The 57102-nt window shown below is 69.2% G+C and carries 51 protein-coding genes and 1 tRNA gene (2 of these 52 cut by a window edge); 29 read left to right on the top strand and 23 right to left on the bottom strand.

Translation table 11 applies throughout. The features are described 5' to 3' along the window. The 5 genes from F9C11_RS06590 to F9C11_RS06570 form a co-directional block, all read right to left on the bottom strand. Positions 1–747: the 5' portion of a peptidoglycan D,D-transpeptidase FtsI family protein gene (locus tag F9C11_RS06590; RefSeq protein ID WP_409184015.1), read on the bottom strand. It extends 717 nt beyond the left edge of the window; only the first 747 of its 1464 coding nucleotides appear in the window; its start codon is at positions 745–747; its stop codon lies off the left edge, out of view. Further along, positions 744–2231: an FtsW/RodA/SpoVE family cell cycle protein gene (locus F9C11_RS06585; RefSeq protein ID WP_409184014.1), complete on the bottom strand. Its 1488-nt coding sequence runs from the start codon at positions 2229–2231 to the stop codon at positions 744–746. Before F9C11_RS06585 ends, F9C11_RS06590 begins: the two co-directional genes overlap by 4 nt. Then, positions 2231–3607: a PP2C family protein-serine/threonine phosphatase gene (locus F9C11_RS06580; RefSeq protein ID WP_409184013.1), complete on the bottom strand. Its 1377-nt coding sequence runs from the start codon at positions 3605–3607 to the stop codon at positions 2231–2233. Before F9C11_RS06580 ends, F9C11_RS06585 begins: the two co-directional genes overlap by 1 nt. After that, the gene (locus tag F9C11_RS06575; RefSeq protein WP_037718919.1) at positions 3604–4065 is read right to left on the bottom strand and encodes an FHA domain-containing protein; all 462 of its coding nucleotides are present in this window, start codon (positions 4063–4065) and stop codon (positions 3604–3606) included. Before F9C11_RS06575 ends, F9C11_RS06580 begins: the two co-directional genes overlap by 4 nt. Before the next feature lie 102 nt (positions 4066–4167). Further along, the gene (locus F9C11_RS06570; RefSeq protein ID WP_409184012.1) at positions 4168–5394 is read right to left on the bottom strand and encodes an FhaA domain-containing protein; all 1227 of its coding nucleotides are present in this window, start codon (positions 5392–5394) and stop codon (positions 4168–4170) included. A 130-nt stretch (positions 5395–5524) separates the two neighbouring features. Between F9C11_RS06570 and F9C11_RS06565 the strand changes: the two genes are divergently transcribed. The 3 genes from F9C11_RS06565 to F9C11_RS06555 all read left to right on the top strand — a co-directional run bounded on the left by F9C11_RS06565 (position 5525) and on the right by F9C11_RS06555 (position 8386). After that, positions 5525–5610: transfer RNA gene (locus F9C11_RS06565), tRNA-Leu, on the top strand. Between the two features lie 574 nt (positions 5611–6184). Beyond that, positions 6185–6310 carry a hypothetical protein gene (locus F9C11_RS06560; RefSeq protein ID WP_409184011.1) on the top strand — a complete coding sequence of 42 codons (126 nt, stop codon included), beginning with the start codon at positions 6185–6187 and terminating at the stop codon, positions 6308–6310. A 63-nt stretch (positions 6311–6373) separates the two neighbouring features. Further along, positions 6374–8386 carry an NB-ARC domain-containing protein gene (locus F9C11_RS06555; protein WP_409184010.1) on the top strand — a complete coding sequence of 671 codons (2013 nt, stop codon included), beginning with the start codon at positions 6374–6376 and terminating at the stop codon, positions 8384–8386. Here F9C11_RS06555 and F9C11_RS06550 read toward each other — a convergent pair whose 3' ends face one another. From F9C11_RS06550 to F9C11_RS06530, 5 genes are all read right to left on the bottom strand, one after another. Further along, positions 8387–10006 carry a hypothetical protein gene (locus F9C11_RS06550; protein ID WP_409184009.1) on the bottom strand — a complete coding sequence of 540 codons (1620 nt, stop codon included), beginning with the start codon at positions 10004–10006 and terminating at the stop codon, positions 8387–8389. Between the two features lie 48 nt (positions 10007–10054). Then, positions 10055–10390, bottom strand: coding sequence for a hypothetical protein (locus F9C11_RS06545; protein ID WP_009085592.1), 336 nt, complete (start codon positions 10388–10390; stop codon positions 10055–10057). Positions 10391–10426: 36 nt separating this feature from the next. Further along, the gene (locus tag F9C11_RS06540; RefSeq protein WP_409184008.1) at positions 10427–11161 is read right to left on the bottom strand and encodes a S1 family peptidase; all 735 of its coding nucleotides are present in this window, start codon (positions 11159–11161) and stop codon (positions 10427–10429) included. A gap of 124 nt (positions 11162–11285) precedes the next feature. Further along, positions 11286–12041 (bottom strand): S1 family peptidase, encoded by a 756-nt coding sequence (locus F9C11_RS06535; RefSeq protein ID WP_409184007.1) that lies wholly within the window; start codon positions 12039–12041, stop codon positions 11286–11288. A 122-nt stretch (positions 12042–12163) separates the two neighbouring features. Next, entirely contained in the window at positions 12164–12538 is a 375-nt protein-coding gene (locus F9C11_RS06530; protein WP_409184006.1) for an FKBP-type peptidyl-prolyl cis-trans isomerase, read from the bottom strand. A gap of 163 nt (positions 12539–12701) precedes the next feature. Here F9C11_RS06530 and F9C11_RS06525 point away from each other — a divergent pair, with 163 nt between their 5' ends. The 4 genes from F9C11_RS06525 to F9C11_RS06510 all read left to right on the top strand — a co-directional run bounded on the left by F9C11_RS06525 (position 12702) and on the right by F9C11_RS06510 (position 18658). Further along, positions 12702–15920 (top strand): penicillin acylase family protein, encoded by a 3219-nt coding sequence (locus F9C11_RS06525; protein ID WP_409184005.1) that lies wholly within the window; start codon positions 12702–12704, stop codon positions 15918–15920. A gap of 126 nt (positions 15921–16046) precedes the next feature. After that, positions 16047–17087, top strand: coding sequence for a trans-sulfuration enzyme family protein (locus F9C11_RS06520; RefSeq protein ID WP_409184004.1), 1041 nt, complete (start codon positions 16047–16049; stop codon positions 17085–17087). A 237-nt stretch (positions 17088–17324) separates the two neighbouring features. Further along, positions 17325–18059, top strand: a complete 735-nt coding sequence (locus tag F9C11_RS06515) for a hypothetical protein (protein WP_409184003.1) — start codon at positions 17325–17327, stop codon at positions 18057–18059. Continuing rightward, positions 18059–18658, top strand: a complete 600-nt coding sequence (locus F9C11_RS06510) for a class F sortase (protein WP_409184002.1) — start codon at positions 18059–18061, stop codon at positions 18656–18658. Before F9C11_RS06515 ends, F9C11_RS06510 begins: the two co-directional genes overlap by 1 nt. A 1-nt stretch (position 18659) precedes the next feature. Here F9C11_RS06510 and F9C11_RS06505 read toward each other — a convergent pair whose 3' ends face one another. Next, positions 18660–19397 (bottom strand): FadR/GntR family transcriptional regulator, encoded by a 738-nt coding sequence (locus tag F9C11_RS06505; RefSeq protein WP_409184001.1) that lies wholly within the window; start codon positions 19395–19397, stop codon positions 18660–18662. A 74-nt stretch (positions 19398–19471) separates the two neighbouring features. Between F9C11_RS06505 and F9C11_RS06500 the strand changes: the two genes are divergently transcribed. The 8 genes from F9C11_RS06500 to F9C11_RS06465 all read left to right on the top strand — a co-directional run bounded on the left by F9C11_RS06500 (position 19472) and on the right by F9C11_RS06465 (position 27860). Further along, positions 19472–20962, top strand: a complete 1491-nt coding sequence (locus F9C11_RS06500) for an ABC transporter substrate-binding protein (RefSeq protein ID WP_409184000.1) — start codon at positions 19472–19474, stop codon at positions 20960–20962. Between the two features lie 70 nt (positions 20963–21032). Then, on the top strand, positions 21033–21977 hold the full coding sequence (locus F9C11_RS06495; RefSeq protein ID WP_409183999.1) for an ABC transporter permease: 945 nt from the start codon (positions 21033–21035) through the stop codon (positions 21975–21977). Beyond that, a complete protein-coding gene (locus F9C11_RS06490) occupies positions 21977–22792 on the top strand; it encodes an ABC transporter permease (RefSeq protein WP_409183998.1) in 816 nt (271 codons plus the stop codon). The genes F9C11_RS06495 and F9C11_RS06490 overlap by 1 nt, the downstream gene beginning before the upstream one ends. Then, a complete protein-coding gene (locus F9C11_RS06485; RefSeq protein WP_409183997.1) occupies positions 22789–23523 on the top strand; it encodes an ABC transporter ATP-binding protein in 735 nt (244 codons plus the stop codon). Before F9C11_RS06490 ends, F9C11_RS06485 begins: the two co-directional genes overlap by 4 nt. Then, on the top strand, positions 23520–24287 hold the full coding sequence (locus F9C11_RS06480) for an ATP-binding cassette domain-containing protein (RefSeq protein WP_409183996.1): 768 nt from the start codon (positions 23520–23522) through the stop codon (positions 24285–24287). The genes F9C11_RS06485 and F9C11_RS06480 overlap by 4 nt, the downstream gene beginning before the upstream one ends. Then, on the top strand, positions 24280–25704 hold the full coding sequence (locus F9C11_RS06475; RefSeq protein WP_409183995.1) for an aldehyde dehydrogenase family protein: 1425 nt from the start codon (positions 24280–24282) through the stop codon (positions 25702–25704). The genes F9C11_RS06480 and F9C11_RS06475 overlap by 8 nt, the downstream gene beginning before the upstream one ends. Then, a complete protein-coding gene (locus tag F9C11_RS06470) occupies positions 25701–26459 on the top strand; it encodes an SDR family NAD(P)-dependent oxidoreductase (RefSeq protein WP_409183994.1) in 759 nt (252 codons plus the stop codon). The genes F9C11_RS06475 and F9C11_RS06470 overlap by 4 nt, the downstream gene beginning before the upstream one ends. 15 nt (positions 26460–26474) lie before the next feature. Then, positions 26475–27860 carry an amidase gene (locus F9C11_RS06465; RefSeq protein WP_409183993.1) on the top strand — a complete coding sequence of 462 codons (1386 nt, stop codon included), beginning with the start codon at positions 26475–26477 and terminating at the stop codon, positions 27858–27860. A gap of 7 nt (positions 27861–27867) precedes the next feature. Here F9C11_RS06465 and F9C11_RS06460 read toward each other — a convergent pair whose 3' ends face one another. Further along, a complete protein-coding gene (locus F9C11_RS06460; protein ID WP_409183992.1) occupies positions 27868–28617 on the bottom strand; it encodes an IclR family transcriptional regulator in 750 nt (249 codons plus the stop codon). An 86-nt stretch (positions 28618–28703) separates the two neighbouring features. Between F9C11_RS06460 and F9C11_RS06455 the strand changes: the two genes are divergently transcribed. Both F9C11_RS06455 and F9C11_RS06450 read left to right on the top strand, forming a co-directional pair. Next, on the top strand, positions 28704–30026 hold the full coding sequence (locus F9C11_RS06455) for an MFS transporter (protein WP_409183991.1): 1323 nt from the start codon (positions 28704–28706) through the stop codon (positions 30024–30026). A gap of 13 nt (positions 30027–30039) precedes the next feature. After that, positions 30040–31437 carry an acyl-CoA synthetase gene (locus F9C11_RS06450; RefSeq protein ID WP_409183990.1) on the top strand — a complete coding sequence of 466 codons (1398 nt, stop codon included), beginning with the start codon at positions 30040–30042 and terminating at the stop codon, positions 31435–31437. Positions 31438–31478: 41 nt separating this feature from the next. On the opposite strand, the gene F9C11_RS06445 is transcribed toward F9C11_RS06450, so the two are convergent. Next, positions 31479–32339: an HpcH/HpaI aldolase/citrate lyase family protein gene (locus F9C11_RS06445; protein ID WP_409183989.1), complete on the bottom strand. Its 861-nt coding sequence runs from the start codon at positions 32337–32339 to the stop codon at positions 31479–31481. After that, positions 32336–33406 carry a CoA ester lyase gene (locus F9C11_RS06440; RefSeq protein ID WP_067578441.1) on the bottom strand — a complete coding sequence of 357 codons (1071 nt, stop codon included), beginning with the start codon at positions 33404–33406 and terminating at the stop codon, positions 32336–32338. The genes F9C11_RS06445 and F9C11_RS06440 overlap by 4 nt, the downstream gene beginning before the upstream one ends. A gap of 419 nt (positions 33407–33825) precedes the next feature. On the opposite strand from F9C11_RS06440, the gene F9C11_RS06435 reads away from it, so the two are divergent. The 3 genes from F9C11_RS06435 to F9C11_RS06425 are packed head-to-tail and all read left to right on the top strand — an operon-like array spanning position 33826 to position 36124. After that, positions 33826–34488, top strand: a complete 663-nt coding sequence (locus tag F9C11_RS06435) for a hypothetical protein (RefSeq protein WP_344282138.1) — start codon at positions 33826–33828, stop codon at positions 34486–34488. A 41-nt stretch (positions 34489–34529) separates the two neighbouring features. Then, on the top strand, positions 34530–35180 hold the full coding sequence (locus F9C11_RS06430) for an SDR family oxidoreductase (RefSeq protein ID WP_409183988.1): 651 nt from the start codon (positions 34530–34532) through the stop codon (positions 35178–35180). Further along, positions 35180–36124 (top strand): ribose-phosphate diphosphokinase, encoded by a 945-nt coding sequence (locus F9C11_RS06425; RefSeq protein WP_409183987.1) that lies wholly within the window; start codon positions 35180–35182, stop codon positions 36122–36124. Before F9C11_RS06430 ends, F9C11_RS06425 begins: the two co-directional genes overlap by 1 nt. Here the strand turns inward: F9C11_RS06425 and F9C11_RS06420 are convergent, their stop codons facing one another. Further along, positions 36125–37426 carry a D-arabinono-1,4-lactone oxidase gene (locus F9C11_RS06420; protein WP_409183986.1) on the bottom strand — a complete coding sequence of 434 codons (1302 nt, stop codon included), beginning with the start codon at positions 37424–37426 and terminating at the stop codon, positions 36125–36127. A gap of 101 nt (positions 37427–37527) precedes the next feature. Here F9C11_RS06420 and F9C11_RS06415 point away from each other — a divergent pair, with 101 nt between their 5' ends. Further along, the gene (locus F9C11_RS06415) at positions 37528–38715 is read left to right on the top strand and encodes an amino acid deaminase/aldolase (RefSeq protein ID WP_409183985.1); all 1188 of its coding nucleotides are present in this window, start codon (positions 37528–37530) and stop codon (positions 38713–38715) included. Positions 38716–38729: 14 nt separating this feature from the next. On the opposite strand, the gene F9C11_RS06410 is transcribed toward F9C11_RS06415, so the two are convergent. Then, entirely contained in the window at positions 38730–39389 is a 660-nt protein-coding gene (locus F9C11_RS06410) for a TetR/AcrR family transcriptional regulator (protein ID WP_409183984.1), read from the bottom strand. Positions 39390–39503: 114 nt separating this feature from the next. Here F9C11_RS06410 and F9C11_RS06405 point away from each other — a divergent pair, with 114 nt between their 5' ends. Genes F9C11_RS06405 through F9C11_RS06390 form a run of 4 tightly spaced genes read left to right on the top strand, consistent with a single transcriptional unit; the run spans position 39504 to position 42997 of the window. Continuing rightward, positions 39504–40826: a GH1 family beta-glucosidase gene (locus tag F9C11_RS06405; RefSeq protein WP_409183983.1), complete on the top strand. Its 1323-nt coding sequence runs from the start codon at positions 39504–39506 to the stop codon at positions 40824–40826. Continuing rightward, entirely contained in the window at positions 40819–42078 is a 1260-nt protein-coding gene (locus F9C11_RS06400; protein WP_409183982.1) for an MFS transporter, read from the top strand. Before F9C11_RS06405 ends, F9C11_RS06400 begins: the two co-directional genes overlap by 8 nt. A gap of 41 nt (positions 42079–42119) precedes the next feature. Next, positions 42120–42584, top strand: coding sequence for a MerR family transcriptional regulator (locus F9C11_RS06395; RefSeq protein ID WP_409183981.1), 465 nt, complete (start codon positions 42120–42122; stop codon positions 42582–42584). Further along, positions 42581–42997: a carboxymuconolactone decarboxylase family protein gene (locus F9C11_RS06390; protein ID WP_409183980.1), complete on the top strand. Its 417-nt coding sequence runs from the start codon at positions 42581–42583 to the stop codon at positions 42995–42997. Before F9C11_RS06395 ends, F9C11_RS06390 begins: the two co-directional genes overlap by 4 nt. Before the next feature lie 43 nt (positions 42998–43040). Here the strand turns inward: F9C11_RS06390 and F9C11_RS06385 are convergent, their stop codons facing one another. The 3 genes from F9C11_RS06385 to F9C11_RS06375 form a co-directional block, all read right to left on the bottom strand. Then, positions 43041–48197 carry an RHS repeat-associated core domain-containing protein gene (locus F9C11_RS06385; protein WP_409183979.1) on the bottom strand — a complete coding sequence of 1719 codons (5157 nt, stop codon included), beginning with the start codon at positions 48195–48197 and terminating at the stop codon, positions 43041–43043. A gap of 552 nt (positions 48198–48749) precedes the next feature. Continuing rightward, positions 48750–49175: a hypothetical protein gene (locus F9C11_RS06380; RefSeq protein WP_409183978.1), complete on the bottom strand. Its 426-nt coding sequence runs from the start codon at positions 49173–49175 to the stop codon at positions 48750–48752. A 14-nt stretch (positions 49176–49189) separates the two neighbouring features. After that, positions 49190–49546: a hypothetical protein gene (locus tag F9C11_RS06375; protein WP_409183977.1), complete on the bottom strand. Its 357-nt coding sequence runs from the start codon at positions 49544–49546 to the stop codon at positions 49190–49192. A gap of 419 nt (positions 49547–49965) precedes the next feature. On the opposite strand from F9C11_RS06375, the gene F9C11_RS06370 reads away from it, so the two are divergent. Both F9C11_RS06370 and F9C11_RS06365 read left to right on the top strand, forming a co-directional pair. After that, positions 49966–51273 (top strand): tetratricopeptide repeat protein, encoded by a 1308-nt coding sequence (locus tag F9C11_RS06370; protein WP_409183976.1) that lies wholly within the window; start codon positions 49966–49968, stop codon positions 51271–51273. A gap of 16 nt (positions 51274–51289) precedes the next feature. Beyond that, entirely contained in the window at positions 51290–52180 is an 891-nt protein-coding gene (locus F9C11_RS06365; protein ID WP_409183975.1) for a phosphotransferase enzyme family protein, read from the top strand. Positions 52181–52350: 170 nt separating this feature from the next. Here F9C11_RS06365 and F9C11_RS06360 read toward each other — a convergent pair whose 3' ends face one another. The 4 genes from F9C11_RS06360 to F9C11_RS06345 all read right to left on the bottom strand — a co-directional run bounded on the left by F9C11_RS06360 (position 52351) and on the right by F9C11_RS06345 (position 55352). After that, a complete protein-coding gene (locus tag F9C11_RS06360) occupies positions 52351–53379 on the bottom strand; it encodes a copper resistance D family protein (protein WP_409183974.1) in 1029 nt (342 codons plus the stop codon). Beyond that, entirely contained in the window at positions 53376–53939 is a 564-nt protein-coding gene (locus F9C11_RS06355) for a copper resistance protein CopC (RefSeq protein WP_409183973.1), read from the bottom strand. Before F9C11_RS06355 ends, F9C11_RS06360 begins: the two co-directional genes overlap by 4 nt. Beyond that, positions 53939–54688 (bottom strand): YcnI family protein, encoded by a 750-nt coding sequence (locus F9C11_RS06350; protein ID WP_409183972.1) that lies wholly within the window; start codon positions 54686–54688, stop codon positions 53939–53941. The genes F9C11_RS06355 and F9C11_RS06350 overlap by 1 nt, the downstream gene beginning before the upstream one ends. 106 nt (positions 54689–54794) lie before the next feature. Then, a complete protein-coding gene (locus F9C11_RS06345) occupies positions 54795–55352 on the bottom strand; it encodes a hypothetical protein (protein WP_409183971.1) in 558 nt (185 codons plus the stop codon). A gap of 279 nt (positions 55353–55631) precedes the next feature. Between F9C11_RS06345 and F9C11_RS06340 the strand changes: the two genes are divergently transcribed. Together F9C11_RS06340 and F9C11_RS06335 are read left to right on the top strand one after the other, a co-directional pair. Continuing rightward, complete coding sequence (locus tag F9C11_RS06340) at positions 55632–56279, top strand: ABC transporter permease (RefSeq protein WP_409186827.1); 648 nt, start codon at positions 55632–55634, stop codon at positions 56277–56279. Further along, positions 56266–57102, top strand: partial view of an ABC transporter ATP-binding protein gene (locus F9C11_RS06335; protein ID WP_409183970.1) — the 5' portion only. It continues 360 nt past the right edge of the window; only the first 837 of its 1197 coding nucleotides appear in the window; its start codon is at positions 56266–56268; the stop codon falls past the right edge of the window. The genes F9C11_RS06340 and F9C11_RS06335 overlap by 14 nt, the downstream gene beginning before the upstream one ends.

Here is a 57102-nt window from a genome sequence, read left to right as displayed (position 1 = left end):
CGGCAGCTGCACGTTCGGCGCGGTGCTGACCTGGGTGTCCGGGCCGATCCCGCTCTCCAGCGCCGCGGCGGCGGTGACGATCTTGAACGTCGACCCCGGCGGGTAGTTCTCCGAGATCGCCCGGTTCAGCATCGGGTTGTTCTTGTCCTTGGAGTAGGCCTCCCACGCCTTGTTCTGGTCGGTGCCGTGCGTCGCCAGCTGGTTCGGGTCGTACGACGGGGTCGAGACCATCGCCAGGATGCGGCCGGTCTTCGGCTCCATCGCGACCACCGCGCCGGTGTAGCCGCGCTTGGTCATCAGGTCGTAGGCGGCCTTCTGCACCTTCGGGTCGATGGTGAGCTTCACGTTGCCGCCGCGCGGGTCGCGGCCGGTGACCATGTCCGACAACCGGCGGACGAACAGCCGCGGGTCCGACCCGTTCAGCACGTCGTCCTCGGCGCGCTCCAGCCCGCCCGCGCCGTAGTTGATCGAGTAGTACCCGGTGACCGGGGCGTACATCGGACCGTCGGCGTAGGTGCGGAAGAACTTGAACTTGTCGGTCGAGGGCTTCACGCCGGCGAGCACGGTGCCGTCCGGCGTGACGATCTGGCCGCGCTGCCGGGAGTACTCGTCGTAGAGCACGCGCTGGTTGCGCGGATCGGTGCGGTACGTGTCGGCCTTGATGACCTGGACGTAGGTGTCGTTGGCCAGCAGCAGCACGATCATCGCGAGCATCGCCATGCCGACCTTGCGCAGGGGGGCGTTCACGCGGTCCTCCCGTTCGGGTCGCCTTCGGCTGGCGGACGCCGCACCATCACGGTGTGCGCCTCGGCGATCGGAGCCTGCGGCTGCTGCGGCTTCGGCCGGGTGGCCGGCCTGCGCGCCGCGTCCGAAATGCGCAGCATCAGGGCGACCAGGATGTAGTTCGCCAGCAGCGAAGAGCCGCCGTAGGACAGGAAGGGCGCGGTGACGCCGGTTTCCGGGATGAGCGCGGTGACGCCGCCGACGACCACGAAAATCTGGATCACGATGGTGAAGGCGAGCCCGCCGCCGAGCAGTTTGCCGAACGTGTCGCGCACCGCCAGCGCGCTGCGCATGCCGCGCATCGCGAGCAGCACGTACAGCATCAGCACCGCGGCCAGCCCGATGAAGCCGAGTTCCTCGCCGATCGCGGCGGTGATGAAGTCGGTGCTCGCGGCGGGCGGGATGTCCGGGCGGCCGGCGCCGAGCCCGGTGCCGCCGACGCCGCCGGTGCCGAGCCCGAACAGGCCCTGCGCGAGCTGGTAGCTGCCGCCCAGCACGTCGTAGCGCGGGCCGGTGGGGTTGAGCCAGTTCTCCACCCGCTGCTGGACGTGGCCGAACAGGTTGTAGGCGATGAGGCAGCCGCCGACGAAGAAGGTCAGCCCGACGACGACCCAGATCGCGCGCTCGGTCGCGACGTAGAGCATCACCAGGATGATGCTGAAATACAGCAGCGACGTGCCGAGGTCCTTCTCGAACACGAGCACGCCGATCGCGACGGCGGCGGCGATCAGGATCGGGCCGAGATCACGGGCGCGCGGCAGCTCCACGCCGAGGAACTTCTTGCCCGCCACCATGAACAAGTCGCGTTTGGACACCAGGAACGACGCGAAGAACACCATCAGCAGCAGCTTCGCGAACTCGCCCGGCTGGATCGAGAAGAACGGCAGCTTCAGCCACACCTTCGCGCCGCCGGCCTCGGACAGGCTGGCGGGCAGCACCGCGGGCAGCGCGAGCGCGCCGAGCCCGACGAGCCCGCAGATGTAGCTGTAGCGGGTCAGCGTGCGGTGGTCGTTGATCACCACCAGCACGACCACGAACAGCACCAGCGAAACCGCGGTGAACAGCAGCTGCTTGGTGATCTCCGGCGAGTACTCCTTGCCGCGCTGCAACGCGGATTCGGCCTTCGCCAGATCGAGCCGGTGAATCATCACCAGCCCGATCCCGTTCAGCAGCGCGACGCACGGCAGCAGCACCGGGTCGGCGTACGGAGCCCACCGGCGCACGGCGAGGTGCGTCGTGGCGAGCACGCCGAGGTACGCGAGTCCCACCCACAGGATCGAGAGCGTCAGCTCCTGCTCCTGGTTGGCTTCGACGATGACCAGGGCCAGGGTGACGATGCCCGCGGCGAACGCCAGCAACGCGAGCTCCGTGCCCCTGCGCTTGGGGAGGTCTCGCGGCGGATTCGTGGCGAACTGGGCGGACGTCGGGTCGGCCAGCGGCTGGCCCATCAGTTACCGCCCCCCGTCGGCGGCGTACCCGCCGTCGAGCAGTCCCTCCCCGCAGGCTGGTTCGCCGACGAAGGTGTGCCGCCCGGCGGCGCCACGCTGGACGAGGGCGCGCCCGAGGAGGGGACGCCCGGAAGGGTGGTCGGCTTGCAGTCCGACAGCTTCTTCTTGAGACGCAGGAAATCGTCGATGTACTTGCGCGCGTCGTCGAGGCTTTCGCGCTTCACGCCGTTCTGCACGGCGATCCGCGCGTCCTCCTGCAACGCGGAGACGCGGAGCTTGTCGGTGCACAACTGGCCCGGCGGGCACGAGCCCTGCTCGAGCGAGTGCAGGTCGATGCCGAGAATGCTGCCCGGGACGCCGCGGTAGATCACGACCTCCTGATCGGGGCCTTCTCCGACGTAGTACTGGCTGAGCACGAAGTATCGAGTCGCGATCGCGGCGGCGCCCAGCACAATCAGCACCACGACCGCTCCGACGAGCCAGCGAAACCGTTTCCGCCGCTTCGCCTTCGGGTCCTCTTGCGGGGCTTGCGGTTCCTGCCTCGGCGGAGGCGGCGGCTGAGTCAGCGCGCGCGCCCTGGCCGCGGGGGAATCGCCCTGATGCATCTCGTCGCTGCCGTCGCCGGCGGCTCCGCCGACGATCGGGGCGTCGTCGCCGAAATCGACGTCGACCACGTCGGCGATGATGACGGTCACGTTGTCCGTGCCGCCGCCCTTGAGCGCCAGCTCGATCATCCGGTCGGCGCAGTCCTGCGGATCCGGGATCTGCACGGCCTCGGCGAGCGTCTCGTCGCTGACCATTCCGGACAATCCGTCGGAGCAGATCAGGTACCGGTCACCGGGACGCGCCTCGCGCACGGTCAGGCTCGGCTCGACCTCGTGTCCGGTGAGCGCCTTGAGCAGCAGCGACCGCTGCGGGTGCACCGCCGCCTCTTCCGGCGTGATGCGGCCCTGCTCGAGCAGTTCGTTGACGAAACTGTCGTCCCGGGTGATCTGGGCGAACTGGCCGCCGCGCAGCAGATACGCGCGCGAGTCGCCGACGTGGACCAGACCAAGCCTGTTCCCGGCGAACAGGACGGCGGTCAGCGTGGTGCCCATGCCGTCGAGATCGGGGTCCTGGGACACCAATTCGGCGATCGCCGCGTTGCCGTTCTGGACGGCTTCGCGAAGCTGGGCGAGCAGGTCGTCGCCCGGCTCGTCGTCGTCGAGCGGGGCGAGCGAGGCGATGACGACCTTGCTGGCCACCTCACCTGCGGCGTGCCCGCCCATGCCGTCGGCGAGCGCGAGAAGGCGCGGGCCGGCGTAGACGGAGTCCTGGTTGTTGGAACGCACCAGGCCCCGGTCGCTGCGGGCCGCGTAGCGGAGGACGAGAGTCATGGGCGAAGCTCGATCACCGTCTTGCCGATCCGGATGGGGACTCCGAGCGGGACCCGGAGGGGTGCAGTGACCTTAGCCCGGTCGAGGTAGGTCCCGTTCGTCGAGCCCAGATCTTCCACGTACCAGTCCTCCCCGCGCAGCGCGATCCGGGCGTGCCGGGTCGATGCGTAGTCGTCGTCGAGCACCAGCGTCGAGTCGTCGGCCCGGCCGATGAGGATCGGCCGCCCGTCGAGCGCGATGCGGGTGCCCGCGAGAGCCCCGTGTGTCACGAGCAGTTGCTGCGGGGCCTTGCTGCCCCGCGGCTTCTTCTCCTTGTTGCGGCGGAAGGACGGCACCTGGACCCGCAGGCCCGACGCGGCGTAGAGGTCCGAGCGCACGACTCGGAGCGCGGCGAACACGAAGAGCCAGAGCAGCACGAGAAAGCCCACTCTGGTGAGTTGAACGACCAGCTCTGGCACTTGTTGTGTCCGCTCCCGCCTGTGCCTGCAAGCCGCGGCGCCACGCGCGCCGCGGTTCCCCCCGCAAGACAATTCTGCGGGAACCCCGTGGACGGTCTGCGCTCAGCCCTGGGTTCGGAACACCAGGGACGAATGACCCACCCGGATCACGTCGCCGTCCGCCAGCTGCCACGTCTGCACCGGAGTGCCGTTGACCGTGGTCCCGTTGGTCGACCCGATGTCGGCGAGCGTCGCGCTCTGCCCGTCCCAGGTGATCTCCAGGTGCCGCCGCGAAACGCCGGTGTCCGGGAGCCGGAAGTCGGCGTCCTGCCCGCGGCCGACGACGTTGCCGCCCTGCTTGAGGGAGTAGGTGCGGTTGGAACCGTCGTCCAGCTGGAGGCTCGCCTGAAGCTGGCGGCCCGCGGCCGGAGCGCCCTGCTGCGCGTACGGGTCCTGGCCGTAAGCCGCCTGCGGCTGCGCGCCGTACTGGTCGTACCCGCCCTGCTGGCCGTAGCCCTGGTCGTAGCCGGCCTGCGGGGCCTGCCCGTAACCCTGGTCATAGCCGGCCTGCGGAGCCTGCCCGTAACCCTGGTCGTACCCGCCCTGCGGAGCCTGGCCGCCGTAACCCTGGTCGTAGCCGCCCTGCTGGCCGTAGCCCTGGTCGTACCCGGCCTGCGGGGCCTGCCCGTAACCCTGGTCGTAGCCGGGCTGCGGGGCCTGGCCGCCGTACTGGTCGTAGCCCTGCGCGGGGGGCTGGCCGCCGTAGCCCTGGTCGTAGCCCTGCTGCGGCTGACCGCCATAACCCTGGTCGTACCCGGGCTGCTGGCCACCCTGCTGTCCGTAGCCGTACTGGCCCTGCTGGCCGTACGGGTCACCCTGGTCGTATTGGCCGTAGCCGGGGGGCTGGCTCATTGGTGGGTCTCCTGCGTTGCTGGGTCGTGCCGACCGTGACGGCCCTGGTCCCGCAGTGGCGCGGGCGTCGGGATCGACGGACGAACGGGTCTTGAACTGTCCAGTATGCAGCGCCTCGTTGCGCTCGAGTGATACGACGACGTCACCATAGGTGTCCCAGCCCTGCGCGGCGAGGTGTTCCGCCACCGCCTTCGCGAGAACCCCGGTGACCCGCTGCTCATCGCCGGCCATGCGATCGTGGTCAGCCGCCCCCAACGACACGATGTAGTGATTCGGGGCGAGCTGCCGACCGCCTGCCAGCTCACGAACGTTCTCCTCGCCTTCCCTCTCGAGCGCAACCGCCACTTCCTGCGTGACGACGTTGCCGCCGAACATGCGCGCGAAAGTATTCCCCACCAGGTTCTCGAGCCGCCTGTCGAAGCGCTCAACGCGACCCACCGGGGACAACCTCCTCACACGTGTGCTTCCGCATCGATCCTATCCGGGGTTGGAAGGGTTGGGCATGCCCCCGGTGAAACCCGTCAGAAGGCCCTGCTAAGCTTTGCTGGCTGCCTCAAGGAAGCAACTCGGGCGAGTGGCGGAATGGCAGACGCGCACGGTTCAGGTCCGTGTGTCCGAAAGGACGTGAGGGTTCAACTCCCTCCTCGCCCACCATGGTCAGAGCCCCAGCCGCTTGCGCGACTGGGGCTCTTTTCCGTTGTCGGTCGTTCCTTCTCCCGGGGGCCGAGCCCCCGGACCCCCGCGGTGCCTTCGGTGCGGTTGGCGGGCAGGTGCCTTGCGTCGGGTGTGGTCCAGGGCACAGGTGGCGGCCGGTCTGGTCATCGCGTATTCCTCTTTCCCCATGGGTGAGTCGGTAAGTTTTCGGGCGGTCTGACTGAGGGGGGCGGGGGCGATGGGTCGGGGCGTGGAGGGGCGGGTCGCGCGGTATTTCGAGGGGGACTGGCGGGAGTCGGTTCAGGTTGTCGTGCTGGGGCGGGTCAGAGCGGGGAGGGATCGGCGGCGGAGGCGGGACCGGCGGGCGTTGGGGTGTGTCGCGGAGGTGGTGCTTGAGGTTCTCGCCCACCTCGCTTGGCCTTTTATGGCGCTGTGGGAGTTGGTGAGTGTTCCGAAGCGGCGCCGGAGAGCGGTGGCTGTGGCTAGTGGGCCTGCTCGGGGAGAGGCGTTTGGGGTGGCGTCTCGGTTGAAAGAGTGCGGTGGAGAGATAGCTGTGGTGCGAGGGGCGGCTCGGGTGGCGTTGGTCGAGATCGGGGACTCCGCGCCGATCGTGGTGTGGCAGGGGAGTGCGCAGTGGAGTCCTTCGCCTGCTTGTTTGTATTGGGACGACGGCTCGATGTTGCTGCTCGCGCCGCGGTGAAAGGCTGGACACGGACCGTGACGCTTCCGGTAGCCTGAACCGGGACCAGCTGGCGGGGGAACAGTGAGCGACGGCAACTACTTCGACGGCCAGGCGGACAAGGTCTTCCAGGCACGCAACGTATACGGCGACGTCCATTTCCACGGGCCGCGGCAGCCTGCGGCACCGGCTCTGCGAGTACCGGCGCCGCCGGCGCACTACCGGAACAACGAGCGCCAGCTGGCCGCGCTCACTCGCATTCATGACGAGGCTCCTGACCGGGTCGCGATCGCGGTCGTGCGTGGCGCTCCGGGCAGCGGGCGGACGACGCTGTGCGAAACCTGGCTGCATCAGCACCGGGAGCGGTTCGACCGGTTTTACTCCGTGCGCGTGGGGCATCGGGCGGGCGCCGACGTGCTGGCCGAGTTGTTGTCCAAGCTCGGATACGGGCCGGACGAGATGCAGGCGAGTCTTGAGGGGCGCGCGGCGATGTGGCAGTCACGGACTGCCGAATTCAAGGTCGCGTTGCTGGTCGACGACGCGTTGAGCGCGGCGGAAGTCAAGGCGCTGCTGCCGACGCACCCCGGTTCGTACGTGCTCGTCGTCGGGTCCGGGCTGGACGCGCTGCGGGCCCGGTATTCCGCTCGCGAGGTCGAGCTGGAGCCGTTGAGCGACGAGGCCGCGCTGGGCGTTCTGACCGAACTCGTGGGCGCGGAAAAGCTCGAAGCGGAGCCGGAAGAGAGCGAAGAGCTGCTTCGGATTTGCGCCGGGTCCGCTGCGGAACTCAATGTCGCGGGCATGATTCTCGCGCGCCAGGGCGGGACGGTGCGGCGGCTGATCGCGCGCATCCGGGCGAAAGGCGCACTGGCCAGCGCGGTGTTCGACGTCGCTTATGACCTGCTGAACGAACGGGAACAAGCGGTCTACCGGTTCTTCGGCGCGCACCCGGGCAGCGGCGACGTCCGGCTGGAAACCGTCGCGGCGGTGCTCAGCCTCGACGAGTTCGACGCTGAGGACGCGTTGCAGAAACTGGTTTCCGCCAAGCTGATCGAGGTGCTCCGGGGCCGGTACCGGATGTCCGAGCTGGCCCGTCTGCACGCCGCCGGGCTGGCTGGCGAGCTTTCCGGCAGCGTGGTCGAGTACTACGCGAAGCACGGGCTGAAAATCGCGGAAAGCGCGCTTTCTACTGGCTGGCCGAAGCGGATTTGGCCGAGTTTCGCCGCGGCGGCGGTGCCCGCGGCGGAGGCCTGGGAGTGGTTGTTCGCCGAGCAGGCGAACCTGCTCGCCGCGGCGGACGTCGCGTTGCAGGCGGGGGCGCACGAGGACGTCATCCGGCTGGCGCGGGCGTTGTGGCCGGTCTGCAAGGACGGCGCGTACCCAGCGGAATTGGCGGCGGTGAGCCAGGACGCGGTCCAGGCCGCGCAGGCCGCGGGAATGCCGCTTGCCGAAGGATTGGTTCGCACACAGCTCGGGTTCGCCCGGATGCAACTGCGGGATTGGGCCGCGGCGCAGGAGCAGTTCGCCGCGGTGGCTGAGTTGGCCACGAGCGCGGAGGAACACGCGTCCGCGTGGGAAGCGCGGGGGCTCGCGTTTTTCGAACCGGGATGGATCGCCCGGCAGCAGGGGCGGGCGGAGGACGCGACTTCGTTGTTGGGGCAGGCGGAAGCCTGCTTCCGGGAAAGTCTCGCGCTGGCCGAGGAGATCGGCAGCGATCGTCGGCTCGCGTTGATCCGGATGCATTTGGCCAAGGTCGTCGCGCCGGAAGAAGCGGCTGTCCTGCTGGCGCAAGCGGAGCAGGGGCTGAAGAACGAGCCGGGCAATCTGGTGAAGGTCCGGCTGTGGCAGGGGCGGAAGCTGATCGAGGCCGGCTCGTACGAGGAAGGCGCGGCGGTGCTGGCCGAACTCGACTCGGCGGCGGAGCAGGCCAACCTGCAGCGGGAGCGTATTGCCGCGTTGTGGTCCCGGGCGGAGGCGGCGGTGGCCCGGGGTTTCCGCGATCAGGCGAAGGCGCACGCGAAGGACGCGCTGAACATCGCGCGGATGCACGGGTTCACGGCCGAGGCAGCCGATCTCCTGGTCTGGCTCGAGCGGCTCTGACTATCCATAGTGGACAGTAAGCCGCGCTTCGTGCTTGCGGCCGCCCGCGGTGAAGGGCAGCTGTTCGGGGAAATCGAGGCCTAGCGCGGCGCGCGTGTACAGCAGCGACGGCACGGCTTGCGGCAGGTCGGTGCCGGTGAAGGACATCACCAGACCGTCGCGGCTGCCCGCCAGCCAGCCCGGTCCAGCCGGGCACGCGGCCCATTCGCAGCCGGGGTTTTCGGCCAGGGTGATGGCGATCCAGCGGCCCGGGTCGGGAAAACGGTCTCCCAGCACGACGTCGGCGCGGCGCAGCAGCCGCGGATCGGGGCCGTCGACGTGGACGACCAGATGTGCGTCGGCGATTTCGGCGGCGAATCGGGTGACTTCGTCGCCGCGGACCTGGACCCATTGCGCGCCGGGTTCCGGGCGTTGAACGCGGGGCAGCGGGAACGCGGTGAATCCGGCCGGTTCGGCTGGTGGCGGGAGCCGCAGCGCGCGGTAGCCGAGTTCGGTCAGGAGGGCTGCGGATTGGCCGGGGACGCTGGTGGCCAGTTCGGTCGCGGCGACCAGGTCAGCTGGCTGGGTCGCGGTGCGCAGCTGGTCGGCCAGGTTTTCGTCGGTCAAGGAGGGGGCCGCGCGCAGCAGAGCAGCTACCGGGGACTCCGGATCGACAGCTTCGTGCGGTGCGGTGGCCAGCAGGACCGGGGTGCCCAGGCAGGCGGAGTAATAGGTGACGGAGCCGTGGTCGCCGACCGTGACGTCGGCGGCGACCGCGGCCGGCTGCCACAGATCTTCTTCCGGCAGGACGATTACGCCCGCGCGCTCGCATTTTCGCAACCACATTTCCAGCTGCCACGGGTAATGGCCCTGGCCGATGTTGGGATGCAGTGCCAGTACGACGGCGAATTCGTCCAGCGGCAGTTGCTGGGCGATGCGTGCGGGGAGGTCCGGGCCGGATCCGTAGGAGGAGAGGTGGCCCCACGTGGACGAAATCAGCACCAGGGTTTGTTCCCCGGTTACGCCTAGCGCCTGGCGGTAGGACTCGCGCAGCTCCCGGGCGTCTCGCAGGCGGTCGAGGCAGGAATCTCCGGCGATGACGGCGTGGTCGGCGGCTTCCGGGCAGTACTGCCGCAGCCGGGCGAGCTGTTCGGGGTGGGACAGGACGTGGTGTTCGGCGATCACCTCGCCGTCATGCATCAGCCATTGCTCGGACAACCCGAAAACCGGTTTCCGGTTTCCGGTTTCCGGTTTCCGGTTTCCGGTTTCCGGTTTCCGGTTTCCGGTTTCCAAGAATTTATTGTACCCCATTCCGTGCGGCAAAACCGTCAGCGGAGCGCGCAATTTATGCAGATCCCCGCCGTAACTGGCCGCCAGTGCCCAGTCGAAGTCCTCCGTCACGACGTCTTCCCACGGTTCCAGCGGGATGCCGCGCGCGGCGAGGTACTCCTCCGTCCCCCGGGTGAACGCGCTCGAGTCCGGGCACGTGAACACCACCTGCACCCTGGGGTCACCGGCGAACAACGGCAGTACGTCCAGCAGCCGGGTCGCCGCGGTGACGTTGTGCACTACCGCCAGCAGCGTCCGTTCCGTGGGCACGGTGCGCCATCGGCGCGGTACGGGGAAAGACGACGACGGCACGGAGAGCGATCCTACCGATCGCGCTCCGTGCCGGTCGCTCGAAAAGCCTCAGAGGCTGATATTGCCTTGTACGTCACGCAGCTGAACGACCTTGGCCCCTTCGGCCACGGTGCCGACGTGGTTGGTCACCCCGCCGCTGCGGGCTTCCTGGTGCACTTCGAACTCGGTGCGCAGCGCCGCGCCGAATTCCGGGTCCTGGCGGCTGACCTCGTCGAGGCGTTCGGCCAGCGCGGTCACCGTGGCCGGGTTGTCGGGGGTGGCCGCTTCCAGTTCCGCGGTGGCCTTGCTGTTGCCCGAGAACTTGCGCTTGACCAGGTCATACAGTCCGGTCGCGGCCTTCGTGGCCAGCGCGGTGGCGACAGCGGTCAAGATCGGCTCGGGCATGCGGCTCTCCTCAGGTCGACGGCCCCTCCACCGTACTCACTTCGCGTGCTCGTCGATCCAGTCGGCAATCACATCGATGCGCGACGTCGTTTCCGCGCCGGTGTGCGGGCAGTCCGGGCCGTTGTTCTCGATTGAGATCAGCTTGCCGTCGGTGAAATACGGTGCGCCGGTGTCGAAGGCGCACGCGCTGGTGGACGCCGACGGCGAGACGCCGTGAATGCCGACTGTCGTGCCGCCGACCGAGGAGATCTTCATCGTGCCCTGCTGCAACTGCTTGGACGGCACCGGGTTCTGCGCCGTCCGGCTGCCCCATCCGGCCAGCGTGACCTGCTGTCCGACCCCGGGCACCAGGTGGTTCACCGTGAGCGGCGTGACGTCGGTGACCGGACTGTCCAGCTTCGCCAGCGCGACGTCGTTCGGTCCGGCTTGCAGCACCTGCGTGACCTTGCGCTGGACGCCTTTCTCCTTCGTCTCGTCGACCAGGCCCAGCGACACCGTCGTCGGGTACGGCACCGGGCCGGACACCCGGTTCTTGTTGGCATCGTGGAAACAGTGGCCGGTGGTGACGATCCACTGCGGCGCGACGAGCGCGGCCGAACAGAAGCTCGAGTACGTGCTTCCGTTCGGCCGCGGGATTCCGGTCATGCTCAGCTTCGCGGCGAAGCCGAATTGGCCCGCGGGGACGTCGGAACCGTTGGCGACGGCCAAGGCCGGGCTCGCGGTGAGGATGGGCAGGGCAACTGCTGCGGAGATCGCGGCGCGGACGCGCATTCTGTCCCTTCGTCCGGGTCACCGGCGGATGCCGATGAACTCGGCCTTCCACGCTAACGACACCGTCCGGCAGGCGGAATTCCCTTGATGGGCGACGAAAACCGACCGATCTCGCGACTTGCCCTCACACCGCGTGGGTGGCGATCCATCCCGCGAGGATGTCGGCGCGCGAGGTGGTCTCGGGCGTCGAGTGCGGGCAGTCCGGACCGGTCGACTCGACCGACACGAGGCGGCCGGAGGCGCCTTCGGCGACGAAGTACGGCGCGCCCGAGTCGTAGCTGCACGCGCTGGTGTCCTTCTGCGGCGCGACCCCGACGACGCTCGCGGTGGTGGCGTCGGAGCCGACGACCCGCATCGAGCCCTGCCGCAGTTTGTCCGACGGCTTAGGGGAAACCTCGGTCAGGCTGCCCCAGCCGGCGAGGGTCACCTGCTGCCCGGTGACCGGCGCGGACGGCGAAACGGTCAGCGGCGCGATGTCGGTGACCGGGGCGTCGAGCTTGGCCAGCGCGACGTCGTTCTTGCCCGCCTGCAGCACCTCGGTGACCTTGCGCCGTTCGCCCTTGCCCGGCTGGTCGACATTCGTGCCGAGAAGAACCGAAGTCGCATACGGAACCGGGCCGGAAACCGGCTTGCGATTGACGTCGTGGAAACAGTGTCCCGCGGTGACAATCCACTGCGGCGCGATGAGGGAACCCGAGCATCCGCTCGAATAAGTGGTGCCGTCCGCGCGCGGGATGACCGGCATGGACAGCTTGGCCGCGAACGGATACTCGCCGGGCGCCACGTCGTTGCCGTTCGCGACCGCGGACGCGGGAGCCGCGACGGCCAGCGCGGCGCCGGCGGCGAGGAAAGCAGCGGAAAGGGCGGCACGCAAACGCATGAAATATCCTCCGGAAGACGACTGCTCAACGCGAACGTTAGGCGCCTTCCAGTTCCCCCGAAAGGGGGATCAGCCGGGGCTGCCCGATCGGGCTTGCCCGGCTGCCCGCGTTTCTTTCCGGCTCAGTTCACGTCGACGAGATCGACGACGAAAATCAGCGTTTCGTTCGGCGCGATCACGCCGCCCGCGCCGCGTTCGCCGTACGCCAGGTGCGGCGGGATCACCAGCTGCCGGCGGCCGCCGACCTTCATGCCGGTCACGCCCTGGTCCCAGCCCGGGATGACCTGTCCCGCGCCGAGCTGGAAATCGAGCGGCGCGCCGCGGTCGTAAGAGGCGTCGAATTGCGCGCCGGTGGAGTGCGAGACCCCCACGTAGTGCACGCTGACAGCGTTGCCCGAGGTGGCTTCGGGGCCGTCGCCGACAGTGATGTCCTTGATCTGCAGCTCGGCGGGCGGCGGGCCGTCCGGGCGCTCGACTTGGGGCTTTTCCACGCTCATGGGGCTCACCGTACCTATCGCTGAATCGCTGCGCCGGATGGAGTACCGCCGGATGGACTACTCCCAATAGGGGGATAAACGCGAAAACTCTTCACATGTGCACTACCCGTCGGTAGCGTGCGCTGGGTCACCCTGGGGCATCCTTCGTGGACGGAGCTGTGGCATGCGACGACGCATTCCCATCCTGGTCGCGGGCGCGGTAGCCGTGCTCACGGCCGGCCTAGTGCAGATCGGGACCGCGGCACCGGCTTCCGCCGCGTTGCCCGGCAACGACTATTGCGCGGGCCAGTGCAACGACATCCTCCCGCCGGGCGAGAACGGCAGCGCGACGCTCGCCGAAATCCTCGCCAACAAGGCGTTCGGCACCCAGCCCGGGCATGCCGACGACCAGCTCGGCAAGTACGCCGACCTGGCGGGCGGCTACAAAACGCTGACGACCGACACGATCGGCAAATTCTTCAACGACTCCTCCTTCGGCGTCCCTGCCGACCAGGTCGCGAGCACGCTGAAACCGCGCGACGACGTGACGATCACGCGCGACAAGGCCACCGGCGTCCCGCACATCCAGGGCACGACGCGGTCCGGCACCGAATACGGCGCGGGATACGCCGCGGCGCAGGATCGCTTGTGGCTCATGGACATCATGCGCCGGGTCGGCCGCGGCCAGCTGACGTCGTATGCCGGCGGCGCGGAAGCGAACCGCGAGCTGGAGCAGTCTTTCTTCGCCTCCGCGCCCTACACCGAGGAAGAGCTGCAGCAGCAGATCGACGCGGTGGCGGCGAGCGGTCCGCGCGGCAAGCAGGGGCTCGCCGACGCGCAGGCGTATCTCGAAGGCATCAACAAATACATCACCGATTCGCACAACGGCCGGTATTTCCCCGGCGAATACGTGCTGACCGGGCACGTCGACGCGATCACCAACGCGGGCACCATCGAACCGTTCAAGCTCACTGACCTCGTCGTGCTCGCGTCGGTGGTCGGCGCGCAGTTCGGCGCCGGTGGCGGCGGCGAGGTGCAGAACGCGGTCGCGAAGCTGGCGCTGCAGGAGAAGTACGGCGTCGAGCAGGGCGAAAAGGTGTGGCAGAGCCTGCGTGCCGCGGACGATCCCGAAGCCGTGAAGACGCTGCACGACGGGCAGAATTTCCCGTACGGCACCACTCCGGCGAATCCGCAGGGCGCGGCGTTGCCGGACAAGGGCTCGGTGACCAGCCAGCAGCTCGTGTTCGACCAGACCGGTTCGGCGGCTTCCGCGAAAGCCGAGAAGGTCAAGGTTCCCGCGCCGAAGGACCAGGAATCCGCGCGCGGCATGTTCGACAACGGCGTGCTTCCGGGCAACATGCTCAAGGAGAAGCACGGCATGTCCAACGCGCTGCTGGTGTCCGGTGCGAAGACCGCCAGCGGACATCCGGTCGCCGTCTTTGGTCCGCAGACCGGGTACTTCGCGCCGCAGCTGTTGCTGCTGCAGGAAATCCAGGGCCCGGGCATCAGCGCGCGGGGCGCGTCGTTCGCCGGGCTCAGCATGTATGTGCTGCTCGGCCGCGGCCAGGACTACTCGTGGAGCGCGACGACCGCGGCGCAGGACATCATCGACACCTACGCGCTGCCGCTGTGCGACCCGAGCGGCAAACCGGCCACCAAAGACTCGAACTACTACCTGTACCAGGGCAAATGCCTCCCGATGGACACCGTGGAGCGCAAGAACGCCTGGTCGCCGACCGTCGCGGACGGCACCGCCGCCGGGTCCTACACGCTGCGCAGCTACCGCACGAAGTACGGCCCGGTGACCTCGCGGGCGACCGTGAACGGGAAGCCGGTGGCGTACTCGTCGCTGCGGTCGTCGTTCATGCACGAGGTGGACTCGCTGATCGGCTTCCAGGAGTTCAACGACCCCGGCTACGTCAAATCGGCCGCGGACTTCCAGCGCGCCGCCAACGACGTCAACTTCACCTTCAACTGGTTCTACGCCGATTCGAAGGACATCGCGTACTTCAACTCCGGCGCGAACCCGGTGCGCAATTCCACTGTGGACCCGATGATGCCGGCGTGGGGCGATCGCGGGTTCGACTGGAAGGGCTGGAACCCGGCGGGCAACAAGGCCGAGTACACGCCCGCGGCGCAGCATCCGCAGTCGGTGAACCAGGACTACTACATCAGCTGGAACAACGCGCAGGCGAACGGCTACGCGTCCGGCGGCGCGGACAAATCCGCCGTGCACCGCGGCGATCTGCTCGACGCGCGGGTCAAGGCGCTGCTTTCCAGCGGCACCAAGGTGACCCGGGTGAACCTGACCCAGGCGATGGAGGACGCGGCGCTGGCCGACCTGCGGGCGGAGAAGGTGCTGCCGCTGCTGCTGCAGGTGCTGGACAAGGCCCCGCTCGCCGGTGCCGCGGCGGACGCCGAAGCGAAGCTGAAGACGTGGCTGCAGCACGGACACCAGCGCGTCGAGTCCGGTCCGGGAAGCAAGACCTACCACGACGCCGACGCGATCCGGATCATGGACGCGTGGTGGCCGCTGCTGGTCACCGGCGAGTTCAAACCGGCGATGGGCGACGACGCGTTCGGCGCGATGACGAACGTGCTGCAGATCAACGAAAGCCCGTCCGGTTTCCAGAACGAGACGCCGGGCAAGCACGTCGGGCAGCCGCATCAGGGTTCGGCGTATCAGCACGGCTGGTGGGGCTATGTCAGCAAGGACCTGCGCACCGCGCTCGGTCAGCCGGTGGCGGGCCCGCTCGGCGCGAAGTTCTGCGGCGGCGGCGACCTGACCGCGTGCCGGCAGATGCTGGTCGACTCGCTGACCGCGGCCGCCGGCCAGCCCGCCACCACGGTGTACCCGGGCGACGGCGACTGCTCGGCCGGCGACCAGTGGTGCGCGGACTCGATCATCCAGCGTCCGCTGGGCGGCATCGCGCACGGCAAGATCAGCACGCAGAACCGGCCGACGTTCCAGCAGGTCGTGGAATATCCCGCGCACCGCGGCGACAACGTCTCGAACCTCGCAGCGGGCAAACCGGTGAACGCTTCCAGCGCGGAAACCGGGTTCTACAACTCCCCGGCTTCGAACGCGGTCGACGGCAACGCAGGCACCCGCTGGGCGAGCGACTGGAGCGACAACCAGTCGATCACCGTGGACCTCGGCTCGGTGCAGCAGGTTTCGCGGGCGGTGCTGTCGTGGGAGAAGGCGTACGGGAAGGGGTACCAGATCCAGCTGTCCACCGACGGCACCGACTGGCACGACGCGGCTGTGGTGACGGACGGCAACGGCGGGGCGGACAACGTCTCGTTCGCGCCTTCGGACGCGCGGTTCGTTCGGATGCAGGGAGTTGCGCGCGGGACTAAGTACGGATACTCGCTGTACGAGTTCGAGGTTTACGCGCACTGACCTCGGTAGTGCCCAGACCGCCCCGGCCAGCAGGATCGGCCGGGGCGGTTCACGTTGTGGAACAGCTGACCACCTGGTGATATTCGTCGCCTGCCGTCCGGGCGGTCGCGAAGTTACCGTGTCCGCATGGACGACTGGACTCCGCGTACCCGCGCGATCGCGGCGGGCCGGCCGCACGGCCCCGGCGAGCCGCTGACCACGCCGATCGTTGCCACGAGCACCTTCGAGGCCGGGGGCGACGCGGTGTACGCGCGCTCCGACGGCACGGCTACCTGGGCTGCCTTCGAGGAGGTCGTCGGGTCGCTTGAAGGCGGCACTGCGGTCGCCTTCGCGTCCGGCGTCGCCACGTTGTCCGCGGTACTCGATTCGCTGCCAGTCGGGTCGACAGTTGCGGTTCCGTCGTTCAGTTACGCCGTCACGCGCGGAGCGTTGAAGCACGCACAGCAGCTCGGTCGCCTCACTGTCACCGAATTGGAGCCGACAGACACGCAGGCGTGGCTCGATTGCGACGCCGATCTGTTGTGGCTCGAATCCCCGACTAACCCGACGCTCGACGTGATGGAGATCGAGACCATCGCACGCGGTACGCGGGGCCGCGTAGTCGTCGACAACACCTTCGCGACTTCGCTGCATCAGCAACCACTGTCGCTCGGCGCGGACATTGTCGTGCACAGTGCGACGAAGCTCATTGGCGGACACAGCGACCTTCTGCTCGGTGTCGCGGTCGCTGCGGACCAGGACATTGTGGACGAACTTCGCGCGGCGCGTACTCGGGTCGGTGCGACGCCGGGCGCGTTGGAAACGTGGCTCGCGTTGCGCGGTTTGCGGACGCTTCCGGTGCGGCTCGCCGAGCAAACGCGTACCGCGGAATTGCTGGTGTCCCGATTGGCGGAACACCCGGCGGTAACAAAAGTTCGCTACCCCGGTTTCGGGATGATGGTGGCGTTCGAAGTCGACGGCGCCGACGCCGCCGACGCTGCCGACAAGGTGTGCGCGAGCGTCCGGTTGATCCGGCCCGCGACGAGCCTCGGCGGGGTGGAAAGCCTGATGGAGCGGCGTGCGTGGCTTCCCGGCGAGGAGCGGGTTCCGCCGGGGTTGATCCGGTTTTCCGTCGGTTTGGAAGACCCGGAAGACCTGTGGCGGGATTTGCTGACCGCGCTCGGCTGAGTTCCGCCATTTGTTCACGAGGGCTGTGCGGGTTGCCTGGCGACTGTTACGGTATGGGCACGACGAGCCGGAATTCCGGCGGCCGGGCCAGATCATCGTCGCCCGGAAGGCGTTCGTTACCGCTTTCTCTCGTGCTATTAATCACCAGCTAAAGGGTTACCCCTATGGGCTGAATGTTCGGCAGGATCAGCAGGCGCGGTGGGGGTCATCGCGCTTTTCCTCAGAGGGGTAATCATCTTGAAGAAGACCCTGGGCAGACTCGCGGGCGCAGTGCTCGCGGGCGCCCTGATCAGCCTTGCCGTCGTGCCTGCCGCGAACGCGGAGACCGCGCCGGAGAGCTCCGCCTCGGCTCCGGCCACCTCGGGCGAGACGGCTCCCACCTCGGAGGCTCCGGCCAGCAACACCGCGACGCCGACCGAGCCGGGCAAGCCGTCCGAGACGGGCAAGCCCACCGAGACGGGCAAGCCGACCGAGACGGGCAAGCCCACCGAGACCGGTAAGCCGACCGAGACGGGCAAGCCCACCGAGACCGGCAAGCCGACCGACTCCACCAAGCCGACCACGCCGACCTCGGAAACCTCCACCCCGGAGGAGCCGCCGTACGTCGACGACATCGGCTTCGGAGTCGACCTCGACGACAACCTCGGCGTCGTCGTGATCGCGTGCGCCGCCGGCGAGCCGACCGGCCTGCACTCCAACGACTTCGACCTCCTCGAGGGCCCGCACCAGGACGAGACCGACGGTCGCTACTGGGCGTGGCTGGTCAAGCGCCACGACGGCGTCTCCTTCGAGGCCGGCACTGTGCGCGCGGTCTGGACCTGCGGCGGCAAGCCGACCGACGACGGCAAGCTTCCCCCGGCGGGCGGCGCGGGCGCCGGTTCCGCTGGCACCACCGGCGGCCACGGCGGCTCGCAGGTGAAGTACGCGCCGAAGCACGGCATCGAGACCGGCTTCGGGGGCATGGCCGCCTGATGACCAGGAAGTACGGGCAGGGCGTCGCTCTCGCGGGCGCTCTGCTCCTCTCCCTCTCGCTGAGCGCGTGCGGTTCGGACGCCCCGGCGGCGCCCGCCGCGCAGCAGGCCCCGGCCAGTGCGGCGGTCCCGGTGACCAAGCCGTTCACCGGGCTGCGGCCCACCTCGGTGGAGATCCCGAAGATCGGCGCGAAATCGTCGCTGATCACCGTCCTGCCGAACAAGGACGGGCAGATTTCGGTGCCGTCGGTGAAGAATCCGATGCAGGCCGCGTGGTACCGGCTTTCGCCGGTGCCGGGCGACGTGGGCCCGGCGATCGTGCTCGGGCACGTCGACGGCAACCACAAGCCGGGCATCTTCTACAAGCTCAAGGACGTGAACCCGGGCGACGAGGTCGACGTCGAACGCAGCGACGGCAAGAAGCTGAAGTTCGTCGTGGACCACAAGGAACAGGTCCCCAAGGACACGTTCCCGACGCAGGCCGTCTTCGGCAACACGGACAAGCCGCAGCTGCGCCTCATCACCTGCGGCGGCGTGTTCGACCACGCCGAGCACAGCTACAAAGACAACATCGTGGTGTACGCGAACCTGGTGTCCTGACTCAGGTCAGCAGCGGAGTGAGCAGCGTGCGCTGGCCCTTCGGCACGTATTCCGCGTAATTGTCATACAGCGCTTGCCGCGCCAGCCGCGCCGCCGACTTCCCGTCGGCGGCGCGGATCGCGTTCAGCACCTCTTCGTGGTGCCGCAGCCACGAGCGCATCAGCGTGCCGCGGTCGTTGGCGTGGCTGAGTTTGTCCTCGATCAATTCCAGCACCACCCCGCGGACCACTTCTCCGCTCACGACCAACAGCGGATTCCGTGACACGCGGGCAATTACGTCGTGGAATGCGACGTCCGCGCGGCTGAATTCGGCGTATCCGTCCGCCGCCGCCATTCCTTCCAACGCGCCGTCGAGCGCGGTCAAATCCTCGGCGGTGCGCAGTTCCGCGGCCAGCAGGTGCGACGAACCGTCCAGCACCATCCGGAATTGCAGCAATTCCGCGAGCCCGACGTGTTCCGCCCGGGCCAGCCGGTGCATCGACCGGTGCAAGGCTGCCGGAGACGCGGCGAGCACCTCGGGTCCGCGCGGATCGCCCGGGCGCGAGCGGATCAGCTCGGCGGCCTGCAGCACCCGCAGCGCCTCGCGCACGGTCGACCGGCCGACGCCGAACTGCGTCATCAGCTCCCGTTCCCCGGGCAGCCGCTCGCCGGGTTTGAGGCGGCCGCTGACCACGGCCTCCTCGATCTGCTCGACGATCCGCTCGTAGGCGCGGACCGGAGCCACCGGTTCGAACTTCATCTTGACCTCGGTGTCTGCCGGATGCGAACCTGCCTAGGTTACTGGTCAGACCAGTGTACTGAGCAGGAGGCGGAATGAAAGCCCGGAGCACTGCCGCGGCACTCGCGCTGCTGCTCGTGACGTCCGGCTGCTCGGCAGGTTCCAGCGCGAGCGTTTCCCCAGGTCCGGACACGCTTTCCGTCGGCTACTCGGCGGAGCCGGCGAACTTCGACTTCACCCGTTCCGACGGCGTGGCCATTCCGCAGGCGCTGCTCTACAACGTCTACGAGGGTCTGGTGAAGCTCGATCCGCAGGGCCGGATCGTGCCGCTGCTCGCGGAGTCCTGGACGATCAGCCCGGACCGCAAGACCTACGACTTCCAGCTGCGGCCGGGCGTCAAGTTCAGCAACGGAGCGCCGTTCACCGCCTCCGACGTCCAGTTCTCGCTGATGCGCGTGAAGACCGACTGGACGATCTCGCTCAAGTCGGCGATGGACGTCGTGGACCATGTCGAGGTCGTCGCTCCGGATCACGCTCGCGTCGTGCTGTCGAAGCCCAGCAACGGCTGGCTGTTCAGCCTCACCAGCCGGCTCGGCGCGATGTTCAGCCCGACCGGTGTCGCGGATCTGGCGAACCATCCGGTCGGCACCGGACCGTACGAGGTCGCGTCACGGCGGCGGGGCGATTCCATTGTGCTGCGGCAGAATCCGCAGTATTGGGGACGGAAACCGGCGTATCGCACGGTCGTGCTGAAGTATTTCGCCGATCCGACCTCGCTCAACAACGCCTTGCTGTCCAACGGAATCGACGTGATCTCCACTCTCACATCGGCCGATTCGATCCCGCAGTTCCAGGGCGACGACCGGTTCACCGTGCAGCAGGGCACCACGAACAGCGAGGTCACGCTGGCCTTCAACGGCCGCCGCGCGCCGCTGAACGACGTGCGCGTCCGCCGCGCGCTCACTTACGCCATCGACCGGAAAGCCGTGCTGGACCTGGTTTTCAGCGGTCGCGGCACGCTCATCGGCAGCATGGTTCCGCCGACTGACCCGTGGTACGAGGACTTGTCGAAGGTCTATTCGTACGACCCGGCGAAGGCGAAGCAGCTGCTCGCCGAAGCGGGCGTGCACGATCTCAAGCTGCGGCTGCGGATTCCGAACCTGCCGTACGCGGTGTCGGCGGCGCAGGTGGTGCAATCGCAGCTGGCGGACGTCGGGGTCACCGCGACGATCGAGCCGCTCGACTTCCCGGCGGTGTGGCTCAAGCAGGTCTTCACCGACCACGACTACGACCTGTCGATCATCCAGCACGTCGAAGCCCGCGACATCTCGTCGTTCGGAAAACCGAAGTACTACTGGGGTTACGACAACAAGCGCGTGCAGCAGCTGCTCGCCGCGGCGGACAGCGGCACCCCGCAGGAGCAGGTGAGCGACATGAAGGAGGTCGCGCGGCAGCTGAACGCCGACGCGGCCGCGGACTGGCTGTTCCTGTTCCCGAACGTCGTGGTCGCCAAGAAGAAGGTGACCGGGCTCGCGCGCAATCAGGTCAGCGAATCCTTCGACCTGACTGGGGTGAGGCCGGCATGAGCACATCATCGCGACAGCTTGCTCATGTCGCCGATTGGGTGCGGGTATCCCGCAAGACACTGAGGCCGGCATGACCGCGCGCGTGCTGCGGCGGGTGGCCGTGTTCGCGGTGAGCCTGTTCGTGGCGTCCATCGTGGTGTTCCTGTTCATGGCGGTGCTGCCGGGCGATCCGGCGCAGGTCGCGCTGGGCGTGAACGCGACGCCGGAGCTGCTCGCGAAGACCCGCGCCGAATTCGGCATCGACCGGCCGCTGGTCGAGCAGTACCTGAGCTGGATGGGCGGGGTACTGCACGGCGATTTCGGCCGGTCGTATGTCACGCGCGAGGCGATCAGCCCGCAGCTGGTGGACCGGCTCGGCGTCACGTTGTGGCTGGTCGGCGCGGGAATGCTCGTCGCGCTGGTGATCGCCCTTCCGGCGGGCGCGTTCGCCGCGGTGCGGCACCGGAAGGCCAGCGGCGTCGCGGTTTCCGGGTTGTCGCAGGTCGGCGTGGCGATCCCGGCGTTCCTCGCGGGCATCGTCCTGGTGCAGATTTTCTCCGTCCAGCTGCGCTGGCTGCCGAGCGGCGGATGGACGCCGCCGAACCAGGACGCGGGCGAGTTCCTGCGCGGACTGATCCTCCCGGCGTTGTCGCTCGGCCTGGTGCAGGGCGCGGTGCTCACCCGGTACGTCCGCTCGGCGGTGCTCGACACGCTCGGCCAGGACTACCTGCGCACCGCCCGCTCCAAGGGTCTTTTGCCTGGTCAAGCCCTGTTCCGGCATGGGCTGCGCAACGCGTCCGTCCCGGTGGTCACCGTGCTCGGCCTGCAGCTGACGACGCTGCTGATCGGCGCGGTCGTGGTGGAGCGGGTGTTCGTGCTGCCCGGCCTCGGCAGCATGCTGCTGGACGCGGTCGCGAGGCGCGATCTGCTGACCGTGCAAGGGATCGTGCTGGTGCTGGTGGCCGGGGTGCTGCTGGTGAACTTCGTGGTCGACGTGCTGTATTCGGTGCTCGACCCGAGACTGCGGGGGTCCTGATGCGCCGCAACGGAAATCTCCTGCTCGGCGGGATCCTGGTCGCGCTCGTGGTGCTGGCCGCGCTGGTGTCGTTCGTCTGGACGCCGTACGACCCGGTGCAGGTCAACGCGGCGGACCGGCTGCTCGGCTTCTCCGCGGACCACCTGTTCGGGACGGACAAATTCGGCCGCGACGTCTTCAGCCAGCTCCTCGTCGGTGCCAGGACCACGCTGTACGTCGGCGTGGTCGCGGTCGGCATCGCCGCGGTGCTCGGCACTCCGCTGGGCGTGCTGGCGGCGATGGCCCCGCGGTGGCTCGGCGAGTTCGTGATGCGGGTGAACGACCTGGTGCTCGCGTTTCCCGCGCTGCTGCTGGCGATCATGTTCGGCGCGGTCTTCGGCGCGGACACGCTCACCGCGATGGCCGCCATCGGCATCGCGACCATCCCGTCGTTCGCCCGGATCGCGCGCTCGGGCTCGTTGCAGGTGATGAGCAGCGAGTACGTGTTGGCGGCGCGGGCAGGCGGCCGGTCGCGGCCGCGGATCGCCTGGTCGCACGTGCTGCCGAACATCGGCGGGCTGCTGATCGTGCAGGCTTCGGTGTCGTTCGCGATCGCGGTGCTGGCCGAGGCGGCGTTGTCGTTCCTCGGCTTTGGCACTCGTCCGCCGACGCCGTCGTGGGGGCGGATGCTGCAGGAATCGCAGGAGCTGCTCACCGCGCATCCGCGGCTGGCGCTCGTGCCCGGCGTCGCGATCGCGGTGGCGGTGCTCGGCTTCAACCTTCTCGGCGACGGTCTGCGCGACCGTCTCGACCCCCGATTGGCGGCGCGAGTATGACGCTGACGGTGGAAAACCTGCGGGTCGCGGACCTGGTGCGGGGGATTTCGTTCGAGCTGGGCGCGGGCGAGCGGGTCGGGCTGATCGGCGAATCCGGGTCCGGGAAATCGCTCACCGCGCTGTCCGTGCTGGGCCTGCTTCCGGAAGGGCTGTCGGCCACCGGTTCGGTGCGGCTCGACGGCCGGGAGCTGCTCGGCGCGCCGGAAAAGGAGCTGTCCCGGTTGCGCGGCAACGGGATGGCGATGGTGTTCCAGGAGCCGATGACGGCGCTGAACCCGACGATGCGGATCGGACGGCAGGTCACCGAGCCGTTCCGGGTGCACGGCCGGCGCGGGCGTCCGGCGGAGGAACTGCTGGCCGCGGTGGGGTTGCCAGGGGTCGCGCGGGCGTATCCGCACCAGCTGTCCGGCGGGCAGCGGCAGCGGGTGGTGCTGGCGATCGCGCTGGCCAACGACCCGGCGCTGCTGATTTGCGACGAGCCGACCACCGCGCTGGACGTCACCGTGCAGGCGCAGATCCTCAGCCTGATTCGCGAGCGATTGTCGGCGGAGAGTTCGCTGCTGTTCATCACGCACGACCTGGCGGTGGTGGCGCAGATGTGCGACCGGGTGCTGGTGATGCTCGACGGGTCCATTGTGGAGCATGGCTCGACGCGGGAGGTGCTGACCGCGCCGAAACACGCGTACACGCAGCGGTTGCTGGCGGCGTCCGATCTGGAGGGCGCGCGATGATTTCCGTACGGGACTTGGAGCGGCGGTACGCGCGGCGGGACGTGCACGCGTTGCGCGGCGTAAGTTTCGAGGTTTCCGCTGGTGAACGGTTCGGGATCGTCGGCGAATCCGGTTCCGGGAAGTCCACGCTGGTCCGCCTGCTCGCCGCGCTGGACCGGCCGACCGCGGGCAAGGTCTCGTTCCAGGGCAAGCGGATCGACTCGCTGCCGGAGCGGAAGCTGCGGTTCCTCCGGCGGGAAATGCAGATCGTTTTCCAGGACCCGATGGGCTCGCTCGACCCGCGGATGCGCGTGCGGGACATCGTGTCCGAACCGCTCGGCCGCCGGTCGCCGGAGCGCGTCGCCGAGCTGCTGACCGCGGTCGGACTGCCCGAGGACGCGGCGATGCGGTACCCGCACCAGTTCTCCGGCGGGCAACGGCAGCGGATCTCGATCGCCCGCGCGCTCGCGCCGAATCCGAGCGTGCTGATCGCCGACGAACCGGTGAGCGCGCTGGACGTTTCGGTGCGCGCGCAGATCCTGGACCTGCTGGCCCGGCTGGTCGACGAGTTCTCGCTGACGCTGATTTTCGTCTCGCACGACCTCGGCGTGGTGCGGCACGTGTGCGACCGCGTCGCGGTGATGCGCCGGGGGGAGATCGTGGAAATCGGTGCGGTCGAACAGGTTTACGCGCAGCCGGAGCACGAGTACACCCGGGAGCTGCTGGCCGCAGCGCCGAATCTGCGGGCCGAGCTGGCGCGGTTGAAGGGAGAAACGGATGCCTGACTACCCGGACGGCCTGCCGATCGGCCCCGGCTGGGTGTCCACAGTGGATACCGCGGATGTCGTGTTTCCCTATGACGGCAGCGTGATCGGCACCGCGCCGGTCGGCACTGCTTCACTGGCTTCCCGGGCCATTGATGAAGCAGTAGCAGTGGTTCGCGAAGTGGCTTCGCTGCCTTCGCGAACTCGACGGACGTTGCTGAACGACGTGGCTTCGGCGGTGCGGGAGCGGCGGGCGGAGTTGGCGCAGCTGCTTGTGCTGGAGACGGGGAAACCCCTGGTCGACTGCCAGGTGGAGGTCGCGCGGACGATCGTCACCTGGGAGGCCGCGGCTGAGGAAGTGTCGCGGCTGCACGGCGAAACCGTGCCGCTCGACCTGCTGCCGTCCGGTGACGGGCTGGTCGGGTTCTGGAAGCGCAAGCCGATCGGGGTGGTTGTCGGCATCGCCGGATTCAACTACCCGCTGCTGCTGGCGTCGCACAAGATCGCTCCGGCCATTGCCGCGGGCTGTCCAGTGGTGGTGAAGCCGGCACCGCAAACCCCGTTGGCCACGCTGTGGCTGGTGCACCTCGTCCGCTCTTACACGGACTTGCCCGCGATGGTCCAGCTGGTCACCGGCGATGCTTCCGTCGGCTCGGCGCTGGTCACGGACCGGCGGATCGGTGCGGTGTCGTTCACCGGCTCGGCCGCCGTCGGTCACCAGATCGCCCGTGATGCCGCGCCGACGAAGACCCTGCTGGAGCTGGGCTCGAACGCCGCGCTGGTGGTCGCCGAGGACGCCGACCTCGATGCTGCCGCGGACGCCGTGCTGCGCGGCGGGTTCTACGCGTCCGGACAGGCCTGCATTTCCGTACAGCGAGTGCTGGCGGTGTCGTCCGTGGCCGCGGAGTTCACCGACAAGGTGCTCGCGCGGCTCGGTGAAGTGACCATTGGTGACCCACGTTCCCCGGAAACCCGCGTTTCAGCCCTGATCGACGAACGCTCCACCGCCCGGGTCGCCGAGTGGGTCGACAAAGCGATCGCGGCGGGCGCCCGGCTGCTGGCCGGTGGTTCGGTGCGGGACGGAGTGCTGGAGCCGACGGTGCTCGCGGACGTCCCGGACGGCGTCGAATGCTGGGACGAGGAGATCTTCGGCCCGGTCGTCTGCCTGCGCACAGTGTCCGATGTGGACGAAGCGTTCGCCGCGGTCAACGCGTCGCGGTACGGCTTGCACGCGAGCGTGTACAGCCGCTCGCTGAAGACCGCGTTCCGCGCGCTGGACGAGCTGGAGGTCGGCGGGGTAGTGGTGAACGAGGTGCCGGGTTTCCGGTCCGACACGATGCCCTACGGCGGGGTCAAGGATTCCGGGATCGGCCGCGAGGGGCCGCGATTCGCGGTGGAAGAGCTGACCGTGACCAGGATGGCGGTGCTGCGCCCGTGAATTACGCCGGACTGTTCCGAATGGACGGTCGCCGGGCCGTCGTGCTCGGCGCGGGAAGCGGGATCGGCCGGGAGGCTGCCCGAGCGTTGGCCGTGCACGGCGCGTCGGTGATCTGCGCGGACCGCGACGTCGCCGCGGCTCGGGAGACCGGTGTCGGCGAGCCGTACGAGATCGACCTGCTCGCTCCCGGTGCCATCGCCGCCGCTGCCGAGGAACTGGGACCGCTGGACGCCGTCGTGCTGACCGCGGGCACCAACGTCCGGAAACGCCTGCTGGACTACACGCGCGAAGAGTTCGACCGCGTGGTGGAGCTGAACCTAGGCGTTGCCTTCGAGGTGCTGCGCGCGTTCGGCGCACCGATGGTCGCGCAGGGCCGGGGAAGCATCATCGGCTTCTCCTCGATCCGCGGTACCACCGTCGAACCCGGCCAAGGACCGTACGCGGCAACGAAGGGCGGCCTTGTGCAGCTTTTCCGCACTGCGGCCGCTGAGTTCGGACCGTCCGGCGTACGCGTCAACGCCATCGCCCCTGGCGTCGTAGAGACACCGTTGACCGCACAGATCAAAGCGCGCCCCGACTGGTACGACGCGTACGCGCAGAAGGGCGCCCTCGGCCGCTGGGCGCGCGCGGACGAACTGGCCGGCGCCGTCGTGTACCTCGCTTCGGACGCTTCGACCTTCGTCACCGGCTCCGTCCTGGCTGTCGACGGCGGCTGGACCGCGGTCGACGGCCGTTTTGACCCACCCGCTTCGTGAATCGGAGGTTCCGCGATGACCGAGTTGGCCGACCTGACCGCTAACGAGCTGGTAGCCGGGTATCGCGCACAGACGTTCTCGCCGGTCGAAGTCACCGAAGCCGTCCTCGCCCGCATCGATGCCCGCGAACCCGAACTGCGCGCGCTGTACGCCTACGACGCTGCTTCAGCGCGCGAAGCAGCGAAGGCGTCCGAAGCACGCTGGCACGCCGGCGAGCCCTCCGGCCCCATCGACGGGATCCCTCTGACCCTGAAGGAAAACATCGCCTCCGTCGGCGTCCCCACGCCGCTAGGCACCGCCGCGACCGCATTGAAGCCCGCTTCGGCCGACGCCCCCGCCGCTGCGCGCGTACGCGAGTCAGGCGCAGTACTGCTGGCGAAGACGACCATGCCCGACTACGGCATGCTCACCTCTGGCCTCTCGAGCTTCCACGCCGCTTCGCGCAACCCGTGGGACGTCACGCGCACCCCCGGCGGCTCTAGCGCCGGAGCCGCCTCCGCAGCCGCCGCGGGTTACGGCCCCCTGCACGTAGGCACCGACATCGGCGGCTCCATCCGCCTCCCCGCCGGCTGGTGCGGTTTGGTCGGCCTGAAACCCAGCTTCGGCCGCGTACCGGTCGACCCGCCCTTCCTCGGCCGCGTCGCCGGACCCCTGACCAGGACCGTCGCCGACACCGCCCTGCTGATGAGCGTCCTGGCCCAGCCCGACTCGCGGGACCACCTGAGCCTGCCCCCCGCTTCGATCGACTGGCTTTCCCTGCGCGGTTCCCTGACCGGCCTCCGCGTGGGCCTGCACCTCGACCCCGGCGTCGGCCTCCCCGTCGCCCCGGAGGTCGCCGACGCGGTCACCGCCGCCGCAGACCTGTTCGGGTCCGCCGGCGCACTCATCGAACCCGTCGCCCCGTTCCTGACCCGCGAACACCTGAACGGCCTGGACACCTTCTGGCGAGTCCGCGCCTGGTCGGACCTGGTCGCGCTGCCGGAGGAGCAACGCGCGAAAGTCCTGCCGTACATCGCGGAATGGGCCGCCGGGGGAGCGGACGCGTCCGGAGTGGACACTTACCGCGGTTTCGCCGCCATCGACGCGATCAGCGTGGCCGCCCTGCGCGCGACGGAACCGTACGACGTGGTCCTCTCGCCGACCTGCCCCGTCCTGCCGCCGCCCGCGGACTGGCCGTCTCCGACGAACGACCCGGCGCGCCCGTTCGAGCACATCGCGTTCACCGTGCCGTACAACATGTCCGGCCAGCCCGCGGTATCGCTGAACTGCGGCTACACCCCGGAGGGTTTGCCGATCGGACTGCAGATCGCGGGCCGCCGCTTCGAGGACCTGGAGGTGCTGCGAGTGGCGGCGGAATTCGAGAAGCTGCGCGGGGAACAGCGTCCTTGGCCGATCAGCTGAGCGGGCCTCAGTACGACAGGAACCGCTCGATCTCCGCTTTGGCGGCCAGCGCCTTCTCGCCGTACGTCGCGTAGAGGTCGGGCGTCAACCTCGTCGTCGGCCCGGAAATGCTGAAACAACCGCAGGTTTCGCCGTCCGCCGTCTTGAGCGCGACGGCGACCGCGGCGATGCCTTCGTGGAGTTCTTCGTTGGTGACCGCGTAACCGCGTCGCCGGATCTCCGCGACTTCCCGCCGGATGACGTCGGGGTCGGTGACGGTGTGGTCATTGACCTTGTGAAGACCGTTGTGCAGGAAGGATTCGACGGCCGCGTCGTCCAGTGAAGCCAGGTACGCCTTGCCGTTCGACGCCGCGTGCAGGGGAAGCCGCGTGCCCAGCTGGAGAAACGCGCGAAGCTGATGCGGGCTGTCCAGCCGTTCGATCAGCACCATCGCGTCGTCGTCGGGGACCGTCAGGTGGATGGTCTCGCGAGTGTCGCTCTGCAGCCGGCTCAAAACCGGCAGCGCGATCTCGCGCAACCGCGGTCCGGAGCTGACCGCGCTGCCGATGCTGAACGCCTTCCCGGTGATCACCCACCGGCCTTCCCCGTTCGGCTCCGGCCGGACCCAGCCCGCGTCGGCGAGCGTTTTGAGGCAGCGCTGCACCGTGCTCTTGGGGACCTCGAGCCGGCGCGCGAGTTCGCTCAACCCGGCCGGTTGCGCCGCGGCGACCGCCTCGAACACCCGCAACGCAGTGAGCACGCTGTTCACGTTCGCCACCCCTTGACCTTCGGTGATCCCGTTCATACGCTACCGGTCCACATAGTAGTCCATCGATCCGCATTGTGGACCACAGTGAGGTGGTCATGACAACGATCAAGGAAGCCGACGGCGAACGGCCCCGCGCCGGCCAGGCCGATCCGAGCCCGCCTGCCCGGATGAACCGCGCCCAGCGCAACGCGTTCTGGGGATCATTCGGCGGCTGGGCGATGGACGGGTTCACGCTCGCGATGTTCGGCCTGGTGCTCGCGCCGACGCTGAGCGAACTGCTCCCGCCGTCCGGCATCGCCCCGAACGTGGCGAACGTCGGTTTCTACGGCCAGCTCAGCGGCGCGCTGTTCCTCGCCGGATGGGGCTGCTCGTTCATCTGGGGCCCGATCGCGGACCGCTTCGGCAGGCGGCCGGCGATGATCGGCAGCATCCTGCTCTTCTCGGTGTTCACCGCGCTGGCCGGGTTTTCGACGAACGTCTGGGCCTGGATGGCGTTCCGGTTCCTGTGCGCGGTCGGGATCGGCGGCGAATGGGCGATGGCGGCCACGCTGGTCGCGGAAGCGGTGCCCGAGCGGCTCCGGGTCAAGCTCGGCGGGGTGCTGCATTCGGCCAACTACGTCGGCCAGCTGCTGACGGCCGTGATCTACCTGGCCTTCGGCCAGCAGCTCGGCTGGCGCGGACTGTTCCTGCTGGGCATCGTGCCCGCGCTGCTCGTGCTGTTCATCCGGCGGAACACGAAGGAGCCGGAAAAGTGGGCGGCACAGGCCGAAACCGCCCGGCGGACGTCGTTGCTCGCCCCGCTGCGCAACATCATGAGCCGCGGCTACCGGCGGCGGACCATCGGCAATCTGCTGCTGCTCGGGGCCTGCGTGATCGGCTTGTGGGCCACGGCCACCTACGTGCCGACCGCGGTGACGACGCTGGCCAAGGAGACCGGCACGAGTCACGGTCCCCAGCTCGCCAGCCTCGCGGCCGCGATCTCGGCGATCTTCACGGTCGTCGGCTGCATCGGCACGCCATGGCTCGCCGACAAGCTCGGCCGCCGGGGAGCGCTGGCGTTGTTCTTCGCGCTGATGACGGTCGGCATCGTCGGGACTTACGGCATCGCGTACCCGCTGGGGAATCTGCCGCTGCTTTTCGTGTTCCTGCCGATCCTCGGCCTCGGCGGGGCCAACTTCGCGGTGTTCACCGTGTGGCTGCCCGAGCAGTACCCGACGTTGTTCCGGGCCACCGCGTTCGCGTTCACCACCACGATCTCCCGCTGGTTCGCGGCCGTCGGCACGTTCGTGCTCGGCGTCGCGATCCGCGGACTGGGTTCGCTCGCCGTGCCGCTGGCGTCCACCGCCGCCGTGTTCGTCGTCGGCCTGCTCCTGCTCCCGCTGGTCCCCGAGACCCGCAACAAACCACTGCCCGAGTGAGGACGAAAAACCAGTGAAGGACACCAACCAGCCCCTGCTGACCGCCTTGGCGACCGGTTCCGCGGACGGCCCGTTCGTCCGGGTCGGCGATTCCTCGATGTCGCTCGGCGCACTGCGCGGGGCCGCCGCCGCGGTCGCGGACCGGATCGCCGGGGCCGGCCGGGTCGCCGTCAACGCGACCGCGAGCCTGGAAACGATCGTCGCCGTGGTGGGCTGCCTGACCTCGGGCGTGCCGGTGGTCCCGGTCCCGCCGGACTCGGGACCGGCCGAGCGACGGCACGTCCTGGCCGACTCCGGCGTCCAGCTCTGGCTGGGCGACGCGCCGGGCGACGTCGAACTCCCGGTCGTGCCGATCGACGTCTCCGCGCGCTCCGCGACGAGCTATCCAGAACCTGCCGCCGAAAGCCCGGCGTTGATCGTCTACACCTCAGGCACGACCGGAGCCCCGAAGGGCGTCGTGCTCTCGCGCTCGGCCATCGCCGCGTGCCTGGACGCGTTGAGCGACATGTGGGGCTGGACCGCCGAAGACACCTTGGTGCACGGGCTTCCGCTGTTCCATGTCCACGGCCTGGTGCTGGGCGTCCTCGGTGCGTTGCGCGTCGGCTCGCCGCTGACGCACACCGTGCGGCCGAAACCCGCGGCTTACGCGGAAGCGCGGGGCTCGCTGTATTTCGGAGTTCCGACCGTGTGGTCCCGGGTGTGCGCGGAGCCGTCCACCGCGCGGGCGCTGAGGTCCGCCCGATTGCTCGTGTCGGGAAGCGCGCCGCTGCCCAAGCCGGTCTTCGAAAAACTGGCGGGACTCACCGGGTCCGCGCCGATCGAACGCTACGGGATGAGCGAAACGTTGATCACCCTCAGCACCCGGCACGACGGCGAGCGGCGGCCGGGCTGGGTCGGCTTGCCGCTGCCCGCCGTTCGAACCCGGCTGCGCGACGATCGCGGGGAACCGGTTCGCCGCGACGGGCAGAGCCTCGGGCAGCTGCAGGTGTCCGGCCCGACGCTTTTCGACGGATATCTGGGATTGCCGGGCAAAACCGCGGAGTCGTTCACCGAGGACGGCTGGTTCCGGACCGGCGACATCGCCGTCGTCGACTCCGGCGGGTTTCACCGGATCGTGGGTCGCGAGTCGGTCGACCTCATCAAATCGGGTGGTTACCGCATCGGCGCCGGGGAGGTGGAACACGCGTTGCTGGCCCACCCCGGTGTGCGCGAAGCGGCAGTGGTCGGGGTTCCGGACGACGACCTCGGGCAGCGAATCGTCGCCTACGTGGTCGGAGACGGCCTCGACGGCGCCACGGTGACGGAGTTCGTGGCCGGGACCTTGTCCGTCCACAAGCGACCGCGCGAGGTGCGGATCCTGGAAGCCCTGCCGCGCAACGCGATGGGGAAGGTGCAGAAAAACCTGCTCTGAGCAGGTTCAAGGCGAGTGCGGCGACGGGGAGTCCGTCGCCGTCACTTCGCCCCGATCGCCTCCGCCAGCGCGAGCACCCGGCGGGCGTTCTCCACGTGCAGGTTCTCGATCATCCGCCCGTCCACCGTCACCACACCGCGGCCCGCAGCCGAAGCTTCCTCGAACGCCGCGATGATCCGTTTCGACCGGTCGATCTCCTCCTCCGACGGCGCGAAGATCCGGTTGCACGGCTCCACCTGCGAGGGATGGATCAACGTCTTCCCGTCGAACCCGTACTGCCGCCCCTGCAAGCATTCCGCCTCGAAGCCTTCAGCGTCCTTGACGTCGTTGTAGACCCCGTCCAGGATCACCTTCCCGGTCGCGCGCGCGGCCAGCAGGCACAGCGAAAGCCCGCCCAGCAACGGTCCCCGGCCCGGCACGAACTCCGCGTGCAGTTCCTTCGCCAGGTCGTTCGTGCCCATCACCAGCACGGTCAGCCGTTCCGACGCCCCCGCGATCTCTTCCGCGTGCAGCATCGCGACCGGCGTCTCCACCATCGCCCAGATCTTCGTGTGCTCCGGTGCTCCGCCGAGTTCCAGCGCGCGCTCGATGTTGTGCACTTCAGCCGCCGAGTTCACCTTCGGCACCACCACCGCGGCGGGACCGGCGGCCGCGGCGGCGCGCAGGTCTGCGTCGTGCCATTCGGTGTCCAGGCCGTTGACCCGGATCGTCACCTCGCGCGAGCCATAGGTGCCGACCGCGGCGCAGACCCGTTCCCGTGCGGCTTCCTTCGCATCGGGCGCGACGGCGTCTTCCAGATCCAGGATCAACGCGTCCGCCGGAAGCGTCTTCGCCTTTTCCAGCGCGCGTTCGTTCGCGCCGGGCATGTACAGCACGGACCGCCGCGGGCGGAGTTCGGTCATGACTGGATCTCCTTCGTCGCGGCGTCGTACGCGGCGGCCAGTTCGGGGTCGGTCGCGGCCAGTTCGTCCGCCAGTTCCACGACCACCCGGCACTGCTTGACCGAGGCGTCGTCCTGCATTTTCCCGTCGATCATCACCGCGCCGGTGCCGTCGCCCATCTCGGCGATCACGCGGCGGGCCCAGGCGACATCGGCGGGGGACGGGGAGAAAACCTTCTTCGCGATGTCGATCTGCACCGGGTGCAGGCTCCACGCGCCGACGCAGCCGAGCAGGAACGCGTTGCGGAACTGGTCCTCGCAGGCCACCACGTCGCGGATGTCCCCGAACGGCCCGTAGTACGGCAGGATTCCGTTCATCGCGCACGCGTCGACCATCCGCGCGACCGTGTAGTGCCAGAGGTCCTGCTGATATGTCGTCCGGCCCTCGTTGAGATCTTCGCCGACCGGGTCGGTGCGCACCAGGTAACCCGGGTGCCCGCCGCCGACGCGGGTCGTCTTCATCCGGCGGCTCGCGGCCAGGTCGGCCGGGCCCAGCGAGATGCCCTGCATGCGCGGCGACGCGCCGGCGATCTCCTCGACGTTCGCCACGCCGCTCGCCGTTTCCAGGATCGCGTGCACCAGCAGCGGTTCCGTCAGCCCGGCCCGCGCTTCCAGCTGCGCCAGCAACCGGTCGACGTAGTGAATGTCCTGCGCGCCTTCGACCTTCGGGATCATGATCACGTCGAGCTTGTCGCCGATCTCGGTGACCAGCGTGATCAGGTCGTCCAGCACCCACGGCGAGTCGAGGCTGTTCACCCGCGTCCACAGCTGCGTGCGGCCGAAGTCCGTCGCCTTCGCGATCGACACCAGTCCGGCGCGCGCGGCTTCCTTGCGATCGGCGCGGACCGCGTCCTCCAGGTTGCCGAGCAGCACGTCGGTCTTCTTCGCGAGGTCAGGGACCTTCGCGGCCATCTTTTCGTTGCCGGGGTCGAAAAAGTGGATCATGCGCGACGGCCGCACCGGGATCTGCCGCGGCGGTTGCGGCGCTCCGACGGCGAGCGGGGCGAAGAAGTCCTTCGGCGAGCGCATCCTGGTCCTCCCGGCGGGTACTTGACCGACGGGTAACCCTAAACCGGAGACGGGAACCCCCGCTGCGGCGAAGCTCACCCGCCATCCGGGTGAGGCCCGTGACCAGCGAAAGTCCACTGTGGAACCGCGTTGATTAGGCCGATCGGAGTAAGCAACTGCGCCGCTTGCCTCGCCTCCAGCGGAGTGGCGCGCCACCCGGCGGACGCGCTCTGTGTGCACCACTCACCCCGGTCTCACTCGGTTGGCCGCACGGTCGGGCTGAAGTCGAACGACCGCCTACCGACCGGTCACCGACCGCTGAGCGCCGCCGATCGCACGCGGCCGGGCAACCCGGAGACCTCGCGACTTTGCCCTGGTACTCAGTTCATGTACCGGTTTTCGCCGGTCATGAGGAACAGGTGCTTGAAGGAGGCGGACTCGTGGCGGCTACCCCACAGAACACCGAGCGCTCGACGGTCGCCGGCGGTGCGAAGCGCAGCCGGACGACGGCGAGCCGGGTGCTGCCGCCGATCGAGCTCCCCGCGAGCGTCGACGAGCTGGCGCGCAAGGCCGCGGCCCTGCTGGGCTGGAACGGCGTGGTGCTGCCCGCGACGACGCTGCTCGGCCGCAAGGTCAGCATCGTCGCGAAGCTCAAGACCGACGTGCACGCGGAGCGGATCGCGATGGGTGTCGGTCCCGTCGCCGATCGCGCCCTCGTCGACACCTGGACCTGGCCAGAGCTGGCCGCGACCGCACCCGCGCCGGCCGCCGAGATCATCGGCGTCCTCGCGGTCGCCCGGCACTGGCGGACCGCGATGGCCTCCGCGGTGCCCTTCTCGCGCTACGGCGAGGCCGCGATGGTTCTTCCATCGCCTGCCGTGCTGACCGACGACTACGTGACGAACTGCCTGCCGCGGGCCCGCGCCTACGGTCTCGCGGTCGTCACCGCCGACCCGTACGCCACCACGGACCTCGACCTCGACACCCACCACGACCGGGTGCTGCTGCAGGAGGACCCGGTATCGCGCTGGGTCAACGAGATGGCCTACGACCTGCTGCTGCGCGAGGACGCCGACGCCCCGGTGCCCGCCGAGGCGGACTGAAGCACCGGCGTCGGGCCGGGCGCGGCGATAGAGTCGGGCGCATGCGAGTCGTCATCGCTGGCGGACACGGCCAGATCGCCCTGCACCTGGAAAAGCTGCTCGCGCAGCGGCACGACGCGCCGGTCGGCATCGTGCGCAACCCCGACCACGAGGCCGACCTGACCGCGGTCGGCGCCGAGACGGTCGTGCTCGACCTCGAAAAGTCCGATGTGGACGCGGTCGCCAAGGCGCTCGAAGGCGCGGACGCCGCGGTGTTCTCCGCCGGTGCCGGCCCGGGCAGCGGCGAGGGCCGCAAAGACACCGTCGACCGCGGCGCGGCCGTGCTGTTCGCCGAAGCGGCGGAGCGGGCGGGCGTCCGCCGGTTCATCCAGGTCGGCTCGATCAACGCGGACAAGGCCGACGACCCCGGCCACGAGCCGGTTTTCGCCGCCTACCTGCGGGCCAAGCGCGCCGCCGAGGAGGACCTCAAGGCCCGCGACCTCGACTGGACGATCCTGCGTCCCGGCCGCCTGACCAACGATTCCGGCACCGGCCGGGTGAAAATCGCGGAGAAGGTCGGGGGCGGGGCGATCCCGCGCGAGGATGTCGCCGCGGTGCTGCTGACGCTGCTCGACACCCCGGCGACCGCCCGGCGCACGCTGGAACTGGTCTCCGGCGACGATTCCATCGCCGACGCGGTGTCCCGGATCTGATGCGCGACATCGCGGTCTTCAGCGGCAGCGCGCACCCCGAACTCGCCGAGGAAATCTGCGCGAACCTGGGCGTTCCGCTGCTTCCGGTGGAGATCGACCGGTTCGCCAACGACTGTCTCCAGGTCCAGCTCCAGGCCAACTGCCGCGAGCGGGACGTCTTCCTGATCCAGCCGCTGGTCAAACCCGTGCAGGAAAACCTGGTCGAGCTGCTGCTGATGCTCGACGCGGCCCGCGGCGCCTCGGCCGCGCGCACCACCGTGGTGATGCCGCACTATTCGTACGCGCGCTCGGACAAAAAGGACGCGCCGCGGATCTCCATCGGCGGCCGGCTCGTCGCCGACCTGATGGTCACCGCGGGCGCGAACCGCGTGCTCACCATGACGCTGCACTCGCCGCAGGTGCACGGGTTCTTCAGCGTTCCGGTCGACCATCTGCACGCGCTGCACGAGCTGGCGCGGTACTTCCGGCAGTACGACCTCTCGGAAACCACGGTCGTGTCGCCGGATTTGGGCAACGCCAAGGAAGCCGCGCATTTCGCCCGGCTGCTCGGCACGAAGGTCGCGGCGGGCGCGAAACAGCGGTTCGCCGACGACCGCGTCGAGATCACGTCGGTGATCGGCGAGATCGCCGGACGCGACATCATCGTGCTGGACGACGAGATCGCGCGCGGCAGCACGGTGCTGGAACTGCTGGACCGGCTGCGCGAGCTGGGCGCGCGGACGATCCGGGTGGCCTGCACGCACGGGTTGTTCGCCGACGGCGCGCTCAAGCGGATCGGCGGGCAGGAGGACGTGCTGGAGATCGTCTGCACGAACACCGTGCCGGTGCCGGTCGAGGAACGCACGGAGAAACTGCGCATCCTGTCCATCGCCCCGGCGCTGGCCGAGGCGATGCGGCGAATCCACAATGGAGAGTCGGTCAGCTCGCTGTTCGAGCCGAACTGATCACGCGGTTCCGAGGACCCGGTCGAGGTAGGTGTTGGCGAACGTCCCGGCCGGGTCGCATTCCTTGCGGATCCGCAGGAAATCGTCGAAGTGCGGGTAGCGGGTGCGCAGCACGGAGGCGTCGAGGTCGTGCATCTTCCCCCAGTGCGGCCGTCCGCCGACCTGGCCCACGACGTTCTCGAACGCGGTGAAGTACTCGCGGTAGGGCATGCCGAGGAACTGGTGGATCGCGATGTAGGCGGAGTCGCGGCCGTTCGCGGTGGACAGCCAGATGTCGTCCGCGGCGGCCACCCGCACTTCGACCGGGAACGCCACCGGGTCTTTCAGCCGCGGCACCACTCCGCGCAGTTCGGCCAGCACGTCGAGCACCGATTCGCGCGGGACCGCGTACTCCGATTCCACGAACCGCACGCCGCGGTGGGTGACGAAAACGCGGTGCGAGAGGTCGCTGTACTCGCGCGGCGAGGACACCTGGGAGGCGAACGCGCCCAGCGGCCGCACCAGTTTCGGCACCGCGCGGCCGAGCCGGCACAGCCCGCCGAACGCGACGTTCTCGGTGAGTTCGTAGTCCACGAACTGCCGCAGGCGGGACAACGGTTTCCGCTCGGCGTCCAGCGGCAGCCGGTTGTTGCGCTTCACCAGCGCCTTGCTGCCGTAGGGAAACCAGTAGAACTCGAAGTGGTCGTTGTCCGCCGCGTTCTCGTCGAATCCGTCGAGGACCTGCTCCAGCGGCTCCGGACGCTCCTGCGCGGAGAGCGCAAAGGACGGTTCGCATTGGAGCGTCACCGTGCTGATCACGCCCAGCGCGCCGAGGCCGACGCGGGCGGCGTGGAACAGCTCCGGACGCTCGTCGGCCGCGCAGCGGACCAGCGAACCGTCCGCCAGCACCAGTTCCAGCGCGACGACCTGGGTCGAGATCCCGCCGAACCGCGCACCGGTGCCGTGCGTGCCGGTGGAAATCGCGCCCGCGATGGTCTGCGCGTCGATGTCGCCGAGATTCGTCATCGCCAGCCCGAGCGCGTCCAGCGCCGCGTTGAGAGCGCGCAAAGTGGTGCCGGAACGCACCGTGACCTGCTGCTTCTCCAGATCGGCGCGTTCGATGCCGGTCCACCCGGTCAGGTCGAGCGCGTCGGAATCGGCGGCCGCGATCGCGGTGAACGAATGCCCGCTGCCCCACGCCCGGACCCGGCGCCCGGCCTCGGAAACCCCGTGCACGACCTCGGCGATCCCGGCCGCGCTGCGCGGCCGGTGCACCCGCTGCGGGGTGGCCTTGGCCGTACCGGCCCAGTTGCTCCACGTCATTGCGGCACCTGTTCTTCGCTGGAAGGGTTCCCACGATAGATGCCGAAACCGTAAGTGAATAGTATTCGCGTTTCAAGCTTTGTTGTCGTACCGTAAGTGCCGTGACCACCTCAGCGCACGGGTACGACCTCGCGACGAAGGACCTGGATCCGCCGCTCGCGATCGTCGACCTGGACGCCTTCGACGCCAACGCCGACGACCTGCTGCGCCGGGCCGCGGGCAAGCCGATCCGGGTGGTCAGCAAGTCCGTGCGCTGCCGTGCGCTGCTGGAGCGAGTGCTCGCACGCGACGGCTTCGAAGGCTTGATGTGCTACTCGCTCGCCGAGGCCGTTTGGCACGCTGAGCTGGGCACTTCCGCCGACATCGTGGTCGCGTACCCGACCGCGGACCACGAAGCGCTCCGCCGCCTCGCGGCGAGCGAACGCGCTCGCGCGGCGGTCACGATCATGGTCGATTCGACCGAGCACCTCGACCTCGTCGACGCTGCGCTCGGTCACGGCCACCCGGACGTCCGCGTGTGCCTCGAACTCGACGCGTCCTGGCGTCCGCTGCCCGGCATGCACGTCGGCACCCGGCGTTCGCCGGTGTTCAAGCCGGCGCAAGCGGTCGCGCTCGCCCGCCGGATCGTGACGCGGCCGGGCTTCCGGCTCGTCGGGATGATGGCGTACGAGGGCCAGATCGCCGGGCTCGGCGACGCCGCCGGAAAAGGCCTGCAGAACCGGGTGGTCGGCTGGATGCAACGCCGTTCCGCGGCTGAGCTCGCCCGTCGCCGCGGTGCCGCGGTGCGGGCCGTGCGCGAGGTCGCTGACCTGGAGTTCGTCAACGGCGGCGGCACCGGGAGCATCGAGACCACCGGCGCGGAGGACGTGGTCACCGAGATCGCCGCCGGTTCCGGACTGCTCGCGCCGACGCTGTTCGACGGCTATTCGCACTTCCAGCCGCGCCCGGCCGCGTTGTTCGCGCTGCCGGTGGTGCGCCGTCCGGCGAAGAACGTCGCGACGCTGTACTCCGGCGGATACATCGCCTCCGGCCCGACCGGTCCGTCGCGCGAACCGTCGCCGTACTTGCCGGAAGGCTTGCGGCTGCTGGGTTTCGAAGGCGCCGGCGAGGTGCAGACGCCAGTGACCGGCGAGGCCGCGCGGACGCTCCGGCTCGGCGACCGGGTCTGGCTGCGGCACGCGAAAGCCGGGGAACTGGCCGAACGGTTCCTCGCCTACCACCTCGTCCGCGGCAGCCAGGTGGAGCGAACGGTCCCGACCTACCGCGGCGAGGGGCGGAACTTCGGCTGAGCGCGGGCCTCCGTTCAGTCGCCGAATTTGCTCGCCAGATACCCCTTCACCACGTGCTTGGCCTCGGCGACGATCCGCTCGTCGCCGTTCGGATCGCGGCGGAAGGCGAGTTTCAGCAGCGCGTCCGCCGTCTCGTTGGCGATCGCGATGGCGAACCGGAGTTCGTCGGCGGGCTGGTCGACGTGCCCGCGCAGGATTTCGACCAGGGAATCCGCGATGACCGAGTTGTTGTCGCGGTCGTCGGCCAGCAGCCGGACGTCGATCACGTCTCCGAAGTGGACCTTCGAAAACCCCGGCACCTCGCGGTGCATCCGCAGGTAGATGTCCAGCACCGAGTCGACGATGTTCCACCAGTGCTCGGGGCTCAGCTCCTGCAGCCGCTCGTTCACCGCGGCGACGAACCGTTCCAGATTCCGCTGCGTCAGCGCCTGCACGACCGCGCGTTTGTCCGGGAAGAACTGGTACAGCGACCCGACCGCGACGCCCGCGCGTTTGGCGATGAGCGTGGTGGTGAGCGCGTCGTAGCCCAGCTCGTCGATCAGCTCGGCGCTCGCGTCCAGCATCTGTTCCACCCGCCGGGCGCTGCGTTGCTGAACCGGCTTTCGCCGCAGCGGAGTGGGTTCAGCCTGGGTCTCGGCCACGTCGTTCCTCGGAGTCTCTCGCGATTCACTCATCTGATCTGGGACTTTAGCGCCCCGCGGGGCTTCCCCCGAGACGAGTGACGACCTAACATATGAGAACTTTTCACGTTCACCCGGAAGGGTGTCCGAAGGCAAGGGGTGCTCAGCGTGGACCATCCGACCTTCCCGCCCGGCTTCCTGTGGGGTGTCTCGACCTCGGCGTTCCAGATCGAGGGGGCGACGGCCGAGGGCGGTCGCGGACCGTCCATCTGGGACACGTTCACCGCCGCCGAAGGCAAGATCGCCCGGGGCGAGGACGCCAAGGTAGCGGCTGACCACTACCACCGCTACTCCGAGGACATCGCCTTGATGGCGGAACTCGGCGTCGGCGCCTACCGGATGTCCATCGCGTGGCCGCGGATCCAGCCGGACGGCTCCGGCAAGCCCAACGCGGAGGGACTTGCCTTCTACGACAAGCTGATCGACGAGGTCTGCGCGGCCGGAATCGCCCCGGCGATCACGCTGTACCACTGGGACACCCCGCAGGCGATCGAGGACGCGGGCGGCTGGCTCTCCCGCGACACCGCGTTCTGGTTCGCCGAATACGCCACGATCGTGGGGGAGCATTTCGCCGATCGGGCGAAACTCTGGATTCCGCTCAACGAGCCGATGGTCATGTCGATCTACGGCTACGGCATCGGCGAGTACGCGCCCGGCCGGTTCCTGCTGCTCGACGCGCTTCCCACCGCACACCACCAGAATCTCGCGCACGGCCTGGCCGTGCAGGCACTGCGCGCGGCGGGCGCGACCGGCATCGGCACCGCGAACAACCACTCGCCGATCTGGCCGGAGGACGACACCCCCGCCGACCGCGCGGCCGCGGACTGGCTCGACGCGCTGCTCAACCGCACCTTCGCCGACCCGATGCTGCTCGGCAGCTACCCCGAACAGGTGCACCCGCATCTGCCGGAGAACTTCGCCGACGACCTGGCCACCATCGCGCAGCCGCTCGACTTCTACGGCGTCAACTACTACGAACCCCAAGGCGTGACCGCTCCCGGCGAGGGCAACCCGCTCCCGTTCGAATTGCGCCCGATCGAGGGTTATCCGAGGACCACCAACGATTCGCCGATCGTTCCGCAGGCGCTGCGCGAACTGCTGGTGTCCTTCCACGAGCGCTACCGCGAACACCTGCCGCCGATCCAGATCACCGAAAACGGCTGCAGTTTCGCCGACGAACCCGCCGCCGACGGCAGCGTGCCCGACCCCGAACGGATCGAATTCCTCGACAGCCACCTGCGGGCACTGCGCGAAGCCATGGATGCCGGCGTGGACGTGCGCGGATACTTCGTCTGGTCGCTGCTGGACAACTTCGAATGGTCCAAGGGCTACGCGCCGCGCTTCGGGCTCGTGCACGTGGACTACGAAACGCAACGCCGTACTCCCAAGGATTCCTTCGCCTGGTACCGGAAGCTGGTCCGCCATGAGTGACACCGCCGCTGCTGTCCCGGACGTCTTCGCCGAACCGGTCAAGCGCGTCCGCGCCGGGTGGATGACGCTGCTGTTCCTCGCGAACATCGCGCTGTGGCTGGGCGTTTACGCGCCGATCCAGGTTTTGCTGCCCCAGCAGGCCGAACTGCTCGACGCCGCGCACAAGGAAACCGTCTTCGGCATCGTGACCGGGATCGGCGCGGCCGTCGCGCTCATCGCGAACCCGGCGATCGGGCTGGCATCGGACCGCACCTGCTCGCGGTTCGGCAGGCGGCATCCGTGGACGATCGCCGGCGGCGCGATCGGCGCGGCCGGGCTGCTGGTGCTGGCCGAGGCCCCGAACGTGGTCGTGATGACGATCGGCTGGTGTCTCGTGCAGGCCGGGCTCAACGGCATGCTCGCGACCCTGATGTCCGGCATCGCCGACCGGGTGCCGGTCGGGCAGCGCGCGCAGGTCGGCGGACTGGTCGGGATCGCGCAGATGCTCGGCACCGTGCTCGGCGCGGTGGTGGTCGTGGTGATGCTCGATCTCGCCGGACTGCCGCTCGGCTACGCGGTCTGCGCCGCGATCGTCCTGGCCGGCGCGGCGGCGTTCGTGCTGCGCACGCCGGACGCGCGGCTGCCGGTCGAGTTCCGGCCCAGCGGCCGGATCCGCGAAATCCTCGCCGACCTGTGGGTCTCGCCGCGGCGGCACCCGGACTTCGCGTGGGCGTGGGGCTGCCACTTCATGATCAACCTCGGCAACGCGTTCGGCACCCTCTACCTGCTGTTCTTCCTCAAGGACGCGGTGCATTACCCGGATCCGGACAGCGGCCTGCTGATCATGATGGGGCTGTACGGCGTGGCGCTGGTGATCGGCGCGGTGCTGGCCGGGCATTTCTCGGACAAGTCCGGCAAACGCAAGCCGTACGTCCTCGGCTCGGCGGCGATCATGGCGCTGGCCGCGCTGCTGCTGGTGATCTGGCAGAGCTGGCCGGTGGCCCTGGTGGCGTCGCCGCTGCTGGGCGTCGGATTCGGGACGTACATGGCGGTGGCGCTGGCGATGCTGACGCAGGTGCTGCCCGCGGCGCAGAACCGGGCCAAGGACCTCGGCGTGGTCAACATCGCGAACTCGCTGCCGCAGGTGGTCGCGCCGCTGCTCACGACGTTGATCCTGCAGTGGCTCGGCGGGTATCCGGGGCTGTTCGCGGCATCCGCGGCGGCGACCCTGCTGGCCGGGGTTTTGGTGACGCGCGTGCGGTCGGTGGGTTAGCGCTTGCGTTTGAGCGCGCTCACAGGCTTAGCGTCTTCGGCATGGAGAAGGAAGACGCGCTGATCGAGGCGCTGCGGCTGGCGGTCGACCCGCCGGGCACGGTGTCGGTCGAAGCGCTGCGGGAACTGGCCCGGGACGACGACGCGGACGAGTGGGACATCGCCACCACCGCGCGACACCTCGGGCTGAACCCGCACACGCTGCGGTACTACGAACGGATCGGGCTGGTCCAGGTCGCCCGCGACCGCGCCGGGCACCGGGTTTACGACGCGGCGGCGGTCCGCCGGCTGGTGTTCCTGACGCGGATGCGGGTGTCCGGCATGTCGATCAGCGACCTGCGCCGCTACCTCGAGCTGGTCGATTCCGGCGAGGACACCGTGCCCGAACGGCGGGAAATGCTCCTGGAGCACCGCGACACCCTGCGCGCGCAGATCGCCCAGCTGCAGCTTTCCCTCGCCGCCACCGAATACAAGATCGCCACTTACCAGGAAGGCCCCCTCCCGTGACCCAGCACGACATCGACAGCCCGGAAAACCTCGCCCGCCGCAAGCACGGACTCGAGGTGCTGTCCCGCATCGACGGTCACCAGGGCGAAGCCGTCATCGATTCCCTCGCCGACATCAATCCCGCGCTCGGACACCACGTGGCCGCGTTCGCCTTCGGCGACATGTACGACCGGCCCGGCCTCGACCCGCGCAGCCGTCAGCTGGTCACCCTCGGCGTGCTGACCGCGCTCGGCGGCTGTGAACCGCAGCTCAAGGTGCACGTCGGCGCGGCGCTGAACGTCGGGCTCAGCCGCGAGGAAATCACCGAGGCGCTCATGCACTCGGCGGTCTACGCAGGTTTCCCCCGCGCGCTCAACGCCACCTTCGCCGCGCGCGAGGTGTTCGCCGCTCGCGACGCGGAGGAAACCGCCTGACGGCCGCGGAGCCCGGTGCGGACCCGCACCGGGCTTCCGGCGATCACCAGCCGCGGTTCTTCCTCGCGTCCTCCGCCATCTTGTCGGACTTGGCTTTCGCCTCCGCGGCGGCGTCCTTGATGTCCTGCTTGCTGGGCTCGCCGACCCCGTCCAGGTACTTCTTCTTTTCGGGGTCGCTCCACTCCTTCGGGTCGTACTTCCCGTTTTCGAGGTCGGCCCAGTCCTTCTTGGTCGGCCCGACGCCCTGCTCGTTCCGGTTGCCCCATTCGGTGCGCATCTGGTTGCCGTCGAGCGGCTGGTCCGGGCGCTTCCAGTCCTGGTGCGGGTCGGAGTCGATGTCGACCGGCTTGCCCTTGTCGTCGAACCGGTACGGGTGGCCGTCCGGGGCCTTGTTGTACTCGTCGATCGTGGGATGCCGCCCGGACGGCGGGGGCAGCTCGTGGAACCGCTTGATGATGTCGTCGACGTCTTTTTCCGTGTAGTTCTTCGGGTTTTCCTTGAGGTCGGTGAATTCGAGGAAGGACTTGTGCCATTTCTCGAATTCTTCCTTCTTGCCGCCGGGCCAGTCGAAGTCCGCGCTGTCGCCGATGTCCCGGGTGGCCCGGTTCATCTCCTTGGGATCGGTGATGCGGTCCGCCTGCTGGCCGATCGGGCGCCAGTTCTTGTCGAGGTCCGGGTGGTCCTTGTGCTTGTACCCGCCGCTCTTGTCCAGCGATTCACTCGGCCACTTCGCGTCCTCGGTCGTGATCTTGTCGTTCTTGCCGACCTTGATCTTGCCCGCGATGCCGTCCTCGATGTTGCCGATCCGGGTCGAGACGCCGCCGATGCCCGCGTTGGTGTGCTGCGGGCCGAGCGGCAGGTTCTTCGGCTGGTTGTGCAGCTTCGGCAGCTCGTCCTCGCCGTATTTCTTGGTCAGCGCGCTTTGCTTGTCGACCGGCTGCTCGTGCACCCAGTTCTTCAGCCCGTCCCGCATTTTCTGGAACGAGATGATGTGCCGTTGCGCCACGTCGCTTCCGGCCTTGTGGAACGGATCGTTCTTGTCGCCGGTCTGGTTCTTGCGCGCGTTCTTGGCGTCGGAGTTCCACGCCATCCGGTCCCAGACGTCGTCCTTCTTTTTCTTCGCGTCTCCCTTGCCGGCGGAACCGTCGTCGCTGTCGTCGCGCTTGCGCTTGCCCTTGCCCTTGCCTTTGCCCTTGTCGGTCGAGGCGGATTTGGTGCTCCCGCCGCCGTTGTCGGCGTTGTGCTTGGCCGTCGAATCCGCGGGCGGCGGGTCGGCGGCTTTGCCTTTGCCTTTGCCCTTGCCGCAGCCCTCGAGGCCGAGCGGGTCGTAGGCGGCGAACGGGTCGGGAACGTAGGCGACCGGGTTCGGCCCGCCCTCCAGCCCCAGCGGGTCCTGGCTGAGGTAGCGCGCGGCGGCCGGGTCGTAGTAGCGGAAAACGTTGTAGTGCAAACCGGACTCGGCGTCCGCGTACTGGCCGGGGAACTGCAGCGGGATGCCGCCGGGCTGGACCCGGCCCCACAGCGTTCGGCGCGCGCTCCAGGCGAGCCCGCCGTGCTCGTCGATCAGGTCGGTCGGCGTGCCGATGGCGTCGGTGACGACGGACGCGAACCGGTCGCCGCCGGGACCCCGTTCGAGCTGGGTGACCGGCTCGTCGGTGCCCGGACGGCGCTCCCAGGTGGTCGTCCGGCGCACTCCGGCCGGGTCGGTGTGCTCCTGTTCGATGAGCACGAAGCCGTCCCACACGAACCGGGTCGATTCCGCGACGGAGCCGTCGGCCAGCAGCCGCTCCTTGGCGATCCGGCGGCCGAGCGGGTCGTACCGGTAGCGCCACTGGATGCCGTCCGGCGTGCGCAGACCGGTCAGCAGATCGCCGGTCCAGGCGTACTCCCACACCCGCACGCCGCCGGGATGCACCTCGCGGTGCCGGATCCGGCGGCCGAGGGAGTCGTAGTCCGACGACAGGCCCGGGCTGCCCGACCAGGCGGTCAGCTCGCCGGCCGGGTTGTAGCGCAGCTCCTCCCGGCCCGCCGGGGAGGACACCGCGACCACGCGGCCGGCCGGGTCCCGGGTGAAGGCGGTTTTCCCGGACAGGCTGTCCTGCACCGCGGCGAGGCTTCCGTCCGCGTAGTACTCGAGACCGCGGCGCTGCACCGGCGTTGTTCCACGGGAAACCTGCTGCGCGGTGATCAAGCCGCGAGGGCCGAACGCCTGCTGCAGGGTGCTGATCCCGTCGGTGTCGCGGGCGAGCACGCGGCCCTCGTCGTCCAGCCGGTACCGCACGGTGTGTCCCGCGGTAGTCAGCGAAACCGGCCGGTCCTCCTCGTCGAAGGTCCAGACGCTCTCCGCGCCGGAGGGCGTGCGTCGGCGGATGGTGCGGCCCTGCTCGTCGTACGAGAAGTGCACCTCGACGCCGTCGACCGCCTCGCGCACGACCCGGCCGTACAGGTCGCGGTCGAACTCCACCACCGAGTCCGCGGACTCTACCCGCACGACGTTGCCGACCGGGTCGTAGGCGTAGCGCACGGTGCGGTGCGGACCGCGGATCTCGACCCGGTTGCCGAGCAGGTCGTACTCGTTCTCGGTGACCGAACCGTCGGGCTCGGTCACCCGGACGGTCTGCCCGGCCGCGTCGTAGGCATACGTCCGGGTCCGGCCGTCGAAGTCGGTCTGCGCGACCAGCCTGCCGAGCGGGTCGTAGGTGTAGGTCCAGGTGCGGTTCAGCGGATCGGTCACCGACGTGAGCCGGAGCTCGGTGTCGTAGGTGTAGCTGGTCCGCGCGCCGGACGGGTCCACGACCGCGGTGACCACGTCGAACGGGCCGTACTCGCGCCGGGTCACCCGGCCGAGTTCGTCGACGTGCTCGATCTCGTTGCCCTCGCGGTCGTATCGCCACATGGCGCGCTCGCGGCGTACCCCGATCCGCGAGGCGGGTTTGCCGTCGACCGTCCAGCCCAGCTGCGTCCGTCCGCCGCCGACCTCGGGCACCGAACGCGGCCGGCCGAACTGGTCCAGCTCCTCGTCGGAGGCCTCGGCCTCGAATTCGACCGGGAAGCCGGGCAGCTCGGGTCCGGCGGGCTGGTCGTACCGGCGCTGCCAGGTCTTTCCGTTGCCGTGCACCGTGATCGCGACCAGTTCGGCGCCGTCGTGCTCCAGTTCGGCGAGGCTGCCGTCGGGACGGGCGATGGCGAGCGGCGTGCCGTCCTCGGCGTAGGTGTACTCGGTGACCCGGCCGAGCGGGTCGACCCGGCGGAGCAGATTGCCGTAGCGGTCCCATTCGGAGAGCGTCACGTTGCCCAGCGGGTCGGTCTCCCGGACCGGACGGCCCTCCGCGTTGTACTCGTACTCCGAGACGTGGCCGAGCGAGTCGGTGAACCGGGTGATCCGCGCGGCGGGGTGGTACTCGAAGGCGCCGCTGTAGAAGCCTTGCGCGCCTTCGGTGCGCACGCAACGGCCTTCGGCGTCGTAGATGTAACGGTAGACGACGCCGTTGCGGTCTTCCCAGCTCGTGACCCGGCCGTCCGGGTCGTAGGTGTAGCGCTTCGCCGTTCCCGAGGAATTGACGACCTCGGAAAGGCGGCCTTGATAGTTGTAGCGGTAGCCGCGCACCACGACGTCCGGAGCCGGGCCGGCCCCGATCATCCGCAGTTCGGTGATGCGGTGTCCGTCGGTGCGGAAGCCGACCTGGAGCCCGCTGGAATGCGTGAGCAGCGCGGGAACGCCATTGTCCGCATAGGACAGTTCGGTCCGCGAACCGTCGGCGTCTTCGATCGAACGCAGCGGCAAAGTCTTGCCCTCGCCGGAAAACCGCATCGTCCGATCCGGACGCACCTGCTCGATGGTGCAGCTGCCGTCAGCGTGTCGGGTCAGCGGCCAGCGCGCGCCCTCGATCGGCAGCACCGGCTCGTCCCCGGCCGGCATCGGGTAGTAGAGGATGACGCCTTCCGGCCCGTAGTACCGGAGATATTCCTCGCCGTACTCCAGCCGTTGGTCCACAGTGGACGCCCACGTCGAGCCGAACCAGCGCCCGGCGCGGTAGGACGAGCGATGCGTCCGCCGCACCAGCAGTTCCGGCAGATCGAGGTCGTAGTCCTCGACGAGCACCTCGCCGCTGGAGATGACGACCGGGTCGGTCAGGCAGGGCGGATCGGAGTCGCCCTCGTTCTTCGCGTTGGCTGCTTCGGTTTTGTCCTTGTCCTTGTCCTTGGCCGGATCGGAGCGCTCGTTCCCGCCGCGGTCGTTCTTGCCCGCCTCGCCGCCGGATCCGCCGTTGCCCTCGTCTTTCGGGGTTTCCCGCGGCGGCGGCTCGTGGTTCGCGCCGCCCCGGTGTTCCCCCGGACCGTCGTGGGCGCCGGAGGTGTGGGTGGAATCGTCCTTGACCGGCGGCGCTTTCTCGCCGCCGCCGGAGGTCTTGATGTCCTTCGGCTGGTGCGGCGCGTCCTTGCCGCCGGCCTTGATGCCCTTCATCGACTTGGCGACATCGTCGAACAGGCCGCGTGCCTTGGTGAGCAGTTTGCCGAGTTCCTTGAGCGCCTTGGTGAGGTTCTTGACCAGTTCGGCGATCTGCTTGGCGGTCTTGGCCACCAGGTTGACCACCTGCGGCACCACCCAGACCATGCCGATGCCGAGGGTGAACAGCACCTGCAGCGCCCACGAGATCAGGTGCGCCACGACCTGGGCGATGATGTCGCGCACGAGCATCCGCACCGCGCCGACGACGTCGCCGGCGGTCTTCACCCCGCTGGCCGCGCCCTCGCAGGCTTGCGCGGCGCCTTCGAGGGTCTTGGCGACTTCCTCGGCCTGCTTGCGGTAGGCGTCGGCGCTCTCGCCCTCCCAGGACTCGATGTCCTTTTTGACCTGTGCGGCCAGATCCTGTGCGACGGAACTGACCTCTTTGGACACGTTCTTCCAGGTCTCGGAGTACGCGTGGACCTGGTCCGGGTCCCCGGCCAGTTTGTCCAGCGCTTCCTTGAGCGGCCCGACGTGCTCGATCAGCCAGCCGACGCCCGCGGCGAGGATCGCGCCGAACGGGTCCATCACCGCGGCGAGCGCTTCCATGCCGACCCCGACCGCGCCCATCACCGTCGCGGCCCAGTCGCCGGACTCGATGCCGTCCTTCAGGCCCTTCCCGGCCTCGAGGATCGTGATGCCGGAGATCGCCGAGGTCGAGTCCTTCTTTTCGGCCACCAAAGGATTCGACATGTCCGGCCTTTCTCCGCGCTCACCACGATCTCTTGGGCGCGCAGCCGAATTCGCACGCACGGCCCCCGGAGCAGGTTACCGACCGGTCCGAAACGTTCGCCGGGGCGTTGCACGGAATTACCGCGGCAGTGCCCGCGGGTGCCCGAACCGCGGCAAACACGCCAAAACCCGCCGGGTGCTCCGAATCTCGGAGCACCCGGCGGGCCAGGGAAGTGGAACCGCGGGCCGGTGCCGGTCGGGGGAGGGGAGTGCAACGGCACCGGCCCGCGGAGTTCTCGGGTCGCGACCGGCGCGGGGCGGCCGGTGCGATGATCTTCAACCTAGCGTCCGATTACTGCGTCCGCTAGGTGTTCTGCCGGACATTTTTCGATTAATCGCGTTAAGTCTGAAGGGTGGCCGAGGGCGGCCCGTCGCGCTCGGGGGGACGGACGGACCAGCCCTCGGCCGGGCGAGGATGCCGGGCGACCGGACCGGTTGGGGCTTCCGGAGGTCGCGCGCTCGCCAGTCGGTCTCGGGTGGGGTGCTCCGCCCGGAAGCACCCCACCCGAAAGGTCAGGCGCTGACCGGACGCGGCTTCACCAAGGCGTGCCTGCCGGTGGTCTCGGCGGGTGATTCGGCGCGCCGGTTCTGCCCGGGAAGCGCCGGAACCGCGGCGCGGCGGCGGGTCGGCCGGTGCCCGGCGCTCCCGGTCAGCGCCTGCGGGGCCAGGCCTCCGGCGACCAGGTGCTCGTGCGCCACCTGCCACACCGAGCACGGGGCCTTGCAGCGGTGCCAGCGCGTCGAGCAGGTGGGGCAGTCGCCGCGCTCGTCGGGCTCGTGCGCCCGCAGCATCGCGCGCCAGCCCTCGGCGAGCCGGGGCAGTTCCGAGCGGGCGACCGAGACCAGCGACGGGGCGTCGGCGCGTTCCGCCAGGTCGGACAGCATGTCGAGGCGCTCCCACACGGCGTTGCGGAGAACCTGGCCGAGAACCTGATCCATGGAGAAACTCACCGTCACCTTTCCGCCATAGTGGCGGCTTCGTTGAGCGCGGCCCGGAGCTGGCCGAGCTGGCCGGACGTGAGGCGGGCGGTCTCCCCGGGAGGCGAAACCACGACGACCTCGTCGTCCTCGACGAACACGGTGACAGCGCGCTCGCGGCTGATGAGATCTCCGCACTGCACGCGCCACACGACCTGGCCGCCCTCGAAATGCCGCACGCCCGCGGTACGCGGGTCGGCGGAGACCGAAGCGGCGACGGCGGAAGCGACAGTAGGCGGCACCTGGCGTGCCGTGGCGATTCCCGGTGCGGGCCGAACGGACCGCACCGCGGTCCCGGCTTGTCCTCCACCGAGCGATTCCACGAACTCCACTGTCCCTCCACGCTTTCTCGTCCCGGCCGGTGCCCCTCGCGGAGGCGTCCGTGCCGGCAGATCTGTGTCGTCGGGTCCATCGCTCTCCGTGATCGCCGCGGGTGTCCGGGCGGTGACGGAGATCTGGCAACTACAGTGAAGTGAAACCGGGGGCGAGAGAAGGTCGAAACCGCGTCATAGCGGTGACCGGACCGCGTTCCACGGTAAGCGGTCGCCGGAGTTCGGCCCTGCCGATCAACGCGTGCGTCCGCGCGTTTCACAAGGTTCTCGCGGGTGCTTAGGGTGCTGATCAGACGCCCAGGAGACGGTGAGGGGGCGCAATGGCAATGGATGCCAGTGCTGGCAGTGGTTCCGGAGTCTCTCACGCAGACGCCCGGTCAGGCAGTCCGGTCCCGGCCGACGCCTGGGAACAGCCCGAGATGCGGGAGGCGCTCGCCGCCCGCGAGGTCAGTGCCGTGTACCGGCTGTTGCGCAAACACGGAGTATCGCAGCGCCAGATCGCCGCGATGACCGGCCAGTCGCAGTCCGAGGTGTCGGAGATCCTCAAGGGTCGCCAGGTCATGGCCTACGACGTGCTCACGAGAATCGCCGACGGCCTGGGTGTCCCCCGTGGATACATGGGTCTCGCCTATGACGAGACCACGGCGATACGGGTCGTCGGCGCGTCCGACGGCCGGCAGGCTGAGGAGGACGAGTCCGTGAAGCGACGGAGGTTCCTCGCGCACGCCGCCCAGGTCACGATGGGTGCGGCGGTGTTCGGTCCGGAATCAGGCACGTGGTCGGAGGCGCCCGCGCGCACTCCCGCCCCCGGGCGCATCGGCACGACCGACGTGCGCCAGGTGGAGGCGGCGACCAGAGCGTTGCGCGCGCTCGATTACCAGTACGGCGGCGGGTTCTGCCGCGACGCCGTGGTCGCCCAGCTGTCCTGGGGACAGCAGATGCTCGACGCCAGCGCCGCCGAACAGGTGAAGAACCGGCTGTACACCGCGATCGCCGACCTGCACAGCCTCGCCGGATGGACGTCGTTCGACACTGGCCTGATGGACTCCGCACGCGGCCATTTCGCGCAGGCGCTCGACCTGGCCAAGCAGGGCGGCGACCATCATCTGGTGGCGAACGTGCTGTACCGGATGGGCCGGGTCTACCTGCACCAGGACGCCGCGAACGACGCGCTGAAGCTGTTCCAGCTGGGCCAGATCGCCGCGCAGGAATCCGGTTCCGAGCTGGCCGTCGCCGTGCTCTGCGCCAACGAGGCGTGGGCCTACGCGATGATGGGCAACGAGGAGCAGTCGGTGAAGCTGCTCGGCCGGTGCAAGGACGAATTCGCCCGCGCCGACCTGGCCAAGGCCGAATCGTGGGTCAAGTTCTTCAACGAGACCGACGTCTACGCGATGACCGGCACCGTGCACACCGTGCTGGCGATGAAGAACCCCGAGCACACGAAGTACGCGATCCCGGCGCTGAGCCGCGCGGTCGACGCCTACACCGACGACATGGCGCGCAGCAAGGCGTTCATGCTCAGCGCGCTCGCCACGAATCACCTGCTCGAGGGCGATATCGACCACGGCGTGAAGATCGGCGGCAAGGCCATCGAATGCGCGGAAAGCATCAAGTCCGCGCGAGTCAAGGACCGGATGCGGCCGCTGCAGGCGGAGGCCGAGCGGCGGAGCAACAACCCCGACGCCCGTGACCTCGCCGACCGGCTCAAGATCTTCTACGCGGCCTGAACCGACCGGATTCGCCTTGCCCGAAGGCAGGTTCACCCCTGCGAAACTGCGCCGGGTGCTGGCGGCTGTCTGCGCTCGGCTCGGCCTCGATCCGGCGGGCGCGCGGCTGCTGCGGTTCACCAACAACGCGGTGTATGCGCTGAACGGGGCACCGGTCGTCGTGCGGATCGTTGGCTCCACCAGGCTGCGCCACCGCGTCGGCACGGTCGTGCGCGTCGCCGAGCATTTCGCCCGGCACGACGTGCCCGCGGTCCGGCTGCTGTCCGGGGTCGAGCAACCGCTTGACGTGCTAGGACATCTGGTCACCGTGTGGGATCTGGTGCCGTTCTCCGGACCGCCGCCGACGCCCGCCGACCTCGCCGGCCTGCTGCGCCGGGTGCACGCGCTGCCCCCGCCGGACGGCCTGCCCGCCTGGGAGCCGTTGCGTTCGATCGAGGCCCGGGTCGCCGACGCGGAGGAACTCACCGACGCCGACCGGCGGTTCCTGCTGGAGCGCTGCGCCGAGGTGCGGGACCGGCTCGACACCCTGGATTTCCCGCTGGCCAGGGGATTCGTGCACGGCGACGCGCATCCGGGAAATGTGCTGCCCGGTCCGGACGGCCCGGTGCTGTGCGATTTCGATTCCTCCTGCGTCGGCCCGCCGGAATGGGATTTGACGCCGCTCGCCGTCGGCCGGGAACGATTCGGCGACCCGCCTGCCCGATATGCGGAGTTCGCGTCGGCTTACGGCTTCGATGTGACATCCTGGGCAGGGTTTTCGGTGCTTCGCGCGGTGCGGGAGCTGAAGCTGACGACGAGCGTGCTGCCGATCCTGCGCAGTCATCCGCCGGTACGGGCCGAACTGCGCCGCCGGTTGGCGGACCTGCGCGCTGGCCGGACGGCTACCGCGTGGACGAGATACCGTTGAGCGGGATTCTGCACGTGCATTCGCCGACTGCAGATGACCGTTCGCCGCATTCCGTCGATGGCTCACTAGGTATCGCTGCGCAGCGATAATTCGGTCCGGCAGATCGCCCCAGTCGGCGTACTGCTAGTCCCATTGTGCAAGTTGCGGCTACCCGCCGTGACCTCGGCCGGTCAGGACACCGCGACGGGGGCCCGGGTGAGCACCACGGCGAACCCGAAGGCGAGCCCCATCACGGTCAGCTCCAGCGTGGCCCACGAAGCGAGCGCCGTGCGCTGGTGCCGCACGATGCGCGGCATCAGCCGCCACCGCACGTTGGCGGCCAGCAGCGCGATCGCGCCGGTGCACAGCACCTTCAGCACCATCAGCTGGCCGTACGGCGTGGTGAAGACACCCGCCCAGAACCCGATCGTCGGGTTGGCCAGGATTTCCACGATGCCGTTGAACAGACCGGTCGCCGCCGACAGCGCCAGGCACAGCGTCGCCAGTTTCGAAAACCTCGGCAGCGCGTGCGCGAGCAGCGTCCGGTTGGCCGCGAGCAGCACGATCATCGCGCCGAGGCCGCCGCACCAGGCGACCGCGCTCATCACGTGCAACTCCATCGAGATCATCGTGTAGTCGTGATAAGCCCAGTTCGACGCGTGCCCGGTGACCGGCAGCGGCAGCAGCGCGAACATGCCCAGGCCCACGCGCACCTCGGCGGGCACCTTCTCGCCCTTGCGCAGCGCGACGAACCCGAGCGCGGCGTGCAGCAGCGCGAGCACCGCCACGATCACCAGCGCCTTGCCCGCGCCGACGTCGGCGATGTAGCCGCCGATGTCGCCCGCGGTCAGCATCCGCTTGCCTGGTTTGTACTCCGCGGTCTGCAGGATCAGCGCGACCACCGCGGTCGCCGCCCAGATCAGCGCGGCGGCGACGGCGGCGGGACGGGCCCGGCGCAGCACCGGTTCGGTGAGCTTCGGCCGGTCGTAGCCGACCAGCACGGACAGCAGGGCCAGCCCGATCGTCGCGACCGCCGCCAGATCCAGCAGCACGCGCACGACCGGGATGGCCGCCGAGACCACCTCGCTGGGTTCCACCACGCCCGGAATGGGCGAGGACGCGGTGAGCGCGATGCCGATCAGCGCGCCCAGCAGTCCCGCCACGACCACGCAGGCGAGCGTGGCCCAGCGGACGGCGGAGGTGGTCTCGGCTCGCGTCACTGGTCCGCCTTGTCCGATCCGGGGTCGCGTCCGGTGCGCAGCGCGACGGTGAGGCCGATCGCGAGCAGCACCACCGCACCGGCGATCCACACCCAGATCGGCACGCCGCTCGACGACGAGGACTCCGCCGGAGCGGACTGGGCCGGAGCACCGGCCGCCTTGGCCGCGTCGCCCTTGGCTGGGGTGCCGGTGCCCGCGGTGGTGAGGGTGAACGGGATCTCGCCGGACACCGGATGCCCGTCGGCGGAGAGGACCCGGTAGCCGACGGTGTACTTGCCCGCCGGACCGAGCGGCCGCAGCGGCGCGCTGAGCACGTTGTTCTCCACCGTCACCGGACCCTCGGCCCACTGGCTGCCGTCCGGTCCGGTCACCGCGATCTGGTTGACGTCGGCGTTCTGCACGTACTGGTCGAACGTGAGCGTGACCTTCGCCGGGCCCTTGGCGAGCGATGCGCCGCTGGCCGGGTCAGAGTTGATCAGCACGTTGTGCGCCAGCGCCGGGGTGGCCGTGCCGAGCAGGGCCACCCCGGAAATCGCCAGCGCGAGAAGCGCTTTACGCATTACTTCGTTCCTTCGGTCTTTCCTGCTGCCGGGCGGCGGGAACGCAGCACCGCGCCCGCGCCGACGCCGAGTCCGAGCGCACCGACCACGAGGCCGGCCCCGCCGAGCCAGCGTGCCGTGTTGTCCGAGGACGACGCGGCTTCGGCGTTCTCCTCGGCCGCGGTGGTCTGCGCGTGGCCGCCGCCGTGCTCCGAGGACTTGGCGGCGAGCTTGACGGTCGGGGCCGGGTGCTCCGGCTCCTCGCCGCTGGGCGGGGTGGGCTGGTTCCAGTCCACCACTTTGCCACCCTCGTACGTCTGGATCGCCGGGAACTCGAGCTGGTCCACAGTGGACGGCAGCGGGCCGCCGCTGATCTCGAACTCCTGGAATTCGGTCGTGCCGATCTTGGTGCCCGGCTGCGCGGTCCAGACGATCTTCGTGACCGCCTCGGTGATCTTCGTGCCGGACGCGGTGGTCACCGGCTGCGGCAGCTTCGACTTGGTGACCTCGGCGGTCCAGCCGGGGATCGGCTTGGTGCGGATGTTGCCGATGCCGTAGTCCGGTTTGACGTCGATCTCGAGCTTGATCGTGCCGAGCTTCGCGTCCTCGTTGGGGACGCGGAAGAAGATCGTGCCGTAGCCGCCCTTGGCCGGCTGGTCGCCGTAGACGTTGGCGGACACGTGCGCGGACGCGAGACCGGCGCCGAGCAGACCGGTGGCGGCGACGGTCGCGGCGAGCACGCCGGCGCGCCGGAAGACATGGTGGGACACAACTGCTCCTGAACAGGGGTGAGCCGGCGAAGGGCGAAGCCTGCGCCGGAAAAAGGGGGGAAGGGTGGTCGTGCGTGGCGATCACGGTTAGAACCGGGATTAACACTCACGAGGGGTTCAGGAGCCCCCCAGGCGGCCCGCGCCGCCCCCGGACCCGGCGCAGTTCAACGGTCAGCAACGGCACCACGCCAGCCGCACGCGGCCGCGCGACTCCCCCCGCCGCCACCGGGACCGGCACCGGCCGGACCAACAACGGCAGGATCACCCGCACCACGTGCAGCACCGCGAGCAGCATCGCGTCCGCCCGCGCCAGCACCAGCGCGGTGAGCAGGGTCGCGACCGCGTGCGCCGCGGTCATCGCCCAGCCGTCCGGCGCGGCGGCGGCCCCGCTCGGGTCGTGTCCGCCGAGCGTCGTCAGCACCAGGTGCATGACCAGCTGTCCGCCGCCGAGGACGGCGATGGTGCCGAGCGGTCCGCGGGCCCGGCCGGCGAGCGCGGTGGCGGTCCAGCCGAGCAGGCCGGTGAGCAAAAGGGTGAGCGCGGGATCGGGCAGCCCGCCGTCGGCGACCGCGTGCGCGGTGACGGCGAGTGACGCCGAACTCAGCGCGAGCAGCCCACCGCGGACAGCGGCGAGTGCGCCGCGGTGCCGGGCCGGAGTGCTCATTCGGGCAGCTTAACGGCACTCCGGTGGGTGACTGAAGCGTCTCGAATGGTGAGCACCTGCGGAAAACGCACAGGTGGGCGGGTCTCGATCCGGTAAAAACCGTCCGGTGGGGCCGCTCGCTTCGGTTGCCGACCCCTGACGGATGCGAAACGGTGGCAAGCACAACCGAGAAGTGGGGGTTTCGACCGTAGCCGTTCCGGGTAGTCACTCTGCCGATTGATGGGCTACTCCGAACGGGTGACGTCCGGGGCTCGCAAGCTGGCGGGAGAACGAATACGGATGAACCTCTTCGAGTACATCTCGGACCGGTGGGGAAGGCTGCTGCTCCAGGCGTGGCTGCACACCAGCATGGTCGTGCAGTGCACGATCCTCGCCGCGATCCTGGGCGTGCTGATCGGCATCGCCGTCTATCGCAGCCCCATCGGCTCCGCCGTCGCCACGGCGCTGGCCAGCACGATCCTCACCGTCCCGTCGTTCGCGCTGCTGGGTTTGCTGATCCCGCTGTCGGGCCTCGGCTCGACCACCGCGGTGATCGCGCTCGTGCTGTACGGCCTGCTGCCCATCGTCCGCAACACGATCGTCGGCCTCGACGCGGTCGACCCGGCGATCACCGACGCCGCCCGCGGCATCGGGATGAGCCGGATCTCCGTGCTCACCCGGGTCGAACTGCGGCTGGCCTGGCCGGCGATCCTCACCGGCATGCGGGTCGCCACGCAGATGCTGATGGGCATCGCGGTGATCGCGGCGTACGCCAAGGGCCCCGGCCTCGGCGCGGAGGTCTTCTCCGGCCTCACCAACGCCGGGAGCACGAACTCCCTCAACCAGGCCCTCACCGGCACCGTCGGCGTCGTCATCCTCGCGCTGGTGCTCGACGGCATCTACGTCCTGATCAAGCGATTCACCATTTCTAGGGGTGTCCGTGGCTGAGCACACTGCGACCGAAGAAACCGTCTCCGGCGTCGAGATCGAACTCGACCACGTCACCAAGCGCTACTCCGGCACCCGCGCCCCGGCCGTCGACGACTTCTCGATGGTCGTGCCCGCGGGCAAGATCGTGGTCTTCGTCGGCCCGTCCGGCTGCGGCAAGACCACCACCATGCGGATGATCAACCGCTTGATCGAGCCGACGTCCGGCCGGATCACCATCGGCGGGCAGGACGCGCTGAAGCTCGACGTGGACACCCTGCGCCGCCAGATCGGCTACGCGATCCAGCAGGCCGGGCTGTTCCCGCACTTCACCGTCGCGCAGAACATCGCCGTCGTGCCCGGTCTGCTCGGCTGGGACAAGAAGAAGATCACCGCGCGGGTCGAGGAAATGATGGACCTGGTCGGCCTCGACCCGGCCGATTTCCGCGACCGCTACCCGCGCCAGCTGTCCGGCGGCCAGCAGCAGCGCGTCGGCGTGGCCCGCGCGCTCGCCGCCGACCCGCCGGTGCTGCTGATGGACGAGCCGTTCGGCGCGGTCGACCCGATCACCCGCGGCAACCTGCAGGACGAACTGCTGCGGCTGCAGACCGACCTGAAGAAGACGATCGTCTTCGTCACGCACGATTTCGACGAGGCGGTCAAGCTCGGCGACCGGATCGCGGTGCTCGGCAACCAGTCGAAAATCCTGCAGTACGACACCCCGGAGTCGATCCTGGCGAATCCGGCCGACGACACCGTCGCCGGTTTCGTGGGCGCCGGCGCTTCGCTCAAGCAGTTGACCCTGCTGCGCGTGCGCGACGTCGAACTGCAGCAGGACGCGCTC

Origin of the sequence: Amycolatopsis sp. VS8301801F10 (assembly GCF_046195355.1) — a bacterium.
Lineage (GTDB): Bacteria > Actinomycetota > Actinomycetes > Mycobacteriales > Pseudonocardiaceae > Amycolatopsis.
The sequence above is the reverse complement of the archived record's forward strand: the minus strand, read 5'-3'. Positions and strand labels throughout refer to the sequence as shown.

Coding starts and splice junctions, on each gene's coding strand:
- F9C11_RS06585 (WP_409184014.1), bottom strand. CDS start 2,231: ATGGGCCAGCCGCTGGCCGACCCGACGTCCGCCCAGTTCGCCACGAAT.
- F9C11_RS06530 (WP_409184006.1), bottom strand. CDS start 12,538: ATGAGCGTGGAAAAGCCCCAAGTCGAGCGCCCGGACGGCCCGCCGCCC.
- F9C11_RS06455 (WP_409183991.1), top strand. CDS start 28,704: ATGACAACGATCAAGGAAGCCGACGGCGAACGGCCCCGCGCCGGCCAG.
- F9C11_RS06535 (WP_409184007.1), bottom strand. CDS start 12,041: ATGCGTTTGCGTGCCGCCCTTTCCGCTGCTTTCCTCGCCGCCGGCGCC.
- F9C11_RS06545 (WP_009085592.1), bottom strand. CDS start 10,390: ATGCCCGAGCCGATCTTGACCGCTGTCGCCACCGCGCTGGCCACGAAG.
- F9C11_RS06495 (WP_409183999.1), top strand. CDS start 21,033: ATGACCGCGCGCGTGCTGCGGCGGGTGGCCGTGTTCGCGGTGAGCCTG.
- F9C11_RS06465 (WP_409183993.1), top strand. CDS start 26,475: ATGACCGAGTTGGCCGACCTGACCGCTAACGAGCTGGTAGCCGGGTAT.
- F9C11_RS06520 (WP_409184004.1), top strand. CDS start 16,047: ATGGACGACTGGACTCCGCGTACCCGCGCGATCGCGGCGGGCCGGCCG.
- F9C11_RS06445 (WP_409183989.1), bottom strand. CDS start 32,339: ATGACCGAACTCCGCCCGCGGCGGTCCGTGCTGTACATGCCCGGCGCG.
- F9C11_RS06580 (WP_409184013.1), bottom strand. CDS start 3,607: ATGACTCTCGTCCTCCGCTACGCGGCCCGCAGCGACCGGGGCCTGGTG.
- F9C11_RS06380 (WP_409183978.1), bottom strand. CDS start 49,175: ATGGATCAGGTTCTCGGCCAGGTTCTCCGCAACGCCGTGTGGGAGCGC.
- F9C11_RS06485 (WP_409183997.1), top strand. CDS start 22,789: ATGACGCTGACGGTGGAAAACCTGCGGGTCGCGGACCTGGTGCGGGGG.
- F9C11_RS06385 (WP_409183979.1), bottom strand. CDS start 48,197: ATGTCGAATCCTTTGGTGGCCGAAAAGAAGGACTCGACCTCGGCGATC.
- F9C11_RS06355 (WP_409183973.1), bottom strand. CDS start 53,939: ATGCGTAAAGCGCTTCTCGCGCTGGCGATTTCCGGGGTGGCCCTGCTC.
- F9C11_RS06425 (WP_409183987.1), top strand. CDS start 35,180: ATGCGCGACATCGCGGTCTTCAGCGGCAGCGCGCACCCCGAACTCGCC.
- F9C11_RS06540 (WP_409184008.1), bottom strand. CDS start 11,161: ATGCGCGTCCGCGCCGCGATCTCCGCAGCAGTTGCCCTGCCCATCCTC.
- F9C11_RS06345 (WP_409183971.1), bottom strand. CDS start 55,352: ATGAGCACTCCGGCCCGGCACCGCGGCGCACTCGCCGCTGTCCGCGGT.
- F9C11_RS06420 (WP_409183986.1), bottom strand. CDS start 37,426: ATGACGTGGAGCAACTGGGCCGGTACGGCCAAGGCCACCCCGCAGCGG.
- F9C11_RS06490 (WP_409183998.1), top strand. CDS start 21,977: ATGCGCCGCAACGGAAATCTCCTGCTCGGCGGGATCCTGGTCGCGCTC.
- F9C11_RS06510 (WP_409184002.1), top strand. CDS start 18,059: ATGACCAGGAAGTACGGGCAGGGCGTCGCTCTCGCGGGCGCTCTGCTC.
- F9C11_RS06410 (WP_409183984.1), bottom strand. CDS start 39,389: ATGAGTGAATCGCGAGAGACTCCGAGGAACGACGTGGCCGAGACCCAG.
- F9C11_RS06525 (WP_409184005.1), top strand. CDS start 12,702: ATGCGACGACGCATTCCCATCCTGGTCGCGGGCGCGGTAGCCGTGCTC.
- F9C11_RS06500 (WP_409184000.1), top strand. CDS start 19,472: ATGAAAGCCCGGAGCACTGCCGCGGCACTCGCGCTGCTGCTCGTGACG.
- F9C11_RS06430 (WP_409183988.1), top strand. CDS start 34,530: ATGCGAGTCGTCATCGCTGGCGGACACGGCCAGATCGCCCTGCACCTG.
- F9C11_RS06395 (WP_409183981.1), top strand. CDS start 42,120: ATGGAGAAGGAAGACGCGCTGATCGAGGCGCTGCGGCTGGCGGTCGAC.
- F9C11_RS06480 (WP_409183996.1), top strand. CDS start 23,520: ATGATTTCCGTACGGGACTTGGAGCGGCGGTACGCGCGGCGGGACGTG.
- F9C11_RS06400 (WP_409183982.1), top strand. CDS start 40,819: ATGAGTGACACCGCCGCTGCTGTCCCGGACGTCTTCGCCGAACCGGTC.
- F9C11_RS06440 (WP_067578441.1), bottom strand. CDS start 33,406: ATGCGCTCGCCGAAGGACTTCTTCGCCCCGCTCGCCGTCGGAGCGCCG.
- F9C11_RS06370 (WP_409183976.1), top strand. CDS start 49,966: ATGCGGGAGGCGCTCGCCGCCCGCGAGGTCAGTGCCGTGTACCGGCTG.
- F9C11_RS06475 (WP_409183995.1), top strand. CDS start 24,280: ATGCCTGACTACCCGGACGGCCTGCCGATCGGCCCCGGCTGGGTGTCC.
- F9C11_RS06340 (WP_409186827.1), top strand. CDS start 55,632: ATGAACCTCTTCGAGTACATCTCGGACCGGTGGGGAAGGCTGCTGCTC.
- F9C11_RS06505 (WP_409184001.1), bottom strand. CDS start 19,397: ATGAAGTTCGAACCGGTGGCTCCGGTCCGCGCCTACGAGCGGATCGTC.